The sequence below is a fragment of the Colwellia sp. KS18-150 genome (assembly GCF_057551365.1).
The window spans coordinates 56987-114657 of record NZ_BAAJMC010000005.1; the positions used below are offsets into that span (position 1 = coordinate 56987).

Genomic DNA, 57671 nt, shown 5'->3' on the forward strand with positions numbered 1-57671 from the left:
CAAGGAAATTTTTGTGCATTTTGTGAAAGGGCAACAGTTAAAAACAGTGGTCACATTGAACATTTTTTTCATAAAGGTCAAAAGCCTGATGGTTCAGCACCATATCGACATTTAACATTTTCATGGGATAACCTTTTTGGCTGTTGCGGGAAGTTTGAAAGTAATACTTGTGGACATTTTAAGGATCGCCAAGGTATGCAAGGTCCAGGTGCATATAATGCTAACGATATAATTAAACCTGATGTAGATGACCCTTGTTCTTTTTTTAACTTCTTAACTACTGGTGTTATAGAAGCTAAAGAAGGCTTGTCAGCCAATGACACTCATAAAGCTAAAGAAACAATAAGAGTTTTAAATTTGGCTGCTTTAAATAGCGCAAGAAAAAGGCAAATAGATATTTTTAAGAACGAATTAAAAACGTTAGTAGAGATCAGTGTTGGATTAGATGAGCGACAACTAAGTGAAGAGCTTAACAAGATTAAACATAAAGTTATACAACAAGAGTATCAAACATCGGTGCTTGAAGCTTTGTTTTAAATGCAGGGAGATATTATAGGGATGGTTAGCCAAACAAACGAACAAGCTTTAGAAGCAGCAATCGAAAAGCACCTAACTGGCACTTGTTTAGAAGATTTAAAAGCCAGTGTGCAAGAGGTTGCGCCTGACTATAACAACACGATGTATCAGCTAGGCTATCCTGCTGATTTTGATATGCACTACGCCATAGATACAAAGTTCTTTTGGCAGTTTTTGCAAAATACTCAAGAGCAAGAGCTAGAAAAGCTTAAGAAAAATAGCCCCAACGACTGGGAACGGAAAGTACTTGAGCGTTTTGATAGGCTTATTAAAAAACATGGCATTTTGCATTTGCTTAAAAAAGGATTGAGTGTTGAAGATGCGCATTTAAATCTGATGTATCCAGCACCATTAGCTAGTAGTAGTAACTCTGTTAAACAGAACTTTAATGCCAATATATTTAGCTCAACGCGTCAATTAAGGTATTCAAAAACTAATCCGTTACAAGAAATTGATATGGTGCTGTTTATTAACGGTATTCCGTTGATAACTCTAGAGCTGAAAAATGCTTGGACCGGCCAAAATGCTCGTTACCATGGGCAGAAGCAGTACCGTAATGATAGGGATACCTCTCAGTCGTTATTGCAGTTTGGTCGTTGTTTAGTGCATATGGCGGTTGATACTGATGAAGTATATATGACCACCAAGTTAGCCGGTAAAAACACCTTCTTTTTACCGTTTAACAAAGGTAATAATCATGGTCAGGGTAATCCACCTAACATTTACGGTCACAAGACAAGCTACTTGTGGGAAGAGGTTTTTAGCAAAGCTAGTCTAGCTAATATTATTCAGCACTTTGTGCGTTTAGATGGTAGTAGCAAAGATGACTTGAAGAAACGCACCTTGTTCTTTCCTCGTTATCATCAAATGAACGTTGTTCGTAATTTAATTAATCATGCTGCAACTAATGGTGTTGGCCATACTTATTTAATACAGCACTCTGCTGGTTCTGGTAAGTCAAACTCTATCACTTGGGCGGCTTATCAGTTAATAGAAACGTATCCAGTTAGTCCTGATATTCAAGGTGGCAAAGGTATAGAACAACCGTTATTTGACTCAGTTATTGTAGTTACTGATAGACGATTACTTGATAAACAACTTAGAGATAACATTAAAGAATTCTCTGAAGTTAAAAACATTGTTGCCCCTGCATTTAAATCATCAGAACTTAAATCAGCCTTGGAAAATGGTAAAAAAATTATCATTACCACTATCCAAAAGTTCCCATTCATTATTGATGGCATTAGTGATTTAAGTGATAAACGTTTTGCGGTAATTATTGATGAGGCGCATAGCTCTCAGTCAGGCTCTGCCCACGACAATATGAACAGGGCTATGGGTAAAACTGAAGTAGAGGAAGCTGAAGATGCGCAAGACAAAGTATTGCAAGCAATGCGCTCACGAAAGATGCGAGGTAATGCTTCATATTTAGCCTTTACTGCAACGCCTAAAAACAGCACCTTAGAAAAGTTTGGTCAAAAACAAGAAGACGGTAGTTTTAAGCCATTTCATTTATATTCAATGAAACAAGCCATTGAAGAAGGCTTTATTCTTGATGTTATTGCCAATTACACTACCTATAAAAGTTACTACGAGATAGAAAAGTCAATTCAAGATAACCCTGAATTTGATACTAAAAAGGCGCAAAAACGCTTACGTGCTTACGTTGAAACCAGCCAACAGACCATAGACACCAAAGCTGAAATTATGCTTGAACACTTTATTCCACAAGTAGTGAACGCCAAAAAGCTACGTGGTAAAGGCAAAGGTATGGTTGTTACACAAAATATTGTTACAGCTATTCGTTATTACAAAGCATTAAAGCGAGTGATAGAAGCTCAAGGTAGCCCATTTAAAATAGCGATAGCATTTTCTGGCACCAAAGAAGTGGATGGTATTGAATATACTGAAGCCGAAATGAACGGCTTTGCCGAGAGTGAAACTAAAGATAAGTTTGATACTGATGAGTATCGCTTGTTGGTTGTTGCTAATAAATACCTAACGGGCTTTGATCAGCCAAAGCTCTGCTCTATGTACGTAGATAAAAAGTTAGCGAGCGTACTTTGTGTGCAAACATTATCACGCTTAAATCGCTCTGCACCTAAGCTTGGTAAGAAAACTGAGGATTTATTTGTACTCGATTTCTTTAATAGTGTTGATGAAATCAAAACGGCATTTGACCCATTTTATACTTCAACGACTTTATCTGAAGCAACTGATGTAAATGTATTACATGAGCTAAAAGATGCGATGGATGATATTGGCGTTTATGAATGGTACGAAGTTGAAGATTTTGTTAAGCGCTACTTTGATAATGAAGATGCGCAAACCTTAAGCCCAATAATTGATACTGCGGCTAATCGATTTAATTTTGAGTTAGAGCTAGAAGATGACGATAAAGTCGATTTTAAGATAAAAGCCAAACAGTTCGTAAAAATTTACGGGCAGATGGCTTCAATAATGCCTTATGAAATTGTTGCTTGGGAAAAGCTATTTTGGTTCCTTAAGTTCTTAATTCCAAAGTTAATTGTTAAAGATCCTGATTCAGAAAAGCTTGATGCATTGTTAGACTCTGTTGACTTAAGCTCTTACGGGTTACAGCGTGTAAAGCTCAACTATGGTATTGGCTTAGATGATGGTGAAACTGAATTAGATCCTCAAAATCCAAACCCTCGCGGTGCTCATGGCGGTGATGATGAAAAAGATCCACTAGACGAGATCATTAAAAACTTTAACGAAAGATGGTTTCAAGGTTGGAGTGCGACACCTGAAGAGCAGAAAGTTAAGTTTATAAACATTGCTGAAAGTGTGAAAAGTCACCCAGATTTTGAAGCTAAATACCAAAACAACCCTGATCCTCATAACCGAGAGTTAGCATTCGAAAAAATGCTTAAAGAAGTCATGTTAGCAAGACGTAAAGATGAGCTAGAGCTGTATAAGTTATTCGCTGGAGATAGTGCATTTAAAGCTTCGTGGACTCAAAGTATGCAAAGAAGTGTTGGCTTGTAAAAAGGAATTATTATGCTTGATGATATCAAGGACGTTTTAAAAGTTAAGCCAGGTTTAACAGGTCGTCAGATAGCCAGAAATATTGGGAAAGAACGTAAAGAAGTAAACTCTTTTTTAAGTAAAAATTTAGACTCATTTGAAAAAGATGACGATCATTGTTGGACGTTAAAACAAGTTTCTATCACAAAAGTTGAGTTTCCTAGTAAGTGGGTTGATGAACATATATTTGAAAAATCGCTAAAGCCACTGAATGTAGATTCAATCGACTCTTTAAAAGAAATGCATTTTATTTTTCCTGAAGACTGTAAATTTTTACTCATCGCTATCGCTCGCTTTCTAGCATTGGCTAACCAGTTAAAAGATGGTGGTTACAATATTACTATTGATATGGGCGAGTGCCGTAATACTTTAAACTTTTTTAGCCGTAATGGTTTTTTTGATTATCTAGATGACAAAATTACAACTATTCCTGCTAGACCTAAATCTTCTTTGGCAAAACGTTATCAAGGTAATAGCAAGACGATGCTGGAGTTAGGAGATATAGATCCTAACGAAAGAAATCGAGAGTTAATAATACTTCTTGGTGAAAGGTTTATTGAAAACTCTTCGGAACAATACGCTTTAGCAGCCAAGACCGTTTTTTCTGAATTAATAGGCAATGTTAAGGATCATAGTGATAGTAAAATTACTGGTTTAGCTGGCCTTCAGCTTTATAAAGGCAAGAATAAGCATATTCAAACAATAGTTTCAGACAGTGGCGTTGGTATTGCAGCCACTTTACGTTCTACTTTAAAAGAAACACACCCTAAGCTATATAAAAAATACCGAGTCGATAATAGCGAAAATAATGCCCAACTCGTTCTACATGCATTTACTAAAGGTGAAGTGAGCAGATATGGAAAAGGTAGAGGGTTAGGTTTTAAAAGCAGTAGAGAGCATGCCACAAAAGACAGGGCTCTTATTTCGATTCGACAAGAAGATTTCTCTATCGAACTTGAATATATTAATGGGGATAAAATAAGTTCAAATATAACTCAAAACTTGTCTAAGATTTCTGGAACTCATATTTGTTTTGACTTCTATATAGATAATTTCTGATAAATGTAATAAACTTAAGCAGATGAAAGAGAGAACTTATAAAATACTTCTAAAAGATGTGGTTGAATGTGATCATGCTTTTGGAAACGATGAAGGAAGAGAAGCCTTCGTAAAGATTAGTAAAATCGTAGATGAAAATCCATCTTGCGATTTTTTTGCTATCAGCTTAGAGGGGATGAAATTTACAGACGCATCTTTTCCAAGAGAGAGCATAATTTCTTTAGCTAAGGCATTAAAAGGAGAAAAAGGCTTTTATCTTATCGATATTCCTAATAAAGACTTACTAGATAACTGGTCATATGGGGCTATTGCAAAAGATCAGCCAATCTTAGTTAAATCTGATAATGGTTTTGATGTTATTGGAAGCAAGCTGAGTAATACTGTTAAAGAACTATTGGAGTTTGTAGTTGATAAAAATCAAGTTACAACATCTACAGTGTCTAAACATTTTGATGTTTCAGCTCAGAATGCTAGCGGTAAGTTAAAAAAACTACATAACATTGGTTTAGTTCTCGGTCATAAAGAAGTCGCTGAATCAGGTGGCTTAGAGTTTGTCTATAAAGCTATTTTATAGCTCTTTTAATTATTCTGATAAATCTGCTTGCGTTAACCAGAAATGAGGTGTAAATTAGTAGACGATCCCAAGAGGGATCTTTTTTTAAAACTCTGATAAATGTGATTAACTTAACCAGAAAATTAGGAGGCTATAATGGCTACAAACCCACCAAAAGGCGATGGACATCGCAAAGGCGCAGTAAGAAGCAGATCCCAAACTCAAACTCAAAGCGGGCATTGGGTTAAAAGGGATGCTGATACAGGGCGTTTCATGGATGTTAAAACAACTGATAAAACTCCTTTCAAAGGTGTTAGAAAGGAGAAAAAGTGATGAATAGAATCAAGTATTATTTTCTTATTACTACTCAATAAGTGAGGAGTTGTTATGTCGCTAGATCATATAAACCATAAAGAGCTATGTCAGTTCGCAAAAGATAAAGTTAATTTGCCTAAGGATAAGGCTGATAAGTTTCGTAAACAAGCAAGAAACTTAAGGGAGAAATTAGATGGCTACCTTAAAGAGCACCCTGACTTTGCATTAAAAAGAATGCAACTGTCTGGTAGCTTAGCAAAGGGAACAGCCCTAAAAATGCTTAATGATATTGATGTGGCAGTCTATGTAACAGGTGTTGATTCTTCAACTTCGCTAAATGATTTATTAGATTACCTAGAAGAAAAAATCAGAAAAGCTTACCCAAATTTTTCATATGATCAAATTAAGCGTCAAACATATAGTATTTGCGTTTCCTTTAAAGGTACTGGGTTGGATGTTGACCTTGTTCCTATTATCTATGAAGGCAAGCCAGACTGGCGTGGCTTTTTAGTTAGTCAAGCAGATGGTAGTTATTTAGAAACGAGTATTCCTTTGCATTTGGAATTTGCCAAAAAACGTAAAGATCATCAACCAGAGCACTTCTCTCAGGTAGTAAGGTTAATTAAGTATTGGGCTAGAAAACAAAAAAGAGAAGTTGAAGGATTTAAGTTTAAATCTTTTATGGTTGAAATGATATTAGCTAAATTATCTGATAACGGGGTTGATTTCTCAAATTATGTTGAAGCTTTACAAGCGTTTTTCACTTACATAGTTAAGTCTAATTTAGAAGAAAAAATACTATTTGAAGATTACTACAGTGCAGCTGAAGTAAATGATTTTAATGATCCTGTTGAAATCATTGATCCGGTAAATGCAGAAAATAACGTTAGTAATTTATATACGAGATACCAAGCTGACTTGATAGTGGAAGCTGCAATGAATGCTGGTGACGCTATTGATGCTGCTGAATTCGCTCCTAATAAAACTTTGACCATTCAATATTGGCAAACAGTATTTGGTCCATCATTTTCGGGGTAAGTTATGAGCAGTTTTACATCAACAGTATCGAATACTTTTACTATTACTCATGCTCGCCATATGTCAGCAAAAGTTTCAGCTGATTTACGTAGAATGCAAAGGTTTTATGATAAGCCTAATAGCGTTCAGATAGCTGATTTTGAGGAAGAAATAGCACAGTTATTGAAGCATGGTTACTTAAATAAAGCGACATTTGGCTTCCAAAAAGATGGTAGCTGGATAGAACCAACCTTTACTTACACAGCAAGTGAAATAGCGAGTGGCGTTGATGATACACCAGGGGCACTAAGTGCTAATGCAGATGTTTCTAATGCTTATTTTCATAGTTATGTGTCATACACAGACAAGTATTTCTCGCTTTCAGATAGTGAGAGGGCTGATTTTAAAAAGTCATTACCAGTCCAGCGTGTAGGAGCAGATGAACCTGGAGTTTCAGGTTATTTTGATAGTGATAAAACATATTCTTCAGGTGAAAGAAGTCTGTCGAGAAAATCTTTAAGGAGTTATTAATTATGACAACATTAGAAGCTAAAAGCTTATTTGAAAATAGTAGAGAGTTTCCTGACTTTGAAGCTCAAATGAAATTAGAACGATTGATAGGGCTTGACGAGTATAAGTTAAGGTTAACTAAAATGTTGTCTATATTGGTAAAGCCAGCCTCTATGGAAAGCTGGATTAAAAAGTTTCACGGAGACCATTTTGAAGCTTTAGAGTCCATTATCAACAGGCCTCCTTTGATTGTTTTAGCTGGTGATGTAGGTTCAGGTAAAACAGCATTAGCTGAAAGTATTGGAGATAAGGTAGCACGCTTAAACGATATTGATATTACATTATTACCGTTAAGCTTATCTTCAAGAGGACAAGGTCGCGTTGGAGAAATGACTCAATTGGTAACATCTGCATTTCAACAAACAAAAGACTTAGCTAAAAAATTTAAAAGTGAAACAGGTAAAGCTAGAGGTGCTGTTATTCTTTTAATTGATGAGGCTGATGCACTAGCTCAGTCTAGAGAGTCTGAGCAAATGCATCATGAAGATCGTGCAGGTGTAAATGCTTTTATTCGTGGAATTGATTCTCTTGCTAGCGAAGGCTTACCTGCGGCAGTGATTATGTGTACCAATCGACTTGATTCGTTAGATCCTGCTGTCAAAAGAAGAGCGGCAGAAATTTTACCATTTAAAAGGCCGACAGCTGAACAACGTAAAGCTGTTATTGAGCAAACGTTAGCTCCGTTTAATTTAAGCGATGCAACCTTAAATAAAATAGCCAGCCTAACAGGCAGCTCAAATGAACGAGACTTTGGTTTTTCCTTTTCAGATATTACTCAGCGACTTGTACCATCAATAATATTAGATGCTTTTCCTAATAAAGCTGTTACAGATGAAAGAGCTATTGAGGTTGCGATGTCGATAGTACCAACTCCTCCATTTGGGAGCTTGAATAATGAGTGACAATAAATGGCTGAAAGGTGTTTTTGAGGATGTTCAGACTGATTTACACCATGATTTAAAAAGAGCATCAAGAGGGGTTGAACACCCCGGTACTAAAGGCGATATACATGAAGATAGCTGGATTGATATCCTGAGAAATTATTTGCCCAAACGTTATGGTGTTGATAAAGGTATAGTGATTGATAGCCATGGGAATAAGAGTGATCAAATTGATATCGTTATTTTTGATCCACAGTACACACCAATGTTATTGATACAACAAGGCCACAAGTATATTCCAGCTGAAGCTGTTTATGCTGCCTTCGAATGTAAACCTACATTAAGTAAGGCTTATCTTGAATATGCTGGGAGTAAGGCAAAGTCAGTACGTGTGCTATCTAGAACAAGTGTTCCAGTAACAACAGTCTCAGGAGTCAAAGATGCTAAAGAGCCTTTTAATATAGTCTGCGGTATTCTAGCTGCTAATTGTGAATGGTCTGCTGGAGTATCAAGTAAATCTTTTGATGGGAATTTACCGATAGAAAAAGACTCAATATTAGATATTGGCTGTTCATTGGCCGGAGGGGCATATGTTCTTGATGCACAAACGATCAGGAAACATCAATCAGAGAATAACCTAATGTTTTTTCTATTTAGTTTATTAGGCAAACTTCAATCATTGGGCACTGTTGCTGCGATAGATTGGAATGCGTACGCAAATATTTTAAATGCTGAATAGAAAATAAAACCTTTGGGGGTCTAAAGTTGAAAGTAAATGAAATTGTTGAAGAGCTGATTGAAGAAGTTACAGCTTCTAATATAATTGCTAATTTGTATGACAATAAGCTTCAAAAGTGGTCACTTGTTATAATCGGGGTTTGTATCTTTATTGGTTTTGTTACTTTCTTTATTGACTCTAAAAGTATTGTGATCGGCGTTGTAATGATAATCTCACTTTTAATGGTCATAATTTTTGCAGTAAATAATACATTTCTTCAAATGAAGTATATGTTGGCTCCAGCTAAAGAGTATCTTAGTGAGTTGAGCTCCCGGATAAACCAAGAATCAATGCTTGTTCAAAGGTTAACTTCGTATGATTCATGGAGTTTGTGCAAAGCTAAACAGAGGCTCATTTTCGAGGCTGATAAACTTGAACACAGAATTGGTGCTCTTGTAGGAGCATTAAATAAACTAGGTCTGTTTCCTGCGTTAATCGCACTATATATCGCTATTGCAAAAGTATTTGGATCAACCAGTTTTACGGACATCCCATACTTATTGTTAGCATTTGTAGCAGGACTTTATTTAGCTGCTTTTTCAGCCGTTAATATAATTGGGCGATTAAGAGAGTATGCTTTCATTATTGAAATTGCAGAAGACTTAAGAAATCAAGTTGAAGATGTTGCTAAAGAGCATAAATAAGGTTAACTCTTTCAGGTGACTAATATTTACTGAAATTTTTAAGAGTTGATAGGCAATATTAATTATGCACATAAAAGTATAAACTTACAGTTAATTAGGCTGTAATGGCAGCCTGTGACCACAAAAACAAAGCGAAAGCCCATTTATAAAATTTAAAAAGACTTCTTAAGTAACGAATATGCTGTGGATGCTTCGGTACTTTTGGAGACTTTTAGTGCCCGAAGAAAAATCACAATATGAGAAAATACTTAAACGACAAGCTCGCCGTTTAGCTAATTTCACTGAATGCAAATTGAATCAGGCGCAAAGGACTATCGCGATAGATTTTTATGGGTACAAATCTTTAAAGGACTTAAAACTAAGTCTGGAGAATGGACTGGCAACCACGGACACAACTAAACTTCTTGAGTTTGATAAAAGCGCTGAATGCTTGATAAGTCTTCAACGCAGCTGGGAAAGAATTAATACCGCGTTTGATGAAGTGGATTACCTTACAAGCTTCGATCGCATAGATGTTATTGCCTGTATTCTTAATGTGCAGCCAGAAGAGTTTAAAAACCTAATTAACCCTGAGTAACTTTTTTGCGATTAGTATTCGATTAAAAATTACTATATCTATTTACAAGTAAAATGTCGTGATGAATAAATAAATGTATATTTTTATCTAGTTAATTGTTTAATATAGCGCAGAGGCTTACGGGAAGCCTGCGCCTACTTTTTATTACGGCGAAGTCGATGCACCCGAACAATTTGTAATATTAAAAGTGAATAAGCGTTTAGTAGGCCTTATTTATTTAAGGATTATTATGAATTGCTCTGTCTGTAATTTCACTAATGCGTCCAACATCATCAAAGACAAGTTCAAATATGTCTTTGAATGTGTGGACTTATATTTCTTACAAGATCTCCAAGAAACGGAAAGTGATCAACGTTTATATTCAAATTTTTATGATCTCGTGTGTTGCTTGAATATGTTTAACTTTTCTTATCGAAACGAATCGATTAAAGATATATCTGCTGATACAGGGGTTTGTTGCTCTTGCGTTATCGATGCGGTTGCTTCTTTGGAGGACTCTCCTGAGCAATGCAGACGTAAGATCATGTCTTATCATAAGTTCGAAACTGTTCCTATTCATCATTTTCCTTTGTCGTATTTAAAAATTAAAAGTAACTTGGATAATCTAAGAGTCAATGCGTTATTAGAAGCTTATGATTTTAACTGTTGCATTACCATGGAAGAGCTAATATCGGATACTGATATTAGTATTGAGCAATTTCATTTTTTGATGGGGAAGTATTTTAAAATTGATATGGAATTACTATACGAGTTACCTGAAGATGATTTCTTTTATGTATTGATTAATAAAATGCAGAATTCTGATTTAGGAAGTGACTATAGAGAAAAACGAGCATTGTTTTATCATTATGATGTTTGTCAGTCAGCAGGGGCTATTTGGTAATAGTTAGTAGAGAGGTCTTAAAAATAAAATATTATTTAGTGTAATGAGTTCGAGCTCAACAACCAATGATGTAGGTTTAAAGTTAAGCAAGGTAGGTATTGTCACATTTTCGATATATCATACCTAAAAATGACACTTAACTAGGGTATAATCCTGTGAATTGTAAATAGCATCTCATACCTTATTGGCGAAACATGTACGAAAATATCAAACTAAGACTTAATAATTTAAAAGACAACAAGGCTTTTGAGCTAACTGTTGTTGCTGTAATTATTATCTCCGCTTTAGAAATTGGCGCAAAAACATTCACTCTTCCGGATAGTGCTATTTCTGTAACTCATATTCTGGATATATTCATTACTTTATTTTTCTTATTTGAAATTACAGTTCGGTTCATTGCTGACGATGATAAGAAAAACTTCTTTAAAAAAGGATGGAATATCTTTGACACATTAGTTGTTGCAATCAGTTTAATACCTATTAATGATAGTGAGATGGCTCTTCTAGCACGGCTAGTTAGGGTTTTCCGAGTTCTGAGGATGGTATCTGTAGTACCTGAATTACGGGTTCTAATTAACTCACTATTAAAAGCATTACCTCAGCTTGGATACGTGATTCTTTTAATGTTCATTATTTTTTATATATATGCGGCTATCGGCAGCTTTATCTTCAACGAGATTAACCCGAAGCTATGGGGTGACATAGCTATATCGATGCTAACTTTATTTAGAATTATGACATTTGAAGATTGGACAGATATCCAATATGAAACGATGGAAGTTTATCCTATGTCCTGGATATTCTACTTGACCTTCATTTTCTTCACCGCATTTGCTTTTTTGAACATGGTTATTGGTATTGTTGTTAATGTTATGGAAGATGAGCATGCTAAAATGCGTCAAGAAACAGAAGAAGCTAATAACACACCGACAATTGAAGACTTACACAGAGAAATTCAAGAATTAAAACAGTTATTGAAAGATAAGATCCGTTAAGGTTCAATGCCTATTAAACGAAAGTGCCATCTTGATAAACGAATATAGTGTGGCCTTTCGCTATTAAGGAATAAATCTAGTATTGTGAGGCTCTTAAAATAAGTATTTATATTAGGCTCGTTACGCTATAAGGTCAGTATACCTAGTCAGCTGTCAACAAAAGTGTTTAAATATGCACTTTAATTATTAGCTGTTTGACTGTTTTTACAATCTAATTCTGGCCTGTCAACGTTGACAGTGTTAAACAGAGGTAGCAATTTGTATTTCAACTTTATAAGCTCTTTATTGATAGGCTTTCACTCACTCACTCACTGAAAGTCAACAAAGAATATGTTCTTATAACGTATCTGTTATGTATGAAACTATGACGGTCTTTCCGTTAAGTTGGATCTACTATTTGAGCTTTATCTTTTTAACAGCCTTTATCTTTTTAAACATGATGGTGGGTACTGTATTAGAAGTGATGGCACAAGAGCATGAAACACAACGTGCAGAGCTACATGGCGAAACCGGCGATGGCGGAGAACCAGCCAGTCGAGCACAAATTGAAAAGCTAGAGCAGGAATTAGCAGAAATAAAGGCGCTATTATTAAAAAAAGCTGACTAGGCAATTTAATTGTTTAGCGCAGCAGCTAGAGATATAAGTAGGGTAACTTGTATTTCTAGCTAACGCTTAAAATACCCCATCATCAAATTTGTTATACCTCACCGTGTTATATTTGTTTTTGATAATAATTATCGTTTGTATTCGCATTGTGTTTTGATATAATTGTTGCTTATAACTTCAATTGATTAATTAACTTTATGATTACTATAAAGAAAGACTCTGATAAAAGTACATTTACTTATTTCAAAACACGTACTTTTTCAGCCATAGCACTAACCCTTATCACTTCTGTGGTAATGATCCCTGGTTTATCAACCTATTTACCTTTTCATCAAAATGACGCTATCGGTCTACCCACTTTATTGTTTCCATTTATTTGGACTGGCTTATTTATTTATAGCTATATGGCTAGCTCGGTAAAACAAGTTTATTTTGTGATGACCACATTGATTGTGGTGCATGTTGCTTGTTCTTATTTCGCGATAGTTGGTTAATTATTAATTGAGAGCATTATGAAAAGTTTAACAATAAAGAAATTATATAAACTGCATTCTTGGGTAGGTATTATCACTGGGATATTGCTATTTATTATCGCTTTTACCGGCGCTGTTGCGGTATTTGCTAGGCCTGAAATAAAAATTTGGGCCACAGAAGAATTAAGAGCACCTGTTAATATATCTGCTCAGCAATATGGTGAAACGATTGCTAAATACGCTGACAAAGTAGGCCCAGAGTACCTTGAAGAGGTGCATGTTCGCATTCCAGGTGTACGCTCTTCAAAGTATTTAAGAGTTATCTATGAAGGGCACTTTACTGACGATTCAGACAAAGAAGAGCATAAAGGCATTGTCTATGCCATGGACCCCAATACGCTAGAAGTCAAACTACAATCTGACATGGAAACTTTTTTTAATTCTGGCAAGTATGATATTGCTTCATTTTTGGCTAAATTCCATGCCGACCTTCATTTAGGCAGACCTGTAGGCTTAATTCTTACTGGTTTATTAGGATTGACCTTAATGGTTTCAATCATTACGGGTATCTTTATTCATCGAAAAATACTAGCGCAACTTTTTACTTTTAGAATAAGGAAGAGTTTTTCACTGGCATTGAATGATGGTCATAAAGTGATGAGTATTTGGGGGGTATTGTTCCATTCTATGATAGCTTTTACTGGTGCTTTCCTTGGGCTTGCCACTGTTGTTTTAGTGCCTGCTGCAGCTTATGTGAGCTTTAATGGCGATCAAGAAAAGTTAATTGAAACCTTTACCGCAATAAAACCACCTATTATGGCGCATGTAGAACAACCGACCAAGCTAGAAGAAATTTTAGAAAAAAGCTTTAGCAGCCGCCCCGATTTGACCTTTAGCGACATTACTATTATGGGTTATAACGACCAAAATTCCTTAGTGTATGTTCAGGGCGCAGGATCAGACCAGCTTGGTGGGGAGACCTTAGTGTATAAGGGAGCTACTGCTGAGTATATTCGAACTCAAGCAAACTTTGGCCGACTTGAAGGGGTAACAGGTAAAATATTAGATGCAATGTTTCCGCTTCACTTTGGTAATTTTGCTGGCGTATTTATCAAAACTATTTGGGCTGTTTTAGGACTTGCCACTGCTCTGTTGCCTATTACGGGTTTAATGTTATGGATTGAGCGAGGACTTAACGCTAAAAACCCAGCCCATAGCAAGAACACTTATACCAATGTAAATAAAATTTTGCTTGGCTCTTGTGGTGGTATTGTTCTGGCAACTGCATTGTTATTCCCAACTCAATTGCTGCTCAATAAATTTGTCGCTGACATGCATCATACCAGTATTATATTTAATGTCTTTTTTATCAGCTGGTTAGCTGCATGTTTAACACCTTTTATCTTAAGTATAAAACAAGCGACAAAATGGTTAACGTTAACCATTGCATGTTTATTGTTAGTAACTATGCCTATGAATATAGTGCTAACAGGTAGCCACCTATTTAATGTCTTCTCTACTCAACACTTTGTTTCAGTAGGTGTTGATTTGGTTGTCTTTACCTTAGGAGCATTAATTATAATGATTTATTATAAAACCTCTGCAAGTTTGGTATCCAAACCAGTCGAAAAAACTGAGCAAATATTTGTTAGAGAAGGGGCATAAAATGATTATATTGTTAGCATGTTGTTTAGGTTTTATTGCTATATTTTTGATGAAGCAAAATGGAAGCTTTACTCAACAACCGATTTATAAGGTGATGTCATTAGTTTGTCACTTAGCTTCGGTTATTGCTTTTATGAATGTATACGGTACCGCAAGAGGTATATTTATTTACTTAGGTGTAATTGCATTAATCGGTATTATTTATACTTTATCAAGCCAAAATATTCGTGAAAATAAGGCTGATTAAACTTATTACGTTTGCTTAAATCGCGTTAAAATACTATCTAGGTGATTGGCAAAAGCTTGTCGATCACTTTGACTTAAGGCAGCAGGGCCTCCTGTTTGAACGCCACTAGCACGCATGGTATCCATAAAATCTCGAATATTAAGACGAGATTTTATATTTTCTTTGGTAAAGAGCTCTCCACGCGGGCTTAATGCCAGAGCTGACTTACCGATAACTTCATCTGCTAATGGAATATCGGAAGTGATCACCAAATCGCCTTTATTTATGCGTTTAACAATTTCATCATCTGCGACATCAAACCCTGAGGTGACTTGCATAAAGCTTATGGTTTTTGAAGGCGGTGTACGAATAGGATGATTCGCGACTAAAGTTGTTTGGATTTTAGTACGCTCAGCAGCCTTAAATAGAATTTCTTTGATCACCACTGGGCAGGCGTCGGCATCGACCCAAATTTTCATATTTATCTCGGTTATGTTGCTTTCAACTAAGCTATGATAACCTAATCAAGTTGTTATTATCATAAAGCACGTTAATTTAAGCAGAATTATTTTGTCTACCACTAGCATTAATCCTCATTACCAACAAATATGGCAAACTGTACAGCTAATACCTCAAGGGAAAGTGGCAAGTTATGGTCAAATTGCTGATTTAGCAGGTCTACCTGGTAAAGCCCGTTTAGTCGGGAAGTCATTAGGAAAAGTACCCCGTTCAGGTTTTAATGGCCAAGCGGTTCCTTGGTTTAGGGTAATTAATTCTCAAGGTAAAATTTCATTTCCTCAAGGTAGTGAGTATTTTGAAAAGCAGAAACAGCATTTGCAAGACGAGCAAGTGGTGGTTATTGGTGCCAAGATTAAACTCAAAGACTTTCAATGGCAGCCAGATTTAAGTGAAATTCTCTTTGCCTTAGCGTTTTAATCCCATTATAGACTTCACTAGTAGTCAACTTCTAATCCTCCTAGCTTACACCCCTCGTCATTAAAGCGATGACATTGAAATTCAATAAAAATTTCCATTTTTAAAAATCTTTACTATGCTTATTTTGTGAGCAGTATATTTAAAATAATAAGGTAAAAATAATACATGGTAAGTTCGCGGTCTGCCATTTTTCAGTAATCGATTCATCAAAATAATCCTAATAGTTTGTGCCAAGCTATATCTCGTATGGCTTTTAAAATAATAACAACATAGGAATTGGGGGCGTTGTGGAATTAATCCGTCAAATTAATGAGATTTGGCCCATTGCGGCATATTTTATCATTTTAGTCGCTATGCTGATCGTTATGATGTTGCTGTCCTATGTGCTAGGACCCAAAACCAAATCAGCAGCTAAAAACACCCCTTATGAATCTGGTGTTGTATCAGTTGATCATAATCAAACCCGTTTTGGTAACCACTTCTTTTTATACGCTATATTTTTTGTCATTTTTGATCTAGAAACTATTTTTCTTTTCGCATGGGTCATCGCTTTTGATGAAGTAGGTTGGCTTGGTTTTATTGAGGCTAGCATCTTTATTTTTGTGTTACTGGCAGCCCTCGTTTATCTGATCAGAATTGGCGCATTAGAATTGAAACATCGTCATCAAGAACATCGTTCCCAACAACTCAATTTAGATCATAAGGGGCATTCTTAATGGAGTGGTCATTAACAAAAGCCAAGCTTGATGAAGAAATGCTGCAAGCAAAAGGAATTAGTGAAGAAGAGTTACAGCGCAGTGTTTTTATGGCAAAGCTAGATGATATGGTTAATTGGGGCAGAAAAAACTCTATTTGGCCATTTAATTTTGGCTTGAGTTGTTGTTATGTCGAGATGGCGACCAGCTTTACTTCACGTCATGATATCGCGCGCTTTGGCGCTGAAGTTATTCGGGCGACCCCCAGACAAGCTGATTTGATGGTTATTTCCGGTACTTGCTTTCGTAAAATGGCGCCGGTTATTCAGCATTTATACGAACAACTTTTAGAGCCTAGGTGGATCATATCTATGGGCTCATGTGCAAATTCCGGTGGTATGTATGACATATATTCAGTCGTTCAGGGAGTGGATAAATTTATTCCTGTCGATGTTTATGTTCCTGGTTGCCCACCTCGTCCAGAAGCTTTATTAGAAGGATTGCTGCTTTTGCAGCAGCAAATACAACATCAACCACGTCCCTTAAGCTGGGTTGTAGGTGAACAATCTGTTTCACAAATTAGTAAACCTTCATTGCGTGATATTAAGCATGAACATCGTATACAAGTCACCAACCTCGACACACCAGACAATTGTTAGGTGAGGGCAACATGATGGCGACTAATATGAAAAATAAAATGGATTTCTCTGTCAGTAAGGACTGGCAGCAGAGCAGTACCATTAGTCTATACGATGAAATTATTGCAATTGTACCTGGTGCTAAGTTATTAGCTGTGACTGCGATTGAAAACATCGTGGATGATATTCCCAGTTTTTGGCTAGATAAAAATAAACTTTGCTCTGTGATGCATGCTTTAAAGCATGAATTATCTAAGCCTTTTGATATGTGCTTTGATATCACTGCTATTGATGAAACCCAGCGTCAACACAAAGCTAATCACCTTAGCGATTTTACTGTCAGTTATCATTTAAGGTCCCACAGTAGAAATCAAGATCTACGTATTAAGGTTGCTGTAAGCAGTCAGGAGAAGTCATTAGATAGTGTCACCAGTACTTGGAAAAATGCCAATTGGTATGAGCGAGAAATTTGGGACATGTTTGGTGTTGAATTTATTGGCCATCCATACCTTTGTCGAATTTTAATGCCAAAAACTTGGCAAGGGCACCCGCTATTAAAAACACATCCTGCCCGCGCGACCGAGATGGCACCATTTACCCTGCCACCTGATGAGCAAGAGAAGGAGCAGCAAGCATTAAAATTTAGCCCAGAAGCATGGGGCATGAAAAGACAAAATAAACATAATGATTTTATGTTTTTAAATTTGGGCCCCAATCACCCTAGTGTCCATGGCGCTTTTCGTATTGTCTTGCAAATGGATGGGGAAGAAATTGTCGATTGCGTACCTGATATTGGTTACCACCATCGCGGTGCTGAAAAAATGGGGGAGCGTCAATCTTGGCATAGCTATATTCCTTATACCGACCGAATAGATTATTTGGGCGGCGTAATGAATAACTTTCCCTATGTAATGGCAGTAGAGAAACTGGCTTGTATTACCGTGCCAGATAGAGCGAAAGTGATTCGAATTATGACGGCGGAAATGTTCCGTATTCTATCGCATTTATTATTCTACGGTACCTTTGCTCAAGATATTGGCGCCTTGTCACCTATTTTTTATATGTTCATCGATCGTGAAAAATTGTTTGCCATAATCGAAGCATTTACTGGCGCTAGAATGCATCCAAGTTGGTTTCGTATTGGTGGTGTTGCTCAAGACTTACCACAAGGTTGGGAAAAGTTAGTTCGGGATTACGTAAATTACTTACCTAAGCGCTTAGATGAATATGAAAAAATGGTGATGCAAAATGCGCTACTTAAAAAGCGCACCGTTGATATTGGCGCATACACTAGCAAAGAAGCATTGGAATGGGGAGTTACAGGCCCAGGTTTGAGAGCAACTGGTTACTCTTGGGATATGCGCAAACAGCGCCCTTATAGTGGCTATGATCAGTTTGATTTTGAAGTGCCTCTTGGTCATAAAGGGGATTGTTACGATCGATGTCGCGTACGTGTTGAAGAAATGCGTCAGAGTATTCGTATCATTGAACAGTGCTTAAATAATATGCCTGAGGGACCATATAAGGCTGAGCACCCACAAACGACGCCTCCAGATAAATCCAAAACAATGCAAGATATAGATACCTTGATCCCTCATTTTGTCAATGTGACTTGGGGCCCAGTTATTCCTGCTGGTGAAGTGTCCATGTTTGTTGAAGCCACTAAAGGCATCATGGGGTATCACTTAGTTAGTGATGGTAACACCATGAGTTATAGAACACGGGTAAGAACGCCAAGTTTTGCGCATTTACAAATGCTGCCGTTAATTTCCAAAGGGCAAATGGTAGCAGACTTAATTGCGACCTTAGGCAGCATCGATTATGTCATGGCGGATGTAGATAGGTAATAGTTAGATGGGAATTTATTCGCATTAAGAACAGAAGATAGGTACTTATGCAAAATAACAACAATGACGTTAGCTTACAGCAAGTAATACCTAGCCAAATGTTAGGGGATGACGATGTAAATTTTCGTCAATACCTTAGCTCGGATGAAATTTCAGCGATAGAGCATGAAGTGACTATTATGCAGAGCAGAGAGGCAGCAGGAATAGAGGCGCTGAAAGTCGTACAGCAACGTAGAGGCTGGATAAGTGATGATAGCTTGATTGCGATAGCGCAATGCTTAAATATTTCTAGTGCTCAATTAGAAGGTGTCGCGACTTTCTATAACCTTATTTACCGGCAAGAAGTTGGTCAAAACGTGATTCATTTATGCGATAGCATTAGTTGTCATTTAACTGGCTACAACGAGATTATTAATACCATAAAAAAACACTTAGGTATTGATTATGGACAAACGACTGAAGGAGGGGAGTTTACTTTATTGTCAAATGCTTGCTTAGGAAATTGCGACAAGTCTCCTGCCATGATGATTAATCAACAGCACTATCATTCTTTAACGCCTGAGTCTGTGGTCGCAATTCTTAACGAATTAAGTCAAAACGGGGAGCTGCCTCATGAGTGACTTAAACTGGCTTGAGTCTGCGTTATTAAATGCCTTAACTAAACCATTAACACACTTGGTTAACCTTGAGGAGCCACTTGGCTTCAACGGTTATATAAAAGCCGGAGGCTATCAAGGGGCCAAGAAAGCCGTCACTGAGTTAACGCCAAAAAGTGTGCTGGCATTAGTTTCTGACTCTGGGCTGAAAGGGCGTGGCGGGGCAGGATTTCCCACAGGAATGAAATGGAGCTGTGTACCAGCGCTACAAGAAAAGCCTACACCAAGTTTTAATAGCGAGAGCAACAGTTATTTGATTTGTAATGCAGATGAAATGGAGCCGGGAACTTTCAAAGATAGACATTTACTTGAAGGAGTACCTCACCAACTCATTGAAGCAATGATTATTGCCAGTTATACCATCAGTGCTAATAAAGCCTTTATCTTTTTAAGAGGAGAATATCATTTAGCAGCTCAGCGATTACAAAAAGCGATTGATGAGGCTTATGAAAATAATTGGCTTGGCGAAAAAATACAGGGAACAAATTACCAATTGGATTTGTACTTACACACTAGTGCAGGACGTTATATTTGTGGTGAAGAAACTGCGCTGATTAATGCTCTTGAAGGTAAGCGAGCGAATCCTAGAGCGAAGCCGCCTTTTCCACAAATCAGTGGCTTATTTGGAAAACCAACCGTGGTGAATAATGTCGAAACTCTCAGTAATTTACCGCATATTTTAAAGCATGGCAGCGAATGGTTTAAAGGCTTATCACCCAATAGTGATGCCGGCACAAAAATGTATGCTGCCTGCGGGCAGGTTAAGAACCCTGGTTTATGGGAGCTTCCTATGGGAGTCACCATTCGTGAGCTATTGTATGACTATGCTGGAGGTATGCAAGATGGTTTGCAATTAAAAGGCTTATTGCCAGGTGGCGCATCAACGGATTTTTTAACCCCTGAGCACCTTGATACTCCAATGGACTTTGACTCTATCGCCAAAGCAGGAAGTCGGCTGGGTACAGGTGGTCTTATTGTGATGGGGGATAAGCATTGTCCTGTAGCGATGGTATTAAACTTATTAAGTTTTTTTGCCCAAGAGTCATGTGGTTGGTGTACGCCTTGTCGTGATGGTACGTCATGGGCGGTGGAAATTTTAACAAGAATCGAATGTGGTCAAGGTACTCAGCAAGATTTACAGCAATTAGAAGAGTTATGCGATTTTATGTGGTTAGGGAAAACGCACTGTGCCTTGGCACCAGGAGCTGTTGAGCCACTAAAAAGTGCCATGCGATATTTTAAAGATGACTTTGAGCAACACATTTCTCAAGGTTGCTGTACTTATAAAGACGTGGGTGAAGATAAGTTAAAGAGGGCTGCTAATGAGTGATAATGAAGTAAAACAAGTCACCATTTTTATTGATGATGTGCCCTTTAAAGTGTCAGTAGATAACAATTTGTTAGCGGGTGTTTTGTCAAACAACCTTAACTTACCCTATTTCTGTTGGCACCCATCATTGGGCTCAGTGGGAGCGTGTAGACAATGCGCTGTTACTCAATATCAAGATGAAAACGATACTCGTGGCCGCATGATTATGTCTTGTATGACGCCTGTAGTTGATGGCATGCGTATTGGACTATCAGATCCTGCATCAGCTAAGTTTAGGGAGCAGGTTATTGCCGCCATGATGACCAACCATCCTCATGATTGCCCAGTGTGTGCAGAAGGTGGGGAATGTCATTTACAAGATATGACAGTGATGACTGGCCATACAAGCCGAGGCTACTGCGGAGAAAAGCGAACCTTTACCAATCAATATTTAGGTGAGTTAGTTGGTCATGAAATGAATCGCTGTATAACTTGCTATCGCTGTGTTCGCTTTTATAAAGACTATGCTGGCGGGGAAGATTTCGACGTATTTGGTAGTAAAAACCAAGTGTATTTTGGTCGACAAAAAGATGGTGCTTTAGAAAGCTCGTTAGCGGGTAATTTGGTGGAGGTTTGTCCAACAGGTGTCTTTACCAATAAATTATTTTCGGCTCATTATAGTAGAAAATGGGATTTACAATCATCTCCCTCCATTTGTGCTCATTGCTCTGTAGGTTGCAACACAAGTATTGGTGAACGTTACGGCTCAGTGAGACGAGTGGTAAATAGATATAATCATGATCTTAATGGATACTTCCTTTGTGATCGAGGCCGATATGGCATTGGTTTTGTAAACGCCACTAAAAGAGTACGTTCAATTAAAGGTTTAACAACGAAGGTTGGTGAGCCGACAGTTGGCGTATTTAATGAAAAGTCGTTTACTAAGATGCTTGAGAAACACAAAGGAGAGTGCTTTATTGGCATTGGCTCTGCACGAGCTTCATTTGAGGGAAATAGATTATTAAAGTATTTAGTGGGTAGAGATAACTTTTCACTAGGCTATACCAATGCCGAAATGCAACTTGCACTAAAACATAAGCAGCTATTAGCACAATATCCACAGCAAAGTTTAGCGGGAATGGAAAATTTAAGTCGTCGTGGGCATGGAGAAACACCGCACGATCTTGTGGTTATTATTGGTGAAAGCCTTGAGGAAACCGCACCTCGTTTAGCTTTGAGTATTAAACAGGTTTTAAGAAATGCTGCTTTAGATAAAGCGGACACCATAGGCGTTAAACATTGGCAGGATGCAGCAGTACGTACCTTTGCGGGTGACACCTCAACACCATTATTTTCATTGCAGGCACAAGCAACAAGTTTTGATAAGTTAGCTAAAGGCGCTTTAGTTTTATCACCTGAAAACATTACTGAAATGGTGAATCGCCTCACGAAAATGCTTCAAGATGATTTTGATAATGAAATAGTCGTGCCCTTAAATAAAGAAGTGAAACAAGACATAACGCCTAATGAGCAAAATGGAAAAAATGAACAACAGAAGTCTAACTCGCTGGGGAAGAATACCGATGAATTTTTATTGTTATTAGCTAGAGCGTTATCACAGGCTAGTGCGCCGTTAATCGTAGCTGGTTTAAGTTTAAAGAGTGCTGAATTATTAAGTGCTATAGAAAGCTTGATGGCATGTTTAAGTCAAAAATCACATCATATCTCTCCAGAATTAACATTAGTCGCACCTGAATGTAATAGCGTTGGTAATTTACACTTTCTCACTGAGCATTCATTATCTATTGAACAAGTGATTCATCGTTTGAAAAGTGAGCACCACTCGCCGAATCAAGAACACCGTGGTAATAAAGGCATCAGCTTACTAGTTCTTGAGCAAGATTTAGTACAAATAGCGAGTCAACAAATACAAGAATTGCGTAATCACTGTAACAATATAATCGTGCTTGATCATAGTGAAAGCCAGTTAACAGCGTTGGCTGATATTGTCTTACCTGTGGCAACAGTTAGTGAAAGTGGCGGCCATTTTGTTAATTACCAAGGACGTCTGCAAGTGTTTCACCCGGTGAATATTCCTGTAAAACCCATTATGGAAAATTGGCAGTATCTGGTTTTAATAGCGAAGACCCTTTTCGCTCATGATGAAATTAACTTTAGTAGTTTACATAATCTTCATAGTTTCTTTGCTAAGCATGGTGAGCCTTGGGCTCTGCAAGTGCTTACTTGTGAAAGGAATAATGAAAGTAAGCAACGTATTGCTAGACAAACTCATCGAGCTAGTGGCCGTACTGCCATGATGGCAAACCAATCGGTACACGAGGTAAAAACTTATTTAGACAACAGTAAAAGTGATGATGATACTTTTAGTTATTCAATGGAAGGCACTGGCGCAGAAGGAACACAAGCCATGCCATTCACTTGGGCTCCCGCTTGGAACTCTAATCAATCAATTTTGCAACACCAACAAATAGTTAATGGTGAATTAAAATATAAGCAAAAAGAAAGTCTACTTAATTTAAGTGTTTCAGCATATTTTGATGAAAGTGACAATGTGTCTCTCAAGTCGAAGTTAGAACAGCTTTGGCCACTCACAAGTGCACAAGCATCAACGGATATTCAGCTCGTACTCATTCAAAACTTGCCTTGGTTTTTAATTGAAACGCAAAGTAAGGCTTTACCTGAATTTAGTTTAATGTTTGCTGGCAACAACATCGTCATCTCGGCTGAATTAGCCAGTCATTGCAGTGTTATGAGCGGTGATATTGTCAAGTTAGCTTTAGAACAAGGATGTTATTTCGCTCAAGTAAAACTCGATGAAAACTTGCCCGATAATCTATTACAAGTATGTATTTATGAATTGGATATGGCGGTGAATAATTGTGTTGTTGAATTATCACAAATCACTAAAGCTAGCCAAATCGAAATAGAAGATTTCTCTCAAAATGAAATATCGCGCAGGGAAAGAGCGAATAAAGAGAAAACGGACATTTTAACTAGGCTAAAAAGCCAAGATCAAACGATACCAATCTCCTTTTTCAATAGTGAAGGATAGCTAGATGCTTGATATTTTCTTTAAACTTCTGGAAATCACGGTGATTATTGCCTTATTGATCCCTATTGCAGCCATGCTGGTGTGGGTGGAGAGAAGAATGATCGGTATTTGGCAAGATAGGTTAGGACCAAATCGTGTTGGCCCTTTTGGTATTTTGCAATCCGTAGCGGACCTGTTAAAAATACTAGGGAAAGAAGACTGGGTGCCACCTTTTAGTGACCGTTCAGTATTTATTCTTGCACCTGTTATTGGTGCTGTCTGCGTTTTAATGAGCTTTGCTGTCATGCCGTTCTCTCCTACCATTGGTGTTTCAGACTTAAATATCGGCTTACTGTTTTTCTTGGCTATGGCTTCTTTAGCTGTTTATAGCGTTGTGTTAGCGGGGTGGGCTTCAAACTCTAAATATGCCTTATTAGGAGGAATGCGTGCTGCGGCGCAAACGGTGAGTTATGAAGTCTTTATGGGGCTTTCAGTGATGGGGGTTGTTTTACTTACGGGCACCTTTAATTTAAGAGAAATAGTACTGGCACAAGAAAGTGGCTGGCTTATTCAAACACAGTTTATTGGCTTTTTTATCTTTTTAATTGCAGGAATAGCGGAAAGTCATCGACTTCCATTTGATTTACCTGAGGCCGAAACTGAGCTTACTGCAGGCTTTCATACCGAGTATTCAGGGTTAAAGTTTGCTTTATTCTTCTTAGGAGAATACTTAGGAGTAACGTTAATTTCATCTATGTCTGTGGTGCTGTTTTTTGGTGGTTGGCTAATGCCTGAGCCTTTAAATACTTGGTTACCACCATTGATGTGGTTTATTTTAAAAGTGTTCTTTTTTGTGCTGTTTTTTATTTTACTACGCACTTCATTGCCAAGGCCTCGTTTTGATCAACTGCTAAGTTTCGGTTGGAAGTACATGTTGCCATTAGCACTATTTAATTTGTTAGTGACAGGTGCATTGAAATTAACAGGGGGAGTTTATGGGTAAAGCAAACTCAACAATGGGTACATTTAAATCAGCCTTTGACATGGTGTTTAGTCAGTTAAGAACCATGGGATTAGTACTTAAACATACCTTCACGAAAGCCGATACGGTGGAATACCCTGAGCATAAACCTTATTTGGCACCAAGATATCGAGGTCGGATTGTACTAACCCGTGACCCTGACGGTGAAGAGCGCTGCGTGGGGTGTAATTTATGTGCAGCAGCGTGTCCTGTGGATTGTATCGCCTTGCAACAAACAATTGATGATGATGGTCGTAAACGTGCCGATTTTTTCCGTATTAATTTTTCACGTTGTATTCTATGTGGTTTTTGTGAGGAAGCTTGTCCTACTTACGCTATTCAGTTAACACCGGATGTCGAGTTAGCTGAATATGATCGACAAAATTTAGTATATGAAAAAGAACATTTATTGATTAAAGGTGTTGGTAAGTATCCTGATTACAGCTTTTATCGCCACAGTGGTATTGAAGTTGACATTAAAGGTGAACGCAAGAGTAAAGGTCAAGCAGCTCATGAAAAGCCGCCGGTCGATATTAAGGGGTTAATGCCATGATTTTATCACCACTACAATGGATGTTTTACTTAGCGGCATTGCTAGCTATTGTCGCTAGCTTAAAAGTTATCACTGGAAAAAACACTGTTCATTCATTACTTTATTTAGTTGTTTCTTTATTAGCGGTCGCGGTTTGCTTTTATTTAATGGGAGCCCCTTTTGCTGCAGGCTTAGAGGTTATTGTTTATGCTGGAGCCATTTTAGTCCTGTTTGTTTTTGCCATCATGATGTTTGGGTTAGGTGAAGATGAAACTCAACATGCACCTCAAGTGACTTCTTTAAATATTTGGCTTGGTCCCTCAGCTATTGCCATTATTTTACTTATCCAGTTAATTTTCGTGATTGATCATGGCGGCTTACAAACTAAATTAACGGCTAATGTCATCAGTGCAAAGCAGGTTGGTATTTTATTGTATGGACCGTATTTATTAGCGGTAGAAATTGCTTCTTTTTTATTGTTGGCAGGATTAATCGCGGGTTATCACTTTGCTAAACCTGAAGGGCAAGATGAGCATTTGCGACTACTGCAATCGAATCATGAAAGGGAGAGTAATAAATGAGTGCTATCCCCTTAAGTCACATTTTAATATTAGCGAGTATTCTTTTTACCATAGGTTTTGTGGGGGTGATTGTTCGTAAAAATACCCTGTTTATGTTGATGAGTTTAGAGGTGATGCTAAATGCTGTTGGTGTGGCTTTTATTGGCGCAGGCAGTGCTTGGCAACAAGCTGATGGACAAGTGATGTTTATATTGATTTTAACGCTTGCTGCGGCAGAAGTGGCGGTTGGATTAGCGCTACTCATTCAAATGCAAAGACGGTTTAAGTCTCTTGATATTGATTTACTTAGTAAGTTGAAGGGGTAGAAAATGTCTGAATCTACGACGACCACCTTACTGTCTTTATTGCCTTTTTATCCGTTAGTGAGTTTTTTAATACTTATTATCTTTGCTAAACGCTTGTCATGGCAGTTAGCCGCTAGCATTAGCGTGGGTGCTATGATGTTAAGCACCTTGTCTAGTTTTATCATTATCCAAGATGTTACCTATGATGCTCCGGTGATCACTGCGCATTTATGGACATGGTTTACCTTATTAAACAACGAAAATATCAATATTAGTTTTTATCTTGATGGTCTAGCTGCTGTGATGATTTGTGTTGTTTCGGGCATTGGCTTGCTTATCCATGTTTTTGCTGCTGCTTACATGAAAAGTGATGAAAACTTCACACGATTCATGGCTTATATGAATCTATTTATTGTCGCAATGTTAATTCTAGTATTAGCCGATAATTTAGTCTTGCTTTATTTGGGGTGGGAAGGTGTTGGTTTATGTAGCTTTTTACTTATCGGCTTTTGGTATCAGGAAAGAGAAAACGTCTTAGCTGCCAGAAAAGCTTTCATCGTGACTCGTATTGGAGACACCGCTCTGGCAATTGGCTTATTTATGATTTTTAAAGAAGTCGGCAGCTTGACGATTACAGATGTAAATTATAATGCCAGAGTATTATGGATTGCCGGTGACTCAGCACCTTATTGGATAGCGTTATTATTATTAGGGGGAGCGGTTGGCAAGTCAGCACAGTTACCGCTACAAACTTGGTTGCCGGATGCTATGGCCGGGCCTACGCCCGTCAGCGCATTAATTCACGCGGCTACCATGGTAACTGCGGGTGTCTATTTAATTGCCCGGATGAATGGCATATTTTTATTAGCACCAGAGGTGATGAATTATGTCGCTTGGATAGGCGCATTAACCTTATTGTTAGCAGGCTTTGCAGCATTAGCACAAAGTGATATTAAACGGGTTTTAGCTTATTCAACGATGAGCCAAATAGGTTATATGATGCTGTCTCTAGGCGCGGGTGCCTTTTCTGCGGGGGTTTTTCACTTAATGACCCATGCTTTTTTTAAAGCATTATTATTTTTAACTGCTGGCGCCATTATCTTAGCCTTACATCATCAACAAAACCTTTTTAAAATGGGGGGCTTGTTAAAGAAATTACCTTTTGAGTCGGCATTATTTTCAATAGGGTTGATTTGCTTAATGGCATTACCTGGCAGCTCAGGTTTTTTCTCTAAAGAAGCGATCATTGCTCAGCTTTATTCATCAAATACTGCGGGGCCGTTGTTGTGGGGTTGCGCAATTATTGGCGCGTTTATAACGAGTGTATATAGTTGCCGATTATTCTTTTTGGCATTTTTAGGGAATAGCCGTTTTTCAACCAGTCTGCAGCCATCTACTAGTAAGCTATTAAAATTATCTCTTATCGTATTAGCCATATTGTCCATTGTTGGCGGTGCTTTCTCGACTAGTTTAGAAACAAGTTTAGCACCTGTGTTTGCACTGGCGCCAAAAATTGAATTGCTGAACGAACCCGCATGGTTGCATAGTGTTGCTATAGCAACGCCTTTTTTGGGGATCCTTTTTTCTTGGTTCTATTTTAGTCATTATCGCGTTGATCATCAGCTTACTCTTCATGAAAACTCTAATTCTATAGCTAAATTCTGCCGCTCAGGGCTCGGTTTTGACTTTTTTTATCGTTGGCTTTTAGTTAACCCATATTGTGCTTTAGCTAAATTAAACCGCCGCGATGTTTTTGATCAACTCATAATGCTCAACGCTTGGTATGTTTCACTGTGGCGAGATGTTTTGGTAAGTAGTCAGCATGGAAAAATACGTTGGTATGCCGGTGCTATCGGTATGGCCACGTTGTTTTTCTTATTAATGCTAGTGTTTGCAGACTTTTCTGTGGAGGCAAAGCAATGAATATTACGTTAATCATGTGTTCATTAGTTTTTGCTGGGGCACTTGCTTGTTTTTTTGAAGGCATAAAACCTAAAAGTGCTCGATATGTTTCATTAGTATCAGTGTTATTAATCACTTTATTTTTTGTCTACTCAATCATTAGTAGTGACTCCAGTATTAATTTTAATCAATTATATGTATTAGAACGTATTAGCTGGATTGAAAGCTTTAACATTGAATACGCTTTAGCGGTAGATAATTTAAGCCTTGTATTAGTGTCGTTGACACTATTTTTAACCCTTATTTGTATTTTAGTCTCTTGGCAAGAAATTAAAGAAAAGGCGGGCTTTTATTATTTCAACCTATTAATTTCAATTGCCGGGATTGTTGGCGTTTTTACTGCTATTGATATGTTTTTGTTTTTCTTTTTTTGGGAAGTTATGTTGTTACCTATGACAGCATTAATTGCTATTTGGGGGCATGAAAATAGGCATTTTGCAGCGATTAAATTTTTCATTTTTACACAGGTGAGTAGTTTATTAATGTTGGTGGCTATCATCGCTATGGCTGCTATTCATAAAGAACAAATAGGGCAGTGGAGTTTCTTTTATCAAGATTGGTTAATGCTTGCGCTGCCGTTATCGTTAACTCAGTATTTAATGCTAGGCTTCTTCATTGCTTTTGCTGTTAAGCTGCCTAGTGTGCCGGTTCATTCTTGGTTACCAGATGCTCATACTCAAGCGCCAACGGCGGGCAGTGTTTTATTGGCAGGTGTACTATTAAAAACCGGTGCCTATGGCCTGATTCGCTTTGTTATTCAGCTTTTCCCAGAGGCAAGCATAAACTTTGCGCCTATTGCAGCAACATTAGGTGTCGTGAGTATCTTATATGGCGCTAAAATGGCGTTTGCGCAGCAAGATTTCAAACGTTTAGTTGCTTATAGTAGTATCAGTCACATGGGATTCGTGATGCTGGCGTTATTCTCTTTTAATGCTCTTGCTTACCAAGGGGCAATATTTACCCTCGTCGCTCACGGTTTAAGCAGTGCCGCACTCTTTTCATTGGCTGGCATGATTTATAGCCGTATCCATTCTAGGAACTTAGTCGATATGGGCGGTTTCTGGTTAAGTGCGCCACGTATGGGTGGTTTTGCTTTGGCTTTTGCTGCTGCCGCTTTTGGTTTACCTGGTTTAGCTAATTTTGTTGCTGAGTTTTTATCTTTAGTAGGAGCTTTTCAGGTCTACCCTGTATTAACTATATGTGCTGCTTTGGGTCTTATTGGCTCAGCCATTTATGGCATGGTGTTATTTCAAAATAGCTTTCAGGGCAGTTTAGGCTCTCGTAAAAAGGATAGTTTTACTGAGTTGTCAATTAGAGAGCTTGTTGTGTGCACTTCATTAACATTTTTACTGATTGTACTTGGCTTCTTCCCAAGTTTAGTTCTTGATTTATTTCAAGAAAATCAGCTTGTGCTTGTGGTAGATGAGTTATCAGGAGTTCAGTCATGACAGTTACTATGATTTATCATTTACTACCATTATTGATCCTAGCATTTGGTATTGTGTTATCACTAATGTTGGTGGCTTGGCGTCGCTCTCAAAAACTTATTCTAATTTTTACTCTGGCAATTTTTTTATGCACACTGATCGCAAGTATTTTATTACCAATAACAATTGGAGATAGTGTTCAGGTAACACCGTTATTAAAAGTTGATAGTTATGGAAGCTTTGCTTTTATTTTGGTGTTGATAGCGAGCATCTCAGTAAGTTTGTTAAGCTCAAAATGGCTTGCCAGTAGTTTAGAAGAGTACGATGAATATTTTATTTTAATTCAATTGGTTGCATTAGGTGCAGGTATTTTGGTGATGAGTGATCATTACGCGGCATTATTTTTAGGCTTTGAATTATTGAGCATAGCGCTCGTTGGGTTAGTCGGTTATGGGAAAAACTGTCAGTTCAGTGTCGAAACTTCATTTAAGTACTTAATTTTAAGTGCCTGTGCCTCGAGCTTTATGTTACTGGGAATTGCCTTTATTTATAGTCAAACGGGATCGTTAAGGTTTGAATCTCTTAATTTAAAATCTGGTTATGAGCTGTTTTATCAAGCCGGCATGCTGTTATTTTTAGTGGGCGTGGCTTTTAAATTATCGCTAGCACCATTTCATTTTTGGACGCCAGATGTTTATCAAGGAGCGCCATTACCAATAACATTATTACTAGCGACAGTGTCAAAGGTTTCTATCTTTATCGTGCTGATGAAATGCTGGTTTAGTCAAGCCTATTTAATGCCAGTGCAAGCACATAATGAGGCGATGTTTTCATTGATAAGTCTCTTAGCTATAACCTCGATGCTTGTGGGGAATAGTTTAGCGTTGAGACAAGAGAATATTAAACGCATACTCGCATACTCTTCTATTGCTCATATGGGCTATTTACTTATCGTGTTGTTAATCATTTCCCCAAAAAGTACTACTCTAGCTTGGCAAAGCGCATTGTTTTATTTATCTGCCTATATTTTAGCAACCATCTCTATATTTACAGCGCTCATGTTAACCCAAGATAAAAAGGAAGATTCTGCTGCGAAAATTAAAGATTGGCAGGGACTATTTTGGCAGCGCCGTTCGTTAGCTTTATTGATTATTATTGCTGTACTTAGTTTAGCGGGTATTCCATTAACCGCAGGATTTATCGGTAAGTTTTACTTGTTAAATATTGCAGTGCAAGCACAGCAATGGTGGTTGATTGGTGCTTTAATTATCGGTAGTGGTATAGCTTTATTTTATTACCTCAACATGATTTTTGTATTGTTTCATCTTGAGCCTAAGCTTAATGAAAATAGAGATGGAAAAAGTAGCGCTTTCGTTGAAGTTTCTATGGTGAGTCAAGTTGCTATATATTGCTTAGTATTACTTGGACTTTATTGGGGAGTATTTCCTGATACGCTTAGTCAGCTATTTGCGGCGCAGTAAAAATAAGCATTTAAATAATTTAACTTCTTGCAGTTGTGCTTAATCTCTGTATAATGCGCGCCTCGATGAAGGGATGTTGGTTTTTTCAACAAAACCACAAAAAACACCTAATATTAATTAACATTAGGTAGTCGCTTACTAGTGAATATGTGAAAAGTAAGCCCGTCGAAATGAGTAGGGGTTTTCCGCCCAATAGACTTGCCCAGCTAGTGAATTTCATTACTAGCAAGAAATATAGCGTGACAGAACGCTATGCGCCTTAAGTCTTCCTGGTGGTTTCCTCGTAGATATACGCAGGTTAAAGACTTAGCAATTTAAAATTTAGACCGTTCAATCAACTTCCGTAACTAATGTTGCGTTTGAAGATGAGTCTCATTTGTCAAAATTTTAGTCACGCAAGCTATACCTGCCTTGAGAAGATGACATATAAATGACTGATCAAACAAACACTCAAAGCAACGAAACAGTTGGCTTTGATTCATTAGGCTTGCCTGAAAATTTATTAACTGCTATCACCAACATTGGTTTTAGCGCTGCTACTGCAATTCAAGCACAAACCATCCCGCACCTTCTAGAAGGTAAAGATGTTTTAGGTGAAGCGCAAACAGGTACAGGTAAAACCGCCGCTTTCGGTTTACCGGCTTTAGCAAAAATTGATACCTCTATCAAAAAACCACAATTAATGGTGTTAGCACCAACACGTGAATTAGCAATGCAAGTTGCTGAAGCAATTGAATCTTTCGGTAAAAACATGAAAGGTTTACGTGTTGCGACCTTATATGGTGGCCAATCATATGGACCACAATTTCAACAACTAGAGCGTGGCGCTCAAGTGGTTGTTGGTACTCCTGGTCGTTTGATGGATCACTTACGCCGTAAGAGCTTGAAGTTAGCTGATTTAAGAGTATGTGTTCTTGATGAAGCGGATGAAATGTTAAACATGGGCTTTTTAGAAGATATTCAATGGATTTTGGATCACCTTCCTAAAACAACACAAATGTGTTTATTTTCAGCGACTATGCCACCAGCAATTCGTAAGATTGCTAACCGTTTCTTAAAAGATCCTGAGCACATTAAAATAGCTGCTGTTAAAAAAGCGAAAGCCAATATTACTCAATATGCCTGGAAAGTTGGCGGCATTACTAAGATGACCGCTTTAGAGCGTATTGCTGAAATTGTTGATTATGATGCCATGATTATTTTTGTGCGTACTCGTAACGATACTGTTGATGTTGCTGAAAAGTTAGAACGTGCAGGTTACCCTGCATTAGCGTTAAATGGTGACATGAACCAAGCACAACGTGAACGTACTATTGATCAAATGAAATCAGGTAAATCATCTATTTTAGTGGCAACTGATGTTGTTGCTCGTGGTTTAGATATTCCTCGTATCTCTTTGGTTATCAATTACGACTTACCGGGCGACAATGAAGCCTACGTGCACCGTATAGGTCGTACAGGTCGTGCTGGTCGTGAAGGTACATCAATTGCGTTTGTACGTCCTCGTGAAATGTATTCATTACGTCATTATGAGCGTTTAACGTCTGGCAAAGTGAATATGTACGAATTACCAAATATTCAAGAGCTTGGTAAGAAGCGTATTGAGCGTGCTCGTACTGAAATTGCAGGTATTGTTGAAGCGAAAGATCTTGCTAATATGCGAGAAATTATTGAAACAATGGCTGGCGAGTCTGAAATGTCTATGCTGGATTTAGCAGCAGCTTTATTATATCAAAAGCAGCTTAAGCAGCCATTACAGCCAAAAGAAGATCCTAAGCCTCGTCGTGATGCCCGTGAAAATAATCGCGATAGAAATGGTCGTGACCGTAATGATCGTGGTCGTGACAGTCGTCGTGATGCTCGTGGTGAGAAAGGTGGTCAACGTGGCTCACGTGATGAAAGACCTCGCAAAGCTAAAGTTAACCGTAATGATGTTGACTGGCAGACGTATCGCCTAGAAGTAGGTAAAGAGCATGGCGCTCGTCCTGGTGATATCGTTGGTGCAATCGCTAATGAAATATCGTTAGATAGTAGCTACATCGGTGCGATTAACTTACATGATAAGCATAGTTTCGTTCAATTACCAAAAGGTATACCAGCGGACTTGTTCAAGCAATTAAAAGGTGTGCGTGTACGTCGTCAACCTTTAGCTATTAGTGCATCAGAAGAGCAAGTTGCTAGTCAACGCCCTCGCCGTCGCACTGAGAGACCAGCTCGAAACAATTAATTATTGCTTTAAGCTTTAAAAAAAAGACGCTTTAGCGTCTTTTTTTATGCCTGTTATTTTAGTAGAAATTACACTAAACTTGGGAACTCAACTAAACTATGCTGATTTTATTGTCAGCTCTATCCCGATGGTTTTAAGTGCTTGTTGTTCGAAAAACAAATCACTATCTACAATTGGTCGAGCTAATAGCCAGTCACGATCAAAAGTTAATTGTAAAGAGTTAGAGCCTACTCTAACAAGAGGAAGAGGTACATCACTGAGTTGACGTTGTTGGTTGAGTAAAATCGATATTCTTAATAATGCACAAACTTTTGTCAGCCCTTGGGATTTAATCTGATAGTTTTTTAATACATTATGAGAAGAAACACTTTTTCGTTGGCGTAATATTAACCAAGCTAATGCTTGCTGTTGCTCTTGGTTAAAGCCAGCGAGATCCGTTTGTTCAATAATATATTGCCCGTGTTTATGGTAGCTAGAGGCATTAATATTCATACCAATTTCATGTAACAAGGCGGCCCAGGAGAGTAATTGTTCATATATAGTTGCCGATATTTTCCATGGTTTTGCACAGTGTTCATATAAAGATTGTGCGAGATGTTCAACACTATTCGCTTGTTCGTTATCGACAGGAAAACGCTCACTTAAGTTTTTTATCGTCTTGTGCTGTATATCGTCGTGCTTACTAACTAATTCATTATTTTCATCGGTATTAAGTTGTGGAATACTTTCAAATTGCTCAAACAGTACCCCTTCTCGAAGCGCATAATTACAATAATGTAATTCATCAATAGATAAGGTTTCCATAAGTGCAATCAAAATTGATAAACCTGCACAAATTACATCACGACGATTCTCTTTCAGGCCTTTTAAATTGATGTTATCTACTTGGCCAAAATCAATGAGTTGCTGTTTTAAGACATAAAGATCTTTTAATGTGATGGGAAGATCTATATTTTCTGTGTTTTTACTTTTATCTTTGTGTGGAAAATTCACCAATAGGTGAATAGCTTTTATCGTACCTGACGTTCCTGTTGCAACTGTCCAGCCGGTTTTTTTAAAGCGTTTTATAATTGAGCTGATTTGATGATTAGCAGAGTGTATAGCATTTTTAAACTGCTTTTTAGTGATAGATTTATCGGCAAAAAATGCTTGCGTATAATTAACGCAACCCATGGTTAAACTATCTAATGCTTTGGTTTGATAGTTCTTTCCGATCACACATTCTGTGCTGCCGCCGCCAATATCGACAACTAAACGTTGCTCGGCAGGCTGTAGACTACGTGCTACTCCTTGGTATATTAGCCTAGCTTCCTCATGACCTGAAATAACTTCTATCGGAAAGGGAAATACTTTTTCAGCGGCATCGAGAAAGGCTTGACGATTTTTAGCTTGCCTTAAGGTGAATGTTGCCACCACACGAAAATTTTTAGGAGAAAGATTCTGTACTGTGGTTGCAAGGCTTTCGAGGGTAGTAACACCGCGTATTATCGCTTCATCACTTAGGTTATTTTCTTCATCTAAACCATCAGCTAATTTTACCCGATACTTTTCAGCATGTAACACTTGCAAGTGTTGGTCAATGATACGTCCATAAACAAAATGAAAGCTGTTTGAACCCATATCAAGGGCAGCAATATAGTTGTCAGGAATAATGTTTTCATCACTGTTTTTTGGCTTCATTTAGCTCTTCTTGTTGTAAAAAGTCATAGATGGCAAATTGTGAACGTATTGATGGTTTGTTCTCTTTCTTTTTAACAAAGGTATTGCTTAGTTCTTTATCAATAATTCTAGCTTTTACGTTATCTTGCAAATGTAAATTAAGAATATGAATTATACGAGATTTTAACTTTTCATCATAGATGGGACAAGCAACTTCTACCCTGTGATCTATGTTACGTGCCATCCAGTCAGCAGAGCTAATATAAACGAGTGGTTTATTGTTGTTGTGAAATAACATCACTCTAGGGTGCTCTAAAAAGCGATCGATAATTGAGATAACATTGATGTTTTCACTTAACGCTTTTACTTGAGGTATCAGTGAGCACATTCCTCGGATGATGAGGTTTATTTTCACACCAGCCTGGCTGGCGCTATAAAGGCGGTTTACTAAGCCAGTATCAACTAGGTTATTTAACTTTAATGTGATCAGTGCTTTATTGCCGTTGCTAGCATTTTGAATTTCCCCATCAATTAAACTATAAAGTCTACGCCTTGATGTTAGCGGGGAGACAATAAGGTGATTAAAGCGGTAGCGTTTATAACTGTGGGAAACAAATGAAAAGGTGTTAGCAACTTCTTGGCAAATCTCTTTATGGCGAGTAAATAAAGCAAAGTCGGTATATACACGGGCATTATTCTCATGAAAATTTCCTGTACCAATGTGCGCATATTGCACCAATTTTTCGTCTTCCATACGAGTAATTAAGCACAACTTAGAGTGGATTTTTAAAGTTTCAATACCAAATTCAACTTCAATGCCTGCATCTTTCATTACTTTAGCCCAGTTGATATTGGCTTCTTCATCAAATCGAGCTCGAAGTTCAATCACGACAGTAACTTGTTTGCCATTTTTAACCGCTTCAATAAGTGAGGGGATAATACGTGAGTTTTTAGCCACTCGATAAATATTAATGTGTATTTGTCTTACTTTGGGATCGAATGCTGCTTGGCGAATAAACTCGGTGAAATGGTTAAAATTATAGTAAGGGTAATAAAGTAAGATGTCTTGTTGGCTAATTGCCGAGAAAACGGATGGAAAATCAGTAAATTGTGTCGACAGTAGCGATGGAAAATTATCTGTGTTGAGTGAACGCTCATTAAAATGAGGGAAATTAATGAAATCTTTAAAATACCGATAACTTCCACCAGCAACAATATTATCTAATTCTTTTATTTTTAGTGATTTTTTTAAAAATTTCACCATATAATTTGGCATGTCTCTATCGTGAACTAACCGGACTAAATCTGCTTTTAAGCGCTGCTTTAAGCCCTTAGACATTTGATTAAGTAAACTTTCATCAAGCTCATCGGTTAAGTTGTATTCGGCATCTCTTGTTAATTTCATCGAGTAAGCTTCAAGTTTTATATAGTCGAAGACTCCACAAAACACTTTGTCCATAAAGTGCTTAACTATATCGTCTAACAACATCACTTTATGTATTTTTGATTTTGTATCTTCTTTAGGGATCTCAATAAATCGCTTTACTCTATCTCTAGGTATCTCAACTAAAGCGAACTGTGTTTTTTCTTGCTGATTTAAAGCCACTAGAAAATAGATGCCATCATCATCTAAACAGGCTGAAAACTGCGTGTTTGACTGGATTATTATCGGGGTGATGTGGTGAATAACTTGCTCAGTAAAGTACAGCTCTAGCCATTGATACTGCTTGTTTGATAAACGTGATTTTAGTGTTTTATTGTTATCAGCAAAAATAATTTCAATATTATGTGCGGCTAATTCAATAAATACCTGTTGGCTAATTGTTTTAAATTTTTCTGATGATTGAGCGACTAGAGTAAGTGTTTTTTTCAATAAATTGATGGCCTTAGTATTATCAGAGTCCGTGGTGTCGGTATTTTGGGCTGCCTCTAGTAGTGCACGGCGTCTAACATCGGCAACTTGTACTCGAAAAAACTCATCTAAATTGGCTGAATATATGCCAAGAAAGTGGATTCTTTCAATGATTGCGACAGATTTATTATCAGCTTCTTGTAGAACACGCTCATTAAAAGCCAACCAACTTATTTCTTTATCAACATATTTCTCAATGTCTTTCATATTGCTATGCCATTAATTTCATTAAATAAAAAATAGGATAAATAATTGCTACAGTCAAATGACAGCGGTGTCATTATGTGTTTTAATATGATAAAGGCTGCTGAACTCTCGAGATTGATTTTGCAGCGAATAACAATAGTCCCGAGTAACAATATTTGCTATTAGTACTGAAGATTATTACGCTTTGTTTTGTCACAGTAGTATACAATTTAAACACTCTTTTATATTTAAGACTAAAGGCGTATATAAAAGTTAACGTAAAATAATTAGCATTGAGTTAACCTCATTTTAATATAAAAATTACTGAATTGGGCTAAAGGCCCCCGAAGGAAGATCTCATGAATGAATTAAAACCTTGTTATCCGGTATCAGAGAAAGCTAAAGCGCACACACATATTGATAGTGCAACTTATGATGCAATGTATAAACAATCTATTGAGCAACCAGATGTTTTTTGGGGCGAACAAGCGAAAGAGTTTATTGATTGGTATCAACCATGGGATAGTGTTAGCAAAGTTGATTTGACAAACTCTGAAATTAACTGGTTCTCAGGAGCCAAGCTAAATGTGAGTTATAATTGTATTGACCGTCACTTAGCCACGAAAGCCAATGATACCGCAATCATTTTTGAAGGGGATGACCCAAGTGATGATTTGAAAGTCACTTTTCAAGAGCTACACGATCATGTATGTCGTTTTGCGAACTTATTAAAAGCACGCGGTGTTAAAAAGGGCGATCGAGTTTGTATTTATATGCCAATGATCCCTGAAGTCGGTTATGCCATGTTAGCGTGTGCTCGAATTGGTGCTATCCACTCGGTTGTTTTCGGTGGCTTCTCTACAGAATCTATTAAAGCCCGTGTGCTAGATGCTGATTGTCAGGTAGTGATTACTGCTGATGAATCTGTACGAGGTGGTAAACGAATTCCGTTAAAAGCCAATGTTGATGCTGCTATTGCTGATTGTCCTAATGTTCACTCCGTGGTAGTAGTTACTAGAACAGGTGGCGATGTTGCTTGGAATGAAAAAGTCGACATTAATTATCAAGAAGCCGTTGCTGATTTACCGGCGGTTTGTGAGCCAGAAATAATGGACGCAGAAGATCCATTATTTATTCTATATACCTCAGGCTCAACAGGTACTCCAAAAGGCGTTGTTCACTCTTGTGGTGGTTACATTTTATATGCTGCCATGACCCACAAATATGTCTTTGATTACAAAGAAGGCGAAATATACTGGTGTACCGCGGATGCAGGTTGGATTACCGGTCACTCTTATATTTTCTATGGCCCATTAGCTAATGGCGCAACGACCTTAGTATTTGAAGGTGTTCCTACCTATCCTGATGCAGGACGTTTCTGGCAAGTATGTGAAAAGCATCAAGTTAATGTGTTTTATACGGCGCCAACAGCGATTCGTGCTCTAATGAGTGTGGGTGATGAGCTAGTGGAAAAAGCTGATCTTTCTTCATTACGTTTATTAGGAACTGTAGGTGAGCCAATTAACCCAGAAGCATGGCACTGGTATTATGAAGTGGTGGGTAAAAGTAATTGCCCGATTGTGGATACTTGGTGGCAAACAGAAACTGGCGGTATTTTAATTACTTCTCTGCCGGGCGCTGTAGATATGAAACCAGGTTGTGCGGGTAAGCCTTTCTTCGGTGTTCAACCGGCTTTATTTGATAAAGATGGCAATACGCTAGAAGGTGAGAACCAAGGGTTATTAGTGATGACAGCGAGTTGGCCAGGTCAGTTACGTACTGTATATGGTGACCATAACCGCTTCTATCAAACCTACTTAAGTCAATATCCAGGTAATTATTTTACTGGTGATGGTGCTAAGCGTGATGAAGATGGTTTTTATTGGATCACAGGCCGCGTTGATGACGTATTAAATGTTTCAGGTCACCGATTGGGCACAGCAGAAATTGAAAGTGCATTAGTCCTACATCCTGCTGTTGCAGAAGCGGCAGTCGTAGGTTACCCACATGAGATAAAAGGTCAGGGCGTATATTGTTATGTCACCTTGATGGCTAATGCTGAAGAGTCTGATGAACTAAACACTGAGCTTAAAGAGTTTGTTGCTAAAGAATTAGGGCGTTTTGCAAAACCTGATTACTTACAATGGGCACCTGGTTTACCTAAGACACGATCGGGTAAAATTATGCGTCGTATCTTACGTAAAATTGCTGAAAATGAAGTGGATAGTTTAGGTGATACTTCAACACTGGCTGACCCAAGTGTGGTTGAAGACTTAATTAGTAAACGTATCGTTCATTCAAGTTAATTTAGACAATTACACAAAACAATAATGAAAAGGCTGTTTTATGACAGCCTTTTTTATTTGTCTGATTCGAATCTACATGAACAAAGCCTTATTAATCAATTAATTCCAATTCTTTATCGTCGATTATCTCTTTTGGTAACACAGTTTCATCTTTACTCGACACTTGAGCTTGTTTAGCTTGAGATAAGTAATGGTGAATAGCCATTTGAGAGCGAAGCTTTTGATTACCACCAAGTTGCGGGTAGAGGTTACTTTGTTCACTATCGAGTATTCTTGCTTTGGTATTATCTTGTAATTGAATATTGATAATATCAATGATCTGTTGCTTTATTTCGTGACAATATATTGGGCAGGTCACTTCAACCCTAGCTTCGATATTACGTTTCATCCAATCGGCCGAAGAAAGTAGTACCTGCTGCGCTCCTTCTTGTTCGAAAATTGCGACTCTAGGGTGTTCAAGAAATCTATCAATAATAGAAATAACGCGAATATTTTCACTTTGATTTTTTACCCCAGAGACTAATGCGCATATACCGCGAACGATTAAATTAACCGGTACGCCAGCGTTACTGGCAAGGTAGAGTTTTTCAATCAATTGATGATCGACTAAATTATTAACCTTCAAAGTAATACCCGATTTTCTACCTCGTTTAGCAGCACAGATCTCTTGTTCTATTAACTTCTCAAATGTTGAGCGAGAGTTAATGGGGGAGACAATAAGATGGTTAAAAGTAAATTTTCTATAAGGATAATTAATAAACTCAAAGACTTGAGCAACTTCTTTTGTTATGTCAGTACGGCAAGTAAATAAGCTAAAATCTGTGTATATTCTGGCATTTTTCTCATGAAAGTTACCAGTGCCTACATGTGCATAACGCACGAGCCCTGTCTCTTCTTGACGAGTGATTAAACAAATTTTGGCATGTACCTTTAAACTAGGGATCCCAAAAGTTACTTTTGCACCCGCATTGGTAAGCACTTCAGCCCAATTTAAGTTTGCTTGTTCATCAAATCTCGCCCTTAATTCAATATTTACCGTGACTTGTTTACCATTTTTTACTGCCTCAATTAACGCCGCGATCACTCTAGATTTTTTAGCGACTCGATACAGTGATATCTCGATACTGACTACTTTGGGGTCATAAGCTGCTTGTCTTAACCACTCAGTAAAATGCGCAAACTTATGGTAAGGGTAATATAAAAGGATATCTTTTTGAGCTATTGCTTCAAATGAGTTTTGATAACGGCTGAAATTCTCATGCTCAATGGCAGGCATTTTTTCATAAGATAATGATTTGTGACCTATCTCTGGGAATTCGATAAAATCTTTGAAACTGTGATAACGGCCGCCAGAAATAAGCCCTTGATTTGAGGTGATATTTAACTTTTCTTTTAGTACAGATAGCATACTTGCTGGCATCTTTTTATCATACACCAAGCGGATAGGCTCAGCATTAATACGTTGACGTAAGCTAGTATTCATTTGCTCAAATAGGCTTTGACTAAACTCAGTACTTAAATCAAATTCAGCATCTCGAGTTAATTTCATTGAATAGGCGTGAATGTAATCAAAGTCAAAAAAGTTATCAAAAATTTGTCTAAGACTATGCCTGATAATATTGTCTAGTAATATGATGCTAGAGCCATCTACTTTGGTGTTGGTGTTTTTAGGTAACCGGACAAAACGAGGCACATTATTACTGGGGACTTCAACCAAAGCATATTGATTGATGTCGCCTTTTGTCATCGCAACCATTAAATAAGTCGCATCATCTTTAATGTTATCTTTAAGGTTGATATTTTCGGTTAAAATTAACGGGAATATATGGCGACGTAATTTATCTTTGTAGTAAGTATCAAGCCATTGCTCTTCATCTAGACTTAACTGCTTTTCATTAATTAAATGAATGTCGTGCTCAGAAAGCTTTTGCAGTAGCGTTAAATATGTATCATCAAATATCAGTTGTAGATCGATCACTTTCTGTTGAATCTGATCAAATAAGGCAATGGCAGCTTTTTTGTCTTTTGCCGATTGTGCTAGCTGAATACGTCTACTGACATTAGCGACTCTTACGCGGTAAAACTCATCCATATTACTGGAATAAATACCTAAGAATCGTAAACGCTCTAATAATGGTACATGAATATCTTGAGCTTCTTGTAAAACCCTGTGATTAAAAGACAACCAACTTAGCTCTTTCTCAAGAAATTTCATTCAACATACTCCGTTAATAATTTTGCTCATTATAGAAGGAATAGTAAAAGATGAATGTTGCAAATTAATGACTAATCGTAATGAAAGTGAAAGATTAGTAAATGAATGTATTAGTTAGGAATTAGTTCATTGTTCGTACATTTTTTTACAGCTTTGTTAAAAGTTGTTGTCATTAAAATGCAATATAACCGTAAATAAATAGTCATATTTCCAAAACATTTCTGTCATTTTTCTCTTGTAGCATGTCGGGCAATTTACTTAATCCCTATATTAAAACAATCAACTCTTCGGAGAGAAACAACATGAAATTGAATAAGTTATTTAAGCAAAGTGCAACGAACGTAGCTATTGTTACCGCTTTATCACTTGGTCTTGCTGCCTGTGGTGGCGACATCAACCTTGAATCTGCAGTCGATAATTCAGTAGGCGATACCACTATCATTAATGAAGGTGATAGCGGCACACCAACGACAGATACAACATTAGCAGGTAAAGCTAACTCTACGTTAAGTACACAAGTATCTACAGCAATGGGTTTTGATGTTCAGGTACAAGTGCTAGATACTCAAATTTCAGAAAATACCACACTAGTTGCCAATGACTCTACTGGCAAGCCGGTAATGTATGCCATCAGTGGCGGTTTAGAAGTCGGCGGAGCAACGTCTGCTAACAAACAAGCACGTGGTGCTGATGATGTTGTGTTAACGATTGAGCCTGGCGCAATTTTATTTGGTCAATCAGGTGGAGATTATTTAGTTATTCATCGTGATGCGAAAATCATGGCTGAAGGTAGTGCATCTAAGCCAATTATCTTGACCTCTTTACAAGATGTTGTTGGTGAAGAAACCGCAGCAGGCCAATGGGGTGGTGTGGTTCTCTTAGGTAATGCACCATCAAATAAGTGTCCGACAGATGGTAGTGACTGTGCTATTCAAGTGGAAGGTGTAGAAGAAGGTGCTGTTTTTGGTGGCACAGACTGGGAAGATGATTCAGGTACATTAAAGTACGTTGTTGTTAAGTATGCCGGTTATGAAATTTCTACTGATAATGAATTAAACGGTATCACGTTCGGCGGTGTTGGCTCAGGTACAACCGTTGATTATATCCAAGTTCATGCCAATGCAGATGATGGTGTTGAGTTTTTCGGTGGTGCGGTCAATGTTAAGCACTTAGTGTTAACTGGCAACCAAGATGATAGCGTTGATTGGGATAACGGCTTTAAAGGCATGTTACAGCACGTATACATTGAACATGCGAGCAATGCGGGTGAAGCAAACCGCGCAATTGAAGCTGATAACGATGGTACAACGCCTGATAAAGAGCCACAATCTAACCCTACAATCGCTAACATGACTATTATTGGTAATAACTTTGATACCGCAGATAAAGACTCAGAAGGTATCTACCTTCGTGAAGGTACTGCCGCTAAAATATTCAATACAGTAGTTACCGGCCCTAGTGAAATGGGTGAGTGTTTAGAGTTTGAAGGTGGTGAGACTTCATCAGTAACAGTTGATAACGCCAACAGCGATAAAATTGTTATCCAAAACTCAATCATGGCTTGTGCAAATGGTGAAAATTTCAAAAATGCTAAAGCTGCTGACGATTCAGTCTTATTAGACCTAGAAGAGTGGTTCCTAGCTGAATCATCAAACAGTGTTTCTACGTCAATCCAAATTGATGAAATAGGTGTTCCGGGCGCTAACTCACCACTTATTGCTGCTGATGCAGGTCAAGATGTTGCGACAACGCAGGATGCTTGGTTCGATACCGTTGACTATATTGGTGCTTTAGACGGTGACAACGACTGGCGTGATGGTTGGGCATTTGGTTTTGGTGGCGGTATCGTCACTGCTGAAGTTGAAGTTGAAGGTTGTCCAGAAGGCACTAGTTCAATTACTCCAGCCGATGGCGCAACAACAACGTGTGAAATTTCAGGTACGATTACAACGGACTTAACCTTAACAGCTAATAACTTATATGCGCTAGATGGTGCGGTATTTGTCGGTAATGATAAAGCGGATAGTGCCACATTAACCATTGAAGCGGGTACTAAAGTTTTTGGTCGCTCAGGTGAAGATTACTTAGTAGTAAGCCGTGACTCACAAATTCAAGCTAACGGCACGGCAACTAAGCCTATTACGTTCACCTCAAGTGAAGATATAGCAGGTGAAACAACAGGTCATGGCCAATGGGGCGGAATTGTTCTACTTGGTAATGCTCAATCAAACAAGTGTCCATCAGACGGTAGTGATTGTGCTCTGCAAGTTGAAGGTGTTCAAGAAGGTGCCGTATTTGGTGGTACTGATGATTCAGATAGCTCAGGTACTTTACGTTATGTTGTTGTTAAGCATGCCGGTTATGAAATCTCTACTGATAATGAATTAAACGGTATTACTTTCGGCGCAGTTGGCTCAGGTACTACGGTTGAATATATTCAGGTTCACGAAAATGCTGATGATGGCATTGAATTTTTTGGTGGTACAGTGAATGTGAAATATGCTGTTTTAACATCAAACCAAGATGACAGTGTTGATTGGGATAATGGTTACCGCGGTAACATGCAATATGTATTAGTGAAGCATGATCCAGAAAATGGTCAAGCTAACCGTGGTATCGAAGCGGATAACGACGGAACTACCCCGAATAAGCAACCACAATCTAACCCAACGATCGCGAACATGACTATCATAGGCAACACTTTTGATACTGCAGATAAAGACTCTGAGGGTATCTACTTACGCGAAGGCACTAAAGCGCAACTACATAACTTTGTTGTGACTAATGCGGCTGGCGAATGTTTCGAATTAGAAGGTGGTGCAACGTCTTCAGTAACCGTTGATCAAGCAGAAGCGGGCGAAACGGTTATTTCTAACTCAGTATTTGCTTGTAGTGAAAACTTCAAAAACGCAAAAGCTGACCAAGATACTGATGATACCAGTGATGACGTAGCGTTAAATGACCTTGAAGATTGGGTATTAAACCAAAATGCTGATAACAGCACTGCCGCTGACATGGACGCAGTATTAGACGGCATTTTCACTATAGATACTACTACGTCGAAAGACTTCTCTGGTGATGCATTCTTCGACAATGCTGATCACATTGGTGCGGTAAGCTCAGACAATGACTGGACTGCTGGTTGGACTGTAGGTTTAGACGACTAGTCTACCTAAACAGAGTGCTGTAGTTGCTTTTACTTTAACTACTACAGCATTTCATACCAACTTCATAACTATGTGAAGTTGGTATTCATGTTCAAACATCGAATTCATGAGGTTTATAATGAATACTAAGTTCAAATCTTTCGCCTTATCAACACTGACCGTTGCCATTATGTCAACAACAGGGCAAGTGATAGCGCAAGAAGATGACAGTCAAGCCATGGAAGAAGTAGTGGTGAAGGCGAGTCGCTTAAAAGGTACAGCCAGTGCTGTAATGCAAGAGCGTAAAAACCAAGCCTTCGTTGCCGACATCCTAGGCGCAGAGCAAATTTCTCGAACAGGTGATTCAGATGCGGCAGCAGCACTTCGCCGTGTAACAGGTATTACCTTAGTTGATGGTAAATTTATCTATGTACGTGGCTTAGGGGAGCGCTTCTCTAGCACCCAATTAAATGGCGCCGCAGTTCCAAGTCCAGATCCGACACGAACTGTTATTCCATTAGATTTATTTCCATCAAGTATTATCGAATCACTTTCAGTACAAAAATCTTATTCACCGAGTATGCCTGCGCATTTTGCTGGTGGTAATGTTGATGTTCGCTTAAAAACCATCCCGTCTGATTTTGTTTTTAAAGTTAAAGGTAAACTCGGTGCCAATACTAACAACTTTGACGATGGCCTAACTTATAATGGCGGCGATGATGATTGGTATGGCATTGATGATGGCACACGTGAAGCGCCAGCTGATTTACAACAGCTATGGAATAGCTACACGCCAATTAATGACATGAGTCAAGAAGACAACCGTTTAGTGGCTGCACAGTTAAATCGTGATTATGATCCTGTCAAAGAGAGCATCAACCCAAATACAGGCTTTGATGTAACCTTAGGGAATAAGTTTGATTTTGATGATTATCGCTTAGGTTTTTTATCCGCTGTATCTTACGATAATAAGTGGGAAGTATCTGAAGGTTATGAAGGTCAGGACTTTACGCAAGGCTCTGAAGGTCAATGGTCACTTGTACGTGGTTTTGATGATGTAGAAACCACAGAGCACTCAGTGCGCTTTTCAGGCATGATGAGTGTGGGTGTTGAGTATCGCCGTGATCACCGAATTGATTTCACCTCACTTATTTTACATGATACCCGTGATGAAATTAGTGATAAACGTGGTAATACCAATAACGTCACTATTACTGATGGTTTACGTGTTCGTGATACTGAAGTGATTTACGAAGAGCGTGAAATGATCACCAACCAAATACGTGGTACTCACAATCTAAATGATTGGTGGGGATTAGGGGTTGATTGGTTCTACTCTGATTCTCGCTCAAATCGTTATGCGCCCGGTAATATTGAAACACGTTACATTATTGCCGATGGCTCTAATGGACAACCTGAAGATGGCATTTTTGATTATATTAATGAAAGCTCATTAAGAAATGCCAATACGGCGACACGTTATACTTTTCAAAATCTAGATGATGAAGTTGAAAACTATGGCTATAACATGTCATTGCCGTTTACGGTAGATACCACGGAGATAGAGCTGAAATTTGGTGGTAACTTTATTACTAAATCTCGTGAAGCTTTTGCTCGTCGAATTGATATAAATACCTTGGCGTTTGATGAGTTAGATTTAACCGGTCATCAGTTAAATAACATCTTAACTGATGATGTTATGTTAAATCATGATCTTCGTTCTAATGAATTGATCATGCGTGATACCTCGGTTGAAGGTGATGATTATTACTCGGGACAAATGATAGATGCTTATTATTTTGAAGCTGATTTCTTCTTCGATAATAAATGGCGCTTAACCGGAGGCTTGCGTTGGGAAGACTTCAGACAAGTTGTTGCACCACTTGACCCTGCGACAGGTAAATTTGATTTACCGGCTGAGCCAACAGAAGAAGATTTAGAGAATTTAACCTTTAAAGAAGATGATCTTTTTGGCGCCTTAGCATTAACTTATGTACTTAATGAGGAAATGCAATTTAGAGCGTCAGTCGGTCAAACGACTATTCGCCCAGATTTACGTGAAGTAGCACCTGCAACCTATATTGACCCATTAACAGGTTATCCAATAGGTGGTACGCCAGGTGTAGAAAGTACCGATATTCTTAACTATGATTTACGTTGGGAATGGTACCTTGAAACCGGTGAAAACTTATCTGTTGGCTTGTTCTATAAAGATATGGACCAGCCGATTGAAGCGGTACAATCACCTTCTCAAGATGGTCCGCCACTTATTCGTATTGCGAATGCTGAAGATGGATATGTGTACGGTATTGAAATGGAGTTTCTTAAAGATTTCACTTTCTTAGGTGGTATCGGTGAAGACTTCTTCTTATCAGGTAACGTCACATTAAGTGATTCTGAAATTAATATCGATACTCAGCGTGTTGTTGAGCAAACAGGTGTTTCTACCAGTATCACTAACCCGACACGTCGTATGACTGGGCATTCAGAATACGTAGTTAACTTTAACCTTGGTTGGGATGCTCCCAATGGTAATCACAGTGCAACCATGGCATATAATGTTTTTGGTGAGCGAATTATCGTGCCAGGTATCGACGACAAGGATGATACTTACGAGCAACCATTCCACTCATTAGATTTGGTTTATACCTATTACCCAACATATTCTTCAACGTTAACGTTTAAAGTACAGAATATGCTAGGTGAAGATAAAGCATTGGAGTTTGAAGATACTTTATTTCAAAGCCAAACCAAAGGTACTCGCTTTGAAATAGCACTACAGTATGAGTTCTAATGTTTTGAATAATATTCACATAACAATGTAATTTATATTGTTTATCAAAACCTAAATATAGAAAGGCACTTGTAGTATAAAGTGCCTTTTTTTAGCTGTTCTGATAACTTAATAATAATGTATTTGCTCGTTTTCTTATGGCCTAATTAGTTGATATTTGTTATAAATATTAAGAAAATAATCCTGATACTAACAATAGTAGAAAACTATGCAGAGAATAGACTTCCGCACTTTACTTGATAATGCCGCTAACGAAGAGCCTCCTACGCTTGATGCTGTAGATGGGCGTGAGCTTGATGCCCTTATAAATCCTATTTCCCGTGAAAAGTTTATTAATTCGTATTTTTCGAAAGTCTCTTTGAATGTTGAAGGCTCACCTCAAAAGTTTAATCAAATTTTTAGTTGGGGAAAGTTAAATCAAGCCCTTATACGTGGTGATAGCCTTACCAATAAAAACTATAATATCAAGGCGTCATTTACCCAAGGAGAAGACACCGGAAGCCTAAAAGAGGTGACAGAAGTAAATAGTAGTCAAGCAATCGAGGTGCTAAATAGCGGCGGAACAATTTGTATTTCAAATATCCAAATGTCTGATCCGTTTCTTGCGAAATGGGCACTAGCAATTTGTGCGCAACTTAACTTTACCGGTACAGTAGGTATCAATTGTTATGTTTCGGCTGATGGCTCAGGTTTCCCCATGCATTATGATGCTAGAGTTGCTACAAGTATTCAGATCGCTGGGGAGAAACGATGGAAATATTCCACTGAATCAGCGAAGCAGTGGCCTAAAACAAATGCCATTTATCAAGAGGGAAAAACAACTAGTGAAGTTGGAAAGCTACCCGCAGATATGGATTTTCGGGAAGTTGTTTTAAAGCAGGGAGACATGCTTTGTTTACCTGCTGGTGCTTGGCACTGCGCTCGTGGAGTCGGGTATTCTCTGGCTCTTAATCTCTCTTTTTCGCCTCAGAATTACCTTGATCACCTTATGCCAATACTTAAGCATTTCGCCGACTCAAGCCCTCAGTGGCGAGGTGGTCCGCCAGCTACAGTCGAAAAAATTCAAGGTAGTGTGCCGAAGACGGTTTCAACGTACGTACAAGAACGCCTCAATGAATTTCATGAATTAGTAAAACGGGATATAAGCAGTAGCGATGCACTCGTTGAACCTTGGTTAAGCTCATTAACACGCGCATCTTATACGGGTAATCGTACAAAAGTAAGGTCCATACCTGATATTACACCTAAGCAATTATTTCTTATTTCGTCTCCTCCGTTTCGCTATATTGAATTTCAAGATATGTTATTAGTCTCTTTCAATAATGAAATACATAGATTTCCAGTCAATTTAATTACTATTTTTGACCGACTGGCATCAAATTCAGCGGCTTTTACCATACCTGAAATATTGTTATTACAACAAAAATCCAAAAGTTTGACACAAGGTCAAGCCATACATTATATGCAAGTATTGTATAAGTTTGGTATTATTTCTCTAGTAAAATCAATAGATAGTAATTTTTCTTAACTCAATAGATAGGCGGTTGTTTATCATTTTTCGCCTTGCAAATACTTCAACTAAATACTGACATTCACATTTCTGTAGTAACTCTTTTATACAATTGAGTTACATTTTTCTTGATCTTTTTTCTTAATCTTTTATTATTGACGAATCGTCAGTGACGTTTCGTCACTGATAATTACTGAAGTAACTTATGACACCTAGAAAATTAGAAAAAACAGATTTACAAGATAGAGAGCAGCAAATTATTGATGCGGCTATTAAGCTGATTGGTCAGCAGGGTATCGAACATCTAACAATGGATAAAGTGGTTGCTCAAGTGCCTTTCTCAAAAGGGACTGTGTATAAACATTTTGCGGGTAAAGAGGATTTACTGTTAGCGATTAGTAATCAAGCGATTATGTTGTTAGCCGATTTCTTTTGGCGAGCTTTTCAATTTGAAGGCTGTGCGCGTGAGCGTATGTTGCTATTAAATTTTTCTTATTTATTGTACGCCATTATTAATCCTGAACTTTTTCAAACGGCTATATGTGGTAAAGCGCCGAATGTTTCTGGAAAGTCCAGTGAAGAGCGGTTAAAAGAGCAAGAGCAGTTAGAAATAAAGCTGTTAGGAGCGATACATGGCATTGTTGAATCTGCCATAAAGGATAAAAGCTTAATCCTGCCAGCCTACATGGATATTCAGCAATTGTGTTTTGCCAATTGGTCAATGGCCTTTGGCACTATTACATTACTTTCTGGTGAAGTAGAAGAATGTAGCGGACGCACTAATCTAATTGTTGAACGAGAGTTATTTAACCAAAGCAATTTGTTATTTGATGGCTTGCAATGGAAGCCGCTAACAAAAGACAAACTGCACTGTAGTGAATTAAAAGGAGTGCTTGAACAAGTTTTCCCAAATGAACTCAAGCTAATTAAAGACAAGGGTAGAGATTTGAATTTCTAACCTTAACTTGTTGAAAAAATACTATAAAAATGCGGAATCCCTCCGTATTTTTTTAAAAAACTTAATGACGGTTCGTCATCTATAAAGAAAACATAAGGAAATAATCATGAGAGATAAACTCTATAATTTCGTCGCAAAATATCCAATATGGGTAATACTTGCGTGTATTACCTTTGTTGTTATTGCGGCATCAGGCGCTCAAAATCTGGTGTTCAAAAATGATTACCGGGTATTTTTTGGTAAAGAAAACCCACAATTAACCGCTTTTGAATCAATGCAGAATATCTATAACAAAACAGATAATGTTGCTTTTGTTGTGGTACCTAAAGATGGTGATGTTTTTACAAAAGCGCATTTAAACGCGTTAAAGTCATTAACGAAAGAAAGCTGGCAGGTCCCTTTTTCAACCCGTGTTGATTCAGTCACTAACTTCCAATATACCTATGCGGAAGAGGATGACATGATTGTTGAAGATTTGGTGATGAATACCAGTAACCTATCCATAGCCGCACTTGATAAGATCAGAAACATTGCCATTAATGAACCCTTGTTAGTTAACAAGATCATTTCTAGTACCGGTCATGTTTCAGTGGTTAACGTTACTGTGCAATTACCTGGCATTGCGCCTCTGACTGAAACGCCGCAAGTAGCGGAAAGCGTCAGAGCAATTAAAGCGAAATTCCTCGCAGAATACCCTGATACCGAAGTGTATTTATCTGGCATGATTATGATGAATACCTCATTCACAGAATCAGCATTAGATGACAACGCCACCTTAATTCCACTGATGTTTTTAGTGGTTATTGTTGCTATTGGTTTATTACTTCGTACCATCACTGGCACAATCGCGACAGTGCTTATTATTATCATCAGTATTGTTACAACCATGGGACTTGCCGGTTGGTTAGGTTTTTATTTAACAGGGCCTTCTGCCTCAGCACCAACCATGATACTCACTTTAGCGGTTGCTGATTGTATTCACATTTTAACCTCGATGTTTTATGAAATGCGTCAAGGTGCTGATAAACGTACTGCTATTGCGCGTAGCATTAAGATTAATTTTCAACCGATTTTGCTCACCAGTGTTACTACCGCTATCGGTTTTTTAAGTATGAACTTCTCTGACTCACCACCATTTAGAGATTTAGGTAATCTAGTGGCAATGGGAGTCATGCTGGCCTTTTTCTTCTCTGTTACTATTTTCCCTGCCTTATTAACGGTATTACCAGTTCGAATTAAAGCACAAGCAGAAAACAAAAAAGATAGCATGGCTAAGCTTGCGGATTTTGTCATTCGTAAGCGTCGTACATTACTTATATTGACGAGTGTTATCATTCTAGCCACAGCCGCTTTTATTCCTAAAAATGAATTAAACGATGACTTTGTCAAATATTTCGATGAAACAGTCCCTTACCGCGCGGCAACAGATTACATGCAAGAAAACCTCTCTGGCATGATGTCGGTTGAGATCTCAGTGAAAACCGGTGTTAGCAGTGGTATCAACGATCCTCAATATTTAAACACAGTTTCAGATTTTACCGATTGGTTGCGCCAGCGCGCTGAAACGGATCATGTAAATACCATTACCGATACCTTAAAGCGCTTAAATAAGAATATGCATGGTGATGATCCTGCTTGGTATAAATTACCTGACAGCCAAGAGTTGTCAGCGCAGTACTTATTGCTTTATGAAATGTCTTTACCTTATGGCTTAGATTTAAATAACCAATTAGATGTTGATAAATCTTCATCTCGCGTTGTGGCCACATTTAAGAACATGACCAGTAATGAATTGATTAATATTGAGCAAGACATGCGTGCTTGGTTTGTAGAGCATGCACCACAATATGAGGTTGACTTTGCTAGCCCAAGTTTAATGTTTGCGCATATTGGTCAACGTAATATTACTAGTATGCTCATCGGGACAACTTTTGCCTTAGTTCTTATTTCAATATTGCTTGGTATTGCGCTAAAAAGTGTTCGTTTTGGTCTGATCAGTTTACTTCCTAACTTGATACCAGCCGCAATGGCATTTGGTGTCTGGGGCTTGTATAGCGGACAAGTTGGATTAGGCCTGTCTGTAGTTATTGGCATGACATTAGGCATTGTAGTTGATGATACCGTACATTTTTTAAGTAAGTATCTGCATGCCAAACGTGAAAAAGGTGCCAGTACTGAAGAAGCTGTACATTATGCCTTTGATAATGTTGGGCGCGCGCTTTGGATCACAACCTTTGTGTTAGTTGCCGGATTTAGTGTATTAGCGCAATCATCGTTTAGGATGAATGCTGAGACAGGGCAATTAACCGCAGCCACTATTTTTATCGCTCTGATTGTTGATTTTATCTTCTTACCGCCATTACTCATGGCTATTGATAAGCGTAAATCAAAAAAGCAGGCGTTAAAATCGCTTAACACTAGCGAACAATCAGTCACTGCTTAATTAGCTAAAGTAACCTTAATTTAAAGACAATGGACAATATTATGTTTAATAGAAAATCGATACTGGTATCCCTTACTGCTATAGGGCTATCTCTAATCAGTCAAGGAGCTTTGGCGCTAACTGATGCTGAGCAAAAAGGCTTAAGTATTTCTTTAGAAGTGAAAAAAAGGGATTTAGGTTGGGAAGATAGTACAGCCGATATGGTGATGTTACTTCGTAATAAGCATGGCCAAGAAAGTAGTCGTTCGATAAAAATTAAATCGCTGGAAATAGCGGATGATGGCGACAAAAGTTTAACCATTTTTAATAAACCAAGGGATGTAAAAGGCACGGCATTTTTAAGTTTTTCACATCCTGTGGCAGCAGACGACCAATGGTTATTTTTACCGGCATTAAAACGGGTTAAACGTATCTCTTCTCGTAATAAATCAGGGCCATTTATGGGCTCTGAATTTGCATTTGAAGATTTAAGCTCGTTTGAAGTTGAAAAATACAGCTACAAATATCTGGCAGATGAAGAGGTTCATGGCCTATTGAGTTTTAAAGTGGAGCAACACCCAGTTGATGAGAATTCGGGTTATACAAAACGCGTGGTTTGGTACGACAAAGATGAATATCGCGTGCAAAAAGTTGACTTTTATGATCGAAAAAATACTTTATTAAAAACGTTATCATTTACTGAGTATGAACAATACCTTGATAAACATTGGCGTGCGAATGTTCAGCATATGGTGAATCACCAAAATGGTAAAAGCACCGAACTTCAATGGAGCAATTATCAATTTAAAACCGGTTTGAAAGATTCTGATTTCAATCGTAACTCATTGAAAAGAGCTCGATAAATGTCTGGTAAAAAAACGAGGTTATCTAGCGTTAAAGCCGTGAAGCACTTTACTGTGCTGACGGCTCTTTGTGCCAGTACAGCTTTTGCCGCTGAATTTGATTTCTCGGGTAAAGTTGCACTAGAGCAAAGGTACTTTTTTAAAGACGCACAATATGAACAGCAATTTGATCATGGACAAACGTCGGTTGTGCTTGAGCCAGAATTGTATTGGAGTTGGAATGATGGCTTTGATAGCATTATTTTTACGCCATTTTATCGCGCAGACAGTCAAGACGATAATCGTCAACATGCTGATATTAGAGAGTTGGCGTATGTTCACGCCGCTGATGATTGGGAAATCAGATTAGGTATTCGCAAAGAGTTCTGGGGAGTCACTGAATTTCAACACCTTGTTGATGTCATTAATCAAACTGACGGCGTAGAAGATTTTGATGGTGAAGATAAATTAGGCCAACAAATGGTTAATTTATCTTTGGTTAATGATTGGGGCATTGTTGATGTATTTTTATTACCGGGTTTTCGCGAGCGTACCTTTGCCAGTGAAGAAGGGCGGTTACGAGGCCCATTAGTCGTTGATAAAAATAACGTTAACTATGAGTCTTCAGCAGGTCAACAGCATTTAGATTTTGCACTGCGTTGGTCTCACAGTTTAGGTGATTTTGACATTGGCAGTTACTGGTTTCACGGCACCAACCGTGATCCTATATTAACGCCGGTTATGCAAGGTGATACTTTAGGACTTCAGCAATACTATAATCAAATGGACCAGTTAGGGCTTGATATACAGGCCACACTTGGTGACTGGTTATGGAAGTTTGAAAGTATCTATAGGGATACCAGTTATGAAAGCTTTGTTGCTACGCAAGCGGGTTTCGAATATAGCTTTATTGGTGTGTTTGAGTCGAATTATGATTTAGGTTTACTCACTGAATATGCTTGGGATTCTCGTGGTGTCGTTGATTTAAATACTGTGGAGTTTGGCAAGTCTGGCTCCCTTTATCAAAATGATGTGTTTTTTGGCGCACGATTAGCCTTAAATGATATGCAAAGTACTGAAGTTTTGATGGGGATTGGCAGTGATTTAGATCACAGTGCTAGTAGCTTCTTACTTGAAGCGAGTCGACGCTTTGGTGACAGTTTTAAAGTGAGTTTAGATGTACGTTTATTACAAAGCTCAGAAACGTTAGATACTGCTTTTACACTACGTAATGATGATCATACTCAATTAGCAGTTGAATGGTATTTTTAAAAACAGGTTAAAATGAGATTAAAAAGGCATTTGGTGATCACCAAGTGCCTTTTTGTATTTTTAAATTTTGCTAAAATTATTGAGTCTTAGGTGCTGAGCTAGGGCTAAGTACCAAGTTGCTAAAGGTAACTTGCGTATAATCACCATTCGCTTTATCGGTTTTCCAGTCACCAGTACCTAAACAGGCAGCGTACCAAATTCCCGGCGCATCTTTAGTACTACATTGATTATAAGCACCGGCTTTAAAGTACATCCAGTCGCCGATATAACCAAATTTATTGTCTTTATTATCCGCTTTACCATACGCGTCAACGTTATTGGATAAATTTATAGAATAGTTAACAGTTGGTTTTCCAGGTGCGCTAAACGTTAAGTACATGGTGTTTTCATGTAAGTTAATTTCATAACTAAACTCTTCACCGAGTGCGATACCTTTTTCGCCAGGCTCTGTAGCGTCTGTCCAAATATTTCCCCAAACAGGATAAGTGATATCCGTTCTGTCAGGGTTATCCTTCGCTAAATTTCTTTCATAATTCCAAAACACTGAGCCTTTATCGTGATTTGGCCATTTTTTATAATAGATTTTAATAGGCTCATTTCCCCAGCCAAAATCTATGCCTTTTGCCATTAGCGCTTTATCTTTACCTGCGTGAATTTGGCCGACAACAACTGAATAGGCAGCAGGTTTAGTGGTGTTTTTTGCTCTAAGGGCAACATGATCAACTTTTAACGTGGCGTTCATTTTTCCGCCGACTGAAGCAAAACGCTGTGAGAATGGGTGTGCTGCGATGACAAAGTTATTACCAGGGTGACTAGTTTTAATGCGAGTACTAGAGCCACGTAACATTTGGCGTAACTCGCTACGTGTATTGCTTGAATTAGCCGTTGTAATAGCTTTGTTCGGTGCAGTAAAAACCATACCGCCATTTTCATCAAGGTAAAAGAAATCTGGATGTGAATAACTTTGCATTTTTTTAACGCTTATTTCATCAATCTTACCATTATTGTCTAAATCAACGGGAACGTTCATTTTCCAATGTGACAAATCAAATTTATCGGCGGGAACTGTTTGATTAGTGTTAGCCGTTGTTGAGGCTTGTTTATCTACGTTATTACTCGCGCACGATATAAGTAAAGCAGCGGATAAAGGCAGCATGGTGAAAGATAAAATTGCATTTTTTATTCGGTTATTAGTCATGATGTTCTCTTTATTCGAAATAGCAGTGAATGTCGCGATCTTATTAGATTAGTTGATAATCTATCATACCAATAGCTGTAGATAAAGGTTACCAATAATTTATTTTGGTAATGTTGTTTGGTGGGTTTGTAATTAAGAGGAAAAAATAGAAAAAGCGTATAGATAACAGGATTCATAAAACTGAAATATTACTGCAATCTAACTGTCATTTTTTTATCACGTATGTGTCACATTTGATCATTACAATTTGGCACAATTATTTTATGACATGATAAAGGTAAATCGATGAAATTATCCAACCTTGCCAAAGCAAGCATACTGTTAAGCTTAAGTGCGACAACAGTTTTATGCACAGCGGCTAGTGCCAATTCACTTGAACAAAATCAACAGCAACTGGATAAAGTTGTAAATGCTGGTCAACAAATTAATCAATCAGCAAGCAATTCTCAGCTAAAAGTTAATGGTTATACCGAGCAAGTACAATCTAAATTACAGCAATTTAATGGTGTTACTAAAGAGCTAGACGGTTTAAATGTTTATAACCAGCAAATGCAGGCTCAGCTTAATAACCAAGTGGCAGAGTTGGCTCAATTAGCAAAATCGATGGAAGAAGTCAGTGTTATAGAACGTCAAATATCACCCTTAATGGCGCGTATGATTTCGACATTAGCAGATTTTGTTAATCTTGATGTTCCGTTTCTCCCAGAAGAGCGCAGCAAGCGCGTTAACGATTTAAAAGAGATGATGGTTCGTGCTGATATCTCTGTTCCTGAGAAATTTCGCCGCGTGCTAGAAGCCTATCAAATTGAAGTAGATTACGGTCGCACTATCGAAGCTTATAGCGGCCAATTAATGGTTGAAGGTCAACAAATGGACGTTGATTTCTTACGTGTTGGTCGTGTTAGTTTTGTTTACCAAACTCGCGATGGCAGCCGTTTAGGCCAATGGCAGCAAGAAACGGGTCAGTGGCAAACACTTTCTCAAGATTACCGTTTAGGGGTGAATAAAGCATTGAGAATAGCTCGCAAACAACTTGCACCTGATTTGATTATGGTGCCTTTATCTAATACACAAGCCAAGTTATAACAGAGTAAAAATCATGATGACTACTATTAAAAGAAAGCCACTCACTTTGTTTGGCCAAGTGTGTAAAAAAGCAATTTCTACGCTATCTATTTCTGCTGTTTTACTGAGCACTACAGTCTTTGCTCAACAAGCGGCTAACTTAGATGATTTATTAAGCCAGCTTGAACAAGGAAAGGTGGCACAGTCGAAGCAGAATCAAGCACGTGAAGCTGAATTTAAAGGCAAAGTAAATCAACAGCAACACATGTTAAACGAGGTTATTAATCAACGTGACTCTGCACTTAAGTTAAGTGCAACATTAGAGCATGGGTTTGCTGATAACGAAGTGGCATTAGCAAATCAAACTGATGCTTTAGATAAGCGTTTGGGTGAGTTAAAAGAATTGTTTGGTGTTTTACAGCAAGTCTCAGGTGATACCCGTAGCAAATTTCAAACGTCAGTGATTTCAGCGCAAATTCCAGATCGTGGTGTATTTTTAGATGAATTTGCACAAAGCATGGGCTCTAGTAGCAAGCTGGCATCCATCGAAGAAATTGAGCGTTTATGGTTTGAACTACAACGTGAAATGACTCAAAGCGGTAAAATCGAAACGTTCAACCGTGAAGTTGTTTTAGCGAACGGTGAGCGAATCAATGCTGATGTTACTCGTG

At 38.0% G+C, this 57671-nt stretch carries 46 protein-coding genes and 1 pseudogene (2 of these 47 running past the window's edge); 42 read left to right on the plus strand and 5 right to left on the minus strand.

The genetic code is table 11. The features are described 5' to 3' along the window. The 17 genes and pseudogenes from ptuB to AC27IF_RS09125 all read left to right on the plus strand — a co-directional run. On the plus strand, positions 1-537 hold the 3' portion of the coding sequence (gene ptuB / locus AC27IF_RS09045; protein ID WP_487053810.1) for a retron Ec78 anti-phage system effector HNH endonuclease PtuB. Its footprint begins 132 nt before the window's first position; 537 of the gene's 669 nt are visible here — the last part of the coding sequence; its start codon lies off the left edge, out of view; its stop codon occupies positions 535-537. Between the two features lie 21 nt (positions 538-558). Continuing rightward, positions 559-3585, plus strand: coding sequence for a type I restriction endonuclease subunit R (locus tag AC27IF_RS09050; RefSeq protein ID WP_487053811.1), 3027 nt, complete (start codon positions 559-561; stop codon positions 3583-3585). Positions 3586-3597: 12 nt separating this feature from the next. Continuing rightward, a complete protein-coding gene (locus AC27IF_RS09055) occupies positions 3598-4683 on the plus strand; it encodes an ATP-binding protein (protein ID WP_487053812.1) in 1086 nt (361 codons plus the stop codon). 22 nt (positions 4684-4705) lie between these two features. Continuing rightward, positions 4706-5257 (plus strand): DNA-binding protein, encoded by a 552-nt coding sequence (locus tag AC27IF_RS09060; protein WP_303610240.1) that lies wholly within the window; start codon positions 4706-4708, stop codon positions 5255-5257. Between the two features lie 135 nt (positions 5258-5392). Next, positions 5393-5569 (plus strand): hypothetical protein, encoded by a 177-nt coding sequence (locus AC27IF_RS09065; RefSeq protein ID WP_303610241.1) that lies wholly within the window; start codon positions 5393-5395, stop codon positions 5567-5569. 54 nt (positions 5570-5623) lie between these two features. Further along, the gene (locus AC27IF_RS09070; RefSeq protein WP_487053814.1) at positions 5624-6589 is read left to right on the plus strand and encodes a CBASS oligonucleotide cyclase; all 966 of its coding nucleotides are present in this window, start codon (positions 5624-5626) and stop codon (positions 6587-6589) included. A 3-nt stretch (positions 6590-6592) separates the two neighbouring features. Then, entirely contained in the window at positions 6593-7099 is a 507-nt protein-coding gene (locus AC27IF_RS09075; RefSeq protein ID WP_487053816.1) for an HORMA-1 domain-containing protein, read from the plus strand. A 2-nt stretch (positions 7100-7101) separates the two neighbouring features. Beyond that, entirely contained in the window at positions 7102-8040 is a 939-nt protein-coding gene (locus tag AC27IF_RS09080) for an AAA family ATPase (protein ID WP_487053817.1), read from the plus strand. Continuing rightward, the gene (locus tag AC27IF_RS09085) at positions 8033-8758 is read left to right on the plus strand and encodes a DUF6602 domain-containing protein (protein ID WP_487053819.1); all 726 of its coding nucleotides are present in this window, start codon (positions 8033-8035) and stop codon (positions 8756-8758) included. The genes AC27IF_RS09080 and AC27IF_RS09085 overlap by 8 nt, the downstream gene beginning before the upstream one ends. Positions 8759-8784: 26 nt before the next feature. After that, a complete protein-coding gene (locus AC27IF_RS09090) occupies positions 8785-9441 on the plus strand; it encodes a hypothetical protein (RefSeq protein WP_487053820.1) in 657 nt (218 codons plus the stop codon). Between the two features lie 214 nt (positions 9442-9655). Further along, entirely contained in the window at positions 9656-10018 is a 363-nt protein-coding gene (locus AC27IF_RS09095; protein WP_487053822.1) for a hypothetical protein, read from the plus strand. Between the two features lie 229 nt (positions 10019-10247). Beyond that, a complete protein-coding gene (locus tag AC27IF_RS09100; RefSeq protein ID WP_487053823.1) occupies positions 10248-10901 on the plus strand; it encodes a hypothetical protein in 654 nt (217 codons plus the stop codon). A 194-nt stretch (positions 10902-11095) separates the two neighbouring features. After that, on the plus strand, positions 11096-11896 hold the full coding sequence (locus AC27IF_RS09105) for an ion transporter (RefSeq protein WP_487053825.1): 801 nt from the start codon (positions 11096-11098) through the stop codon (positions 11894-11896). A 349-nt stretch (positions 11897-12245) separates the two neighbouring features. Continuing rightward, positions 12246-12503, plus strand: a pseudogene (locus AC27IF_RS09110) (ion transporter); the annotation flags it as partial. 197 nt (positions 12504-12700) lie between these two features. Further along, on the plus strand, positions 12701-12997 hold the full coding sequence (locus tag AC27IF_RS09115; RefSeq protein ID WP_487053827.1) for a hypothetical protein: 297 nt from the start codon (positions 12701-12703) through the stop codon (positions 12995-12997). Positions 12998-13015: 18 nt separating this feature from the next. Then, a complete protein-coding gene (locus AC27IF_RS09120) occupies positions 13016-14641 on the plus strand; it encodes a PepSY-associated TM helix domain-containing protein (protein ID WP_487053828.1) in 1626 nt (541 codons plus the stop codon). Position 14642: 1 nt separating this feature from the next. Next, positions 14643-14888, plus strand: a complete 246-nt coding sequence (locus AC27IF_RS09125) for a hypothetical protein (RefSeq protein WP_487053830.1) — start codon at positions 14643-14645, stop codon at positions 14886-14888. Between the two features lie 5 nt (positions 14889-14893). On the opposite strand, the gene AC27IF_RS09130 is transcribed toward AC27IF_RS09125, so the two are convergent. After that, the gene (locus AC27IF_RS09130; RefSeq protein ID WP_487053831.1) at positions 14894-15346 is read right to left on the minus strand and encodes a YaiI/YqxD family protein; all 453 of its coding nucleotides are present in this window, start codon (positions 15344-15346) and stop codon (positions 14894-14896) included. Between the two features lie 91 nt (positions 15347-15437). On the opposite strand from AC27IF_RS09130, the gene AC27IF_RS09135 reads away from it, so the two are divergent. The 15 genes from AC27IF_RS09135 to AC27IF_RS09205 all read left to right on the plus strand — a co-directional run bounded on the left by AC27IF_RS09135 (position 15438) and on the right by AC27IF_RS09205 (position 33515). Further along, complete coding sequence (locus AC27IF_RS09135; protein WP_487053832.1) at positions 15438-15803, plus strand: MGMT family protein; 366 nt, start codon at positions 15438-15440, stop codon at positions 15801-15803. A 287-nt stretch (positions 15804-16090) separates the two neighbouring features. After that, complete coding sequence (locus AC27IF_RS09140; protein WP_487053833.1) at positions 16091-16519, plus strand: NADH-quinone oxidoreductase subunit A; 429 nt, start codon at positions 16091-16093, stop codon at positions 16517-16519. Beyond that, positions 16519-17157 (plus strand): NuoB/complex I 20 kDa subunit family protein, encoded by a 639-nt coding sequence (locus AC27IF_RS09145; RefSeq protein ID WP_487053834.1) that lies wholly within the window; start codon positions 16519-16521, stop codon positions 17155-17157. The genes AC27IF_RS09140 and AC27IF_RS09145 overlap by 1 nt, the downstream gene beginning before the upstream one ends. A 26-nt stretch (positions 17158-17183) precedes the next feature. After that, a complete protein-coding gene (gene nuoC / locus AC27IF_RS09150; RefSeq protein ID WP_487053835.1) occupies positions 17184-18983 on the plus strand; it encodes an NADH-quinone oxidoreductase subunit C/D in 1800 nt (599 codons plus the stop codon). 47 nt (positions 18984-19030) lie between these two features. Then, positions 19031-19603: an NADH-quinone oxidoreductase subunit NuoE gene (gene nuoE, locus AC27IF_RS09155; RefSeq protein WP_487053836.1), complete on the plus strand. Its 573-nt coding sequence runs from the start codon at positions 19031-19033 to the stop codon at positions 19601-19603. Then, positions 19596-20969 carry an NADH-quinone oxidoreductase subunit NuoF gene (nuoF, locus tag AC27IF_RS09160; RefSeq protein ID WP_487053838.1) on the plus strand — a complete coding sequence of 458 codons (1374 nt, stop codon included), beginning with the start codon at positions 19596-19598 and terminating at the stop codon, positions 20967-20969. The genes nuoE and nuoF overlap by 8 nt, the downstream gene beginning before the upstream one ends. Further along, positions 20962-24021, plus strand: a complete 3060-nt coding sequence (gene nuoG, locus AC27IF_RS09165) for an NADH-quinone oxidoreductase subunit NuoG (protein WP_487053840.1) — start codon at positions 20962-20964, stop codon at positions 24019-24021. The genes nuoF and nuoG overlap by 8 nt, the downstream gene beginning before the upstream one ends. A gap of 4 nt (positions 24022-24025) precedes the next feature. Then, the gene (gene nuoH, locus AC27IF_RS09170; protein ID WP_487053841.1) at positions 24026-25003 is read left to right on the plus strand and encodes an NADH-quinone oxidoreductase subunit NuoH; all 978 of its coding nucleotides are present in this window, start codon (positions 24026-24028) and stop codon (positions 25001-25003) included. Next, positions 24996-25574: an NADH-quinone oxidoreductase subunit NuoI gene (nuoI, locus tag AC27IF_RS09175; protein WP_487053842.1), complete on the plus strand. Its 579-nt coding sequence runs from the start codon at positions 24996-24998 to the stop codon at positions 25572-25574. Before nuoH ends, nuoI begins: the two co-directional genes overlap by 8 nt. Continuing rightward, on the plus strand, positions 25571-26134 hold the full coding sequence (gene nuoJ / locus AC27IF_RS09180) for an NADH-quinone oxidoreductase subunit J (protein WP_487053843.1): 564 nt from the start codon (positions 25571-25573) through the stop codon (positions 26132-26134). The genes nuoI and nuoJ overlap by 4 nt, the downstream gene beginning before the upstream one ends. Beyond that, positions 26131-26439, plus strand: coding sequence for an NADH-quinone oxidoreductase subunit NuoK (nuoK, locus tag AC27IF_RS09185; protein WP_487053844.1), 309 nt, complete (start codon positions 26131-26133; stop codon positions 26437-26439). The genes nuoJ and nuoK overlap by 4 nt, the downstream gene beginning before the upstream one ends. 3 nt (positions 26440-26442) lie before the next feature. Beyond that, a complete protein-coding gene (gene nuoL, locus AC27IF_RS09190; protein WP_487053845.1) occupies positions 26443-28341 on the plus strand; it encodes an NADH-quinone oxidoreductase subunit L in 1899 nt (632 codons plus the stop codon). Next, complete coding sequence (locus AC27IF_RS09195; RefSeq protein ID WP_487053846.1) at positions 28338-29828, plus strand: complex I subunit 4 family protein; 1491 nt, start codon at positions 28338-28340, stop codon at positions 29826-29828. Before nuoL ends, AC27IF_RS09195 begins: the two co-directional genes overlap by 4 nt. Continuing rightward, positions 29825-31288 carry an NADH-quinone oxidoreductase subunit N gene (locus AC27IF_RS09200; RefSeq protein WP_487053848.1) on the plus strand — a complete coding sequence of 488 codons (1464 nt, stop codon included), beginning with the start codon at positions 29825-29827 and terminating at the stop codon, positions 31286-31288. The genes AC27IF_RS09195 and AC27IF_RS09200 overlap by 4 nt, the downstream gene beginning before the upstream one ends. 430 nt (positions 31289-31718) lie before the next feature. Continuing rightward, entirely contained in the window at positions 31719-33515 is a 1797-nt protein-coding gene (locus tag AC27IF_RS09205; RefSeq protein ID WP_487053849.1) for a DEAD/DEAH box helicase, read from the plus strand. Between the two features lie 96 nt (positions 33516-33611). Here the strand turns inward: AC27IF_RS09205 and AC27IF_RS09210 are convergent, their stop codons facing one another. Both AC27IF_RS09210 and ppk1 (AC27IF_RS09215) read right to left on the minus strand, forming a co-directional pair. Continuing rightward, positions 33612-35195 (minus strand): Ppx/GppA phosphatase family protein, encoded by a 1584-nt coding sequence (locus AC27IF_RS09210; RefSeq protein WP_487053851.1) that lies wholly within the window; start codon positions 35193-35195, stop codon positions 33612-33614. After that, positions 35176-37293, minus strand: coding sequence for a polyphosphate kinase 1 (gene ppk1, locus AC27IF_RS09215; RefSeq protein ID WP_487053853.1), 2118 nt, complete (start codon positions 37291-37293; stop codon positions 35176-35178). The genes AC27IF_RS09210 and ppk1 (AC27IF_RS09215) overlap by 20 nt, the downstream gene beginning before the upstream one ends. A 338-nt stretch (positions 37294-37631) precedes the next feature. On the opposite strand from ppk1 (AC27IF_RS09215), the gene acs reads away from it, so the two are divergent. Next, positions 37632-39578, plus strand: coding sequence for an acetate--CoA ligase (acs, locus tag AC27IF_RS09220; RefSeq protein WP_487053854.1), 1947 nt, complete (start codon positions 37632-37634; stop codon positions 39576-39578). 91 nt (positions 39579-39669) lie between these two features. Here acs and ppk1 (AC27IF_RS09225) read toward each other — a convergent pair whose 3' ends face one another. Next, positions 39670-41793, minus strand: a complete 2124-nt coding sequence (gene ppk1 / locus AC27IF_RS09225; protein ID WP_487053855.1) for a polyphosphate kinase 1 — start codon at positions 41791-41793, stop codon at positions 39670-39672. A gap of 302 nt (positions 41794-42095) precedes the next feature. On the opposite strand from ppk1 (AC27IF_RS09225), the gene AC27IF_RS09230 reads away from it, so the two are divergent. From AC27IF_RS09230 to AC27IF_RS09260, 7 genes are all read left to right on the plus strand, one after another. Next, on the plus strand, positions 42096-44960 hold the full coding sequence (locus AC27IF_RS09230; protein ID WP_487053857.1) for a hypothetical protein: 2865 nt from the start codon (positions 42096-42098) through the stop codon (positions 44958-44960). A 118-nt stretch (positions 44961-45078) separates the two neighbouring features. Then, positions 45079-47733, plus strand: coding sequence for a TonB-dependent receptor domain-containing protein (locus AC27IF_RS09235; RefSeq protein ID WP_487053858.1), 2655 nt, complete (start codon positions 45079-45081; stop codon positions 47731-47733). Positions 47734-47941: 208 nt separating this feature from the next. Then, positions 47942-49261, plus strand: a complete 1320-nt coding sequence (locus tag AC27IF_RS09240) for a JmjC domain-containing protein (protein ID WP_487053859.1) — start codon at positions 47942-47944, stop codon at positions 49259-49261. Between the two features lie 187 nt (positions 49262-49448). After that, the gene (locus AC27IF_RS09245) at positions 49449-50201 is read left to right on the plus strand and encodes a TetR/AcrR family transcriptional regulator (protein WP_487053860.1); all 753 of its coding nucleotides are present in this window, start codon (positions 49449-49451) and stop codon (positions 50199-50201) included. A gap of 106 nt (positions 50202-50307) precedes the next feature. After that, entirely contained in the window at positions 50308-52644 is a 2337-nt protein-coding gene (locus AC27IF_RS09250) for an efflux RND transporter permease subunit (RefSeq protein ID WP_487053861.1), read from the plus strand. A 41-nt stretch (positions 52645-52685) separates the two neighbouring features. Continuing rightward, entirely contained in the window at positions 52686-53486 is an 801-nt protein-coding gene (locus AC27IF_RS09255; RefSeq protein WP_487053862.1) for an outer membrane lipoprotein-sorting protein, read from the plus strand. Beyond that, positions 53487-54737 (plus strand): hypothetical protein, encoded by a 1251-nt coding sequence (locus tag AC27IF_RS09260; protein WP_487053864.1) that lies wholly within the window; start codon positions 53487-53489, stop codon positions 54735-54737. A 76-nt stretch (positions 54738-54813) separates the two neighbouring features. Here the strand turns inward: AC27IF_RS09260 and AC27IF_RS09265 are convergent, their stop codons facing one another. After that, positions 54814-55935 (minus strand): polysaccharide lyase family 7 protein, encoded by a 1122-nt coding sequence (locus tag AC27IF_RS09265; RefSeq protein WP_487053865.1) that lies wholly within the window; start codon positions 55933-55935, stop codon positions 54814-54816. A gap of 285 nt (positions 55936-56220) precedes the next feature. On the opposite strand from AC27IF_RS09265, the gene AC27IF_RS09270 reads away from it, so the two are divergent. Beyond that, on the plus strand, positions 56221-57021 hold the full coding sequence (locus AC27IF_RS09270) for a DUF3450 domain-containing protein (protein ID WP_487053866.1): 801 nt from the start codon (positions 56221-56223) through the stop codon (positions 57019-57021). Between the two features lie 13 nt (positions 57022-57034). Further along, positions 57035-57671: the start of a MotA/TolQ/ExbB proton channel family protein gene (locus AC27IF_RS09275; protein WP_487053868.1), read on the plus strand. 782 nt of this gene lie beyond the right edge of the window; 637 of the gene's 1419 nt are visible here — the first part of the coding sequence; the start codon lies at positions 57035-57037; its stop codon lies off the right edge, out of view.

Coding starts and splice junctions, on each gene's coding strand:
- AC27IF_RS09260 (WP_487053864.1), top strand. CDS start 53,487: ATGTCTGGTAAAAAAACGAGGTTATCTAGCGTTAAAGCCGTGAAGCAC.
- AC27IF_RS09250 (WP_487053861.1), top strand. CDS start 50,308: ATGAGAGATAAACTCTATAATTTCGTCGCAAAATATCCAATATGGGTA.
- AC27IF_RS09270 (WP_487053866.1), top strand. CDS start 56,221: ATGAAATTATCCAACCTTGCCAAAGCAAGCATACTGTTAAGCTTAAGT.
- AC27IF_RS09070 (WP_487053814.1), top strand. CDS start 5,624: ATGTCGCTAGATCATATAAACCATAAAGAGCTATGTCAGTTCGCAAAA.
- nuoK (WP_487053844.1), top strand. CDS start 26,131: ATGAGTGCTATCCCCTTAAGTCACATTTTAATATTAGCGAGTATTCTT.
- nuoI (WP_487053842.1), top strand. CDS start 24,996: ATGGGTAAAGCAAACTCAACAATGGGTACATTTAAATCAGCCTTTGAC.
- nuoE (WP_487053836.1), top strand. CDS start 19,031: ATGCAAAATAACAACAATGACGTTAGCTTACAGCAAGTAATACCTAGC.
- AC27IF_RS09120 (WP_487053828.1), top strand. CDS start 13,016: ATGAAAAGTTTAACAATAAAGAAATTATATAAACTGCATTCTTGGGTA.
- AC27IF_RS09080 (WP_487053817.1), top strand. CDS start 7,102: ATGACAACATTAGAAGCTAAAAGCTTATTTGAAAATAGTAGAGAGTTT.
- ppk1 (WP_487053853.1), bottom strand. CDS start 37,293: ATGAAAGACATTGAGAAATATGTTGATAAAGAAATAAGTTGGTTGGCT.
- AC27IF_RS09125 (WP_487053830.1), top strand. CDS start 14,643: ATGATTATATTGTTAGCATGTTGTTTAGGTTTTATTGCTATATTTTTG.
- AC27IF_RS09050 (WP_487053811.1), top strand. CDS start 559: ATGGTTAGCCAAACAAACGAACAAGCTTTAGAAGCAGCAATCGAAAAG.
- nuoL (WP_487053845.1), top strand. CDS start 26,443: ATGTCTGAATCTACGACGACCACCTTACTGTCTTTATTGCCTTTTTAT.
- AC27IF_RS09200 (WP_487053848.1), top strand. CDS start 29,825: ATGACAGTTACTATGATTTATCATTTACTACCATTATTGATCCTAGCA.
- AC27IF_RS09145 (WP_487053834.1), top strand. CDS start 16,519: ATGGAGTGGTCATTAACAAAAGCCAAGCTTGATGAAGAAATGCTGCAA.
- AC27IF_RS09195 (WP_487053846.1), top strand. CDS start 28,338: ATGAATATTACGTTAATCATGTGTTCATTAGTTTTTGCTGGGGCACTT.
- AC27IF_RS09105 (WP_487053825.1), top strand. CDS start 11,096: ATGTACGAAAATATCAAACTAAGACTTAATAATTTAAAAGACAACAAG.
- AC27IF_RS09100 (WP_487053823.1), top strand. CDS start 10,248: ATGAATTGCTCTGTCTGTAATTTCACTAATGCGTCCAACATCATCAAA.
- nuoJ (WP_487053843.1), top strand. CDS start 25,571: ATGATTTTATCACCACTACAATGGATGTTTTACTTAGCGGCATTGCTA.
- AC27IF_RS09085 (WP_487053819.1), top strand. CDS start 8,033: ATGAGTGACAATAAATGGCTGAAAGGTGTTTTTGAGGATGTTCAGACT.
- AC27IF_RS09210 (WP_487053851.1), bottom strand. CDS start 35,195: ATGAAGCCAAAAAACAGTGATGAAAACATTATTCCTGACAACTATATT.
- nuoH (WP_487053841.1), top strand. CDS start 24,026: ATGCTTGATATTTTCTTTAAACTTCTGGAAATCACGGTGATTATTGCC.
- nuoG (WP_487053840.1), top strand. CDS start 20,962: ATGAGTGATAATGAAGTAAAACAAGTCACCATTTTTATTGATGATGTG.
- AC27IF_RS09235 (WP_487053858.1), top strand. CDS start 45,079: ATGAATACTAAGTTCAAATCTTTCGCCTTATCAACACTGACCGTTGCC.
- AC27IF_RS09115 (WP_487053827.1), top strand. CDS start 12,701: ATGATTACTATAAAGAAAGACTCTGATAAAAGTACATTTACTTATTTC.
- AC27IF_RS09075 (WP_487053816.1), top strand. CDS start 6,593: ATGAGCAGTTTTACATCAACAGTATCGAATACTTTTACTATTACTCAT.
- AC27IF_RS09130 (WP_487053831.1), bottom strand. CDS start 15,346: ATGAAAATTTGGGTCGATGCCGACGCCTGCCCAGTGGTGATCAAAGAA.
- nuoF (WP_487053838.1), top strand. CDS start 19,596: ATGAGTGACTTAAACTGGCTTGAGTCTGCGTTATTAAATGCCTTAACT.
- AC27IF_RS09055 (WP_487053812.1), top strand. CDS start 3,598: ATGCTTGATGATATCAAGGACGTTTTAAAAGTTAAGCCAGGTTTAACA.
- AC27IF_RS09265 (WP_487053865.1), bottom strand. CDS start 55,935: ATGACTAATAACCGAATAAAAAATGCAATTTTATCTTTCACCATGCTG.
- AC27IF_RS09240 (WP_487053859.1), top strand. CDS start 47,942: ATGCAGAGAATAGACTTCCGCACTTTACTTGATAATGCCGCTAACGAA.
- AC27IF_RS09065 (WP_303610241.1), top strand. CDS start 5,393: ATGGCTACAAACCCACCAAAAGGCGATGGACATCGCAAAGGCGCAGTA.
- nuoC (WP_487053835.1), top strand. CDS start 17,184: ATGAAAAATAAAATGGATTTCTCTGTCAGTAAGGACTGGCAGCAGAGC.
- AC27IF_RS09205 (WP_487053849.1), top strand. CDS start 31,719: ATGACTGATCAAACAAACACTCAAAGCAACGAAACAGTTGGCTTTGAT.
- acs (WP_487053854.1), top strand. CDS start 37,632: ATGAATGAATTAAAACCTTGTTATCCGGTATCAGAGAAAGCTAAAGCG.
- ppk1 (WP_487053855.1), bottom strand. CDS start 41,793: ATGAAATTTCTTGAGAAAGAGCTAAGTTGGTTGTCTTTTAATCACAGG.
- AC27IF_RS09230 (WP_487053857.1), top strand. CDS start 42,096: ATGAAATTGAATAAGTTATTTAAGCAAAGTGCAACGAACGTAGCTATT.
- AC27IF_RS09060 (WP_303610240.1), top strand. CDS start 4,706: ATGAAAGAGAGAACTTATAAAATACTTCTAAAAGATGTGGTTGAATGT.
- AC27IF_RS09255 (WP_487053862.1), top strand. CDS start 52,686: ATGTTTAATAGAAAATCGATACTGGTATCCCTTACTGCTATAGGGCTA.
- AC27IF_RS09245 (WP_487053860.1), top strand. CDS start 49,449: ATGACACCTAGAAAATTAGAAAAAACAGATTTACAAGATAGAGAGCAG.